Here is a 57,671-nt window from a genome sequence, read left to right as displayed (position 1 = left end):
TCAGTGGTCATTGGAGGTTTGTTGACGGCTACGCTGCTAACCCTCTTTGTTTTGCCCATTTTATATTATTACAGCGAGCGATTGAGCTTTAAAAAAGCACCGAAATCAGTCCTGATGATTGGCCTTTTGCTTTTGGCCGCTACTCATTTGCAAGCCCAAGAAGCCAAAAGCTACGCAGAACTTAGAGCCTTGGGCCAAGAGAACTGGAGCCTGATCCAAGCCAAGCAATCAGAATTGGCGGCAGCACAAGCCCGCAAAGGCGGAGTACGCAACTGGTCGCCTACTAATTTCCAATTGGGCTGGGGCCAAATCAATACCCCAGAAAATGACTGGTCTTTTGGGATTGAACAACAACTGCCCTCTCTTTTGGCTTGGCGCCTAGAAGCCCAAGCCCGAGAACAAAATTGGAAGATGGCCCAAATTGAACTCCAATTGGAACAACAGAGCTGGGCCTATGAATTGCAACAATTGCTTTCTCAACGGGCCTATTATCTGGAGCTATCCCAAATCTACCAATCAAATCTAGAACTGCTGGAACAACAACTTCAGCTACTGAGAAAACAAGCCGAATTGGGCGAGAGCTCTCCGCTTAAGGCCCTTACGCTAGAGCGCCTGCTTTGGCAATGGAGCGAACAAAATAGACAGCTCCAATTGGTCTTACAACAATTGGAACAATCGCTTTTATTTTTCTTGGGCCTAGACGAATTGCCCGAAATTGAGGTCCCTACTTGGCAAAGCCGCCTGCTCGAAACACAGGATAGTAGCCTGCTGGCCCAACAACCTGAGCTGCTGTTGGCCCAAATTGCTCAACAACAGGCTAAGCTGATGCAAAAACAAGAAAAAGCTAGCTATCGCCCCCGCCTTAGCCTCAATTATCAAATCCAATCGATGCGCGAAGAGGCCCAAAACCAACAACTAGAAACGGTTGGCCTCCCCCGCTACCAACAAATTGGACTCGGATTGAATGCCCCTATCTTGGGCCGCAAAAACCGAAAAAAGGAACTGGCCGCCCTAGAATTACAGGCCCAAGCCCTAGGCCAAAGGGCCGAGCAAAAAGCCGCCGCCCTGGGCCAAGAATATCTCCGCCTGAAGATGGCCGTAGATTTTTATCAACAAGCGCTCAATAATTGGGAGAGTAGCGCCGCCCAACCCCAAAAGGAATATCTCCAAAAGATGAAACGCGCTTTTGAACTGGGCGAAATCGAACAATTGGCCTATTTACAGGCCTTGCAACAATATTTGACCCTAGAACAACAAGGCTGCAATTATAACTGGGAACTGAATAAAGCGATGGACCGACTCGATTATTTGCTCGGCCGTTTTTTACCTGAAGGGAATTAAGACTTGGGGCCTCCGCAGCAAAGCTGCGGCGCTACGCTTCAGGGCTCGCAGGTCTGCTCGGCCCTGCGGCCTAACGGCCTTGGTCTGCGGCTTCGCCGCCCCCTTTCGCATCGCTAGGCCTTTTTTACTGTAGGTTGAAACCTACAGCAAAAATGCTGTATTGCTTCGCAATGATCTATAAATGAGGGTTAAAACCCTCATAAAATTAACTTCTCGGCCATTCTTGGATAGAAGGTGACAGGACTTCTATTTGGCCTTTGCCTGCGGCGGACAGGCGCTGAAGGCGCCGCAGGCTGAGGGATGGAAAGTGGTGCGGCGAAGCCGCAGACCCAGCCAGCTTGCTGGCGCAGGGCCGAGCAGAACTGCGAGCCACGACACAGCCCGACCCGAGCAAAGCGAGGGGCAGCCCCAAAAAAATATTAAAAAGACCAAAACTAAAATATTGTATGAAATCCGTATATCCATTTTTGCTAGTTGCTAGCCTTATCCTAAGCCTTAGCGCTTGTGGAACTGAAGAAAAAAAAGCCGCTGAAGAACAAACAGCCAGCCCCAAAAGTCCATATATCGTTTGGACCGACGCCCAGCTCAAACAATCTAAACTGGAATGGGGCCAAGCTCAAGAACATGAGCTAGAAAATAGCATCAAATTGGGTGCTTATAGCCGCTTGCCCGAAGGCGCCAAAGCCAGCCTAAGCGTAGAACTACCTGGAAAGCTTCTGAGCATCCGCAAACAAGAGGGCCAATACGTACAAAAAGGAGAAGCCATTTTGCAAATCGAAAGCTTGGGCTACCAACAACTGCTTTTAGAAAAAAGCCAATTGGAACGCCAAATTGCCGAGGCTGAACAGGCCCTATTTTACCTAGAAAAAGCTTTGCAGCGCCAAGAAGCACTGGCCAAAGAACAAATCAACTCGGGCAAGGCCTTGGAACAGGCCCAACTAGAAGTAAATAAGGCCAAAGCCAGCTTAGACGGCATGAAAAAAGAACTGAATATTCGCCAAAATCAATTGAATCAGTTTTCTTCGGCCCAAGCTGGACACTATTGGCTGCAAGCCCCTATTTCGGGCTATATCAGCGAGCTGAACCTCAGTTTGGGCCAAAGCCTAAGCGCAGGACAGCCCCTTTTGAGCATTGTAGACAACAAAAAAATGCAGGCCGAACTCGAAGTCTTTGAGAAAGATTGGCCCTTATTGGAAGAAGACCAAAAGGTAGAACTCAGCTTGGCGGGCCCAATGGGAAAACGCGCCCTTAGCGCCAAAGTCTTGCGCCTAGGCCAAGCCTTTGGGGCCAACAAAAAAAGTATTTCGGTGCGCTTGGCCCTCGATAGCCTGCCCTTTAATTTGGTAGAAGGCCTTTATATGGATGCCAAACTGCATTTGGGCCATCAAAAAGCCTTGGTTTTGCCCGCCACAGCAGTCTATCAACTTGGCGAACAAGCCTATTTTTATGCTTTGGCCAAAACAGAAAATGGCCAATACTTTTTTGAGGCCCTTCCCTTAGTTGATGCCCAGCAATATGATGACTTTTATTACAGTCCAAACATTAGCCAACAACTAAAAGGACGGCCTGTTGTCCTTCAAGGTGCCTATTATCTAGGCGCCTCCTCCAATAAGGAAGAAGGCGAATAAGCAAGGTAAGCGAAACTAAACGCCTAGGCCTCCCCTAGGCAAATATGCCGTTCTTAGGTTTACTAAGAGCGGCTTTTTTTCTACCTTTAAAGGTCTTTTTATTTATTTGAAATAAACCGAAAATCTTAATGAAGAATAGTCTTTATGCTGCCCTGCTCTTTTTGGGGCTAGCCCTAGTTGCCGCCTGTGGAGGAGAAAGCGCCCCCCAAGAAAAATTTACCAAAGAATATGATTTGGCCCCCTTTGGCGTCATGCTCAAAGTACGTGGACCAGAACAACTCAATATTAAAAAAGTAACAGGCGGAATTCTACCCCATGAAATTACGATGGAAGGGGAAGAGTTTCAGGTTTACCTCTATGGTCAAGGGGCCGAAACAACCAATGTAAGCAGCCTCAAAGACCAACAAAGAGAAGAAACTAAGGCCGTGAGCAAAGGCTTTGAAATCATTAGCGAAGATGATAACGGCTTTATCTTTAGTAAACAATATGAAGGTGATAGCACCAAATTTTACAACTTTGAGTACTTCTATATCCAAGGAGACCAACAGTTTCGCATGACGTCTAGCACCGTAACCGCTTATAGCCAAGAAGCTATTCAGGATATGTACAAAGCCATTGAGCAACGCCCTAGCGTAGAAAAATAGATCAACAGATGAGTGATTGGGAAAACATAGAGGCCCTTCTCTATTCTGGACAGCCAGAAAACATGGAACTAGCGCTTTTGCTAGCTAAAGGCGAAGGCAAAGATCTTCGTCCCCGCTTCAAGCAATTACAAGATTGTCTCGCTTTTTATGAGGAGCAATTTCGGGCGCTCTATAGTTTTCCCAAACTCTTTGATCAAATTCGAGCAAAGGGATTGCAATTATCAGGTTTGGGCCTATTTGAGCTACCCGATTGCTTGCAGGCTTTGGCCCCCTTGGCCAAAGAGGTTAATATTAGCCGCAATAAGTTGCGGAAGTTTCCTCCCTTTTTACTGCATTTTCAGCAAGCCAAAACCTTTAATCTGGCCCATAACCAACTAGCCCAATTGCCCGATCATTTTTGGTCGCTCAGACAAATTAAAGCCCTTCACCTAGAAGGCAATTTATTGATCCGTCTGCCCGAACGCATCGAGCGACTCCATCTCCTAGAAGAGCTTTCAATTTCTTTTCAACGGGCCTCTAGCCTCCCCGCTAGCCTCGCCCAGCTCCAGCAGCTCAAGGGATTATTTATTCAGTTTGATGGCCTAGACCGATTTCCCATGGTCATTTTTGAGCTGCGCAATTTGGAACGCCTCATTTTACAAGGGAAAGGCCTTTTGATTTTGCCCCAAGAGCTCGGACAGCTCCAAAAACTCCATTTTTTGGCCCTCAGAGAGGCGCCACTATTAGAACTTCCTTCTAGTTTAGCCCTTTTGCCCCACTTAAATACACTACATCTAGTGGGCCTCTCTCGCCTGGGCCAACTGCCCGAGTTTATTTGCGAGCTCCCCCAACTAGAAGCCCTCAACCTCAATGATACGCCCCTAAATGGCTTGCCCAAAAACTTGGCAGGCTGGCAAAACCTACGGGCGCTTTCCCTTTTTGGAACGGGCATCCAACCCCATGACGAACATCAATGGCAGGCTAAAATTCAAACCGCTATTGGTCATTTAGAGGATTTGATTTGGGACTTTTAAGAAAAAAATTTTTTTAATTTAACTCAAACACAGCTATATAATTCACAGACATTGATAGATTTGCGGCCAAACAAGTATAACTCCTTTTGTCACAAATCTAAAAATGTATGCGATTTATTCCACTTACCCTACTCCTCCTTTTCTTTAGCTTTTCTTTATCGGCCCAATGGCTAAACGGCTGGAACCAACGGCAGCGCATTGCTATCCAAGAAAACGCTGGCAATACCCTAAACAACTACCAAATCCGAGTAGATTTGCTCTACCAAACAGGGATGGACCCTCAGTTTGCCGACCTTCGATTTACAACTCAAGATGGAACTACGCTTATTGATTTTTGGATAGAAACTTTCCAAAATGCTTCTGGCGCAATTGTCTGGCTAGAACTCCCCAACTTGGCCGCCAATGCCAATACCGATGTTTATGTCTATTACGATAATCCTACCGCTAGTTCCGCTAGTAATGGACCCGCTACCTTCATTTTTTTCGATGATTTCAGCAGCTTTTCGGGCTGGAATAGCATTTCAAGTGGTGTGATTCAACAAGATGCTAGTACATTTGCCCCCAATGTCGTTCTCCGAAAAACTGGCGCCTGCGATCCTCAAGGAGGCTGGAAGTCCATTGGCAGCAGCCTAAATAACTATCGCTTTATTGGTAGAGAAATTCGAGCTGCCAATTTCCCTGATTGCAGCTGGAACCGCTACGGCCTAGAAAATGCCAGCTTCAACGGCTATAGCCTCCGCCGAAATGCCGATGTTACAGGCTCTTCTGAGTTTGGTATTGAGCGCAGAAATGCAGGAGCAGCCTCTAATGCTACTGGCCCCACACTTAGTCAACCTAGAGGCGTTTGGTACCGCACAGAAATCCGTAGAGATTGTAGCTCTGGCCGCATCCAAGCCGAGCTTTTTAATGATGATAAAGTTAGTCTAGGCCTTGACAATCGCATTGATAACACCTATTGCGGCGTGGACCGCATTGCCCTCCGTGGGGGACGAGATTACTTTTTTGATTATATCGCTATCGGCCAATTTATTGAGCTAGAACCTAGCTATACCTTAGAGGAAATTCTACTTTCCGAAAGCCAACTCCGCTTTTTCCGCTGGGAAAATAAAGACTTAGTTTGGGCCTTTTCTAGCCTAGATGATATTGCAGAACTACAACTAGAAATGAGCCCCAACGGGATAGATTTCAGCCCTTTGGCCCAATGGAGCAACCCCAATTCTAGCCAGCGTTTTTCCCCTAATCATCAGGAAGAGCGCTATTTTCGTTTGGCTTGGCAAAATACAAATGGCCAATGGTATTATTCTGCTATTTTGGCCCAAGAAAAAGCTGAACAAAGCTGGGGCAAGTTGCATTACTGGCCCAACCCTAGCCAAGCAAATATCTCTATTCAGGCGGCTTGGCCTGCTGGCCGCTATACGCTCAAACTCTACAATAATTTGGGCCAATTGCTACAGCAGAACAAGCTAGAGCTCAGCCAAAATCAAAGACTACAATATGATTTGAGTCCTTGGCCTGCGGGGCAATATCGCCTACTGATTGAGGGGGAAAATGGAATTTACCAACTTCTTCCGCTAGTAAAATTATAATGATTTGGGGCTGCCCCGCCCTGCGGGCGGGTCGGGCTGTGTCGTGGCTCGCAAGTCTGCTCGGCCCTGCGGCCTAACGGCCTTGGTCTGCGGCTTCGCCGCACCACTTTCCATCCCTCAGCCTGCGGGCGCTACGCGCCCTACCCAACCGCAAAAAGGTCCAGAACACTAAGGTTTTGGGCCTTTTTCTATCCTATTTACTAGTTGCCTCCTACAGGCCCGAAGGGCCGCAGGCCTAGCGATGTGAAAGGGTGGCCGTAGGCCAGACCGAGGCGGCTTTGCCGCCGAAGGGCCGAGCGATCAGCGAGCCCCGCAACATAGCGCCGCAAGGCGAAGCCGCAGCGGAGGCCCCAAAAAAATTGTACATTTGAGAAAAAGGAAAAAAATGGATATAGACCTTTACTTTTCGGAGAAGCTTAGGGAGTGGTTTGAGCAGCGGGAGGGGCGTTATTTGCCTTGGAAAGAGGGCCAAGATCCGTATAAAATCTGGTTAGCGGAAATCATCATGCAGCAGACTCGTTTGGAGCAGGGCTTACCTTATTATGAGCGATTCATAGCGGCTTATCCAACGGTAAAAGAATTGGCAGAGAGTGAGGAGCAGAAATTGATGAAGCTTTGGCAGGGCTTGGGCTATTATGCGCGGGCGCGAAATCTACAGGCCAGTGCTATTCGGGTTATTGAAGATTATGGGGGAACTTTTCCAGACAACTACGATGATATATTGAGTTTGAAGGGAGTTGGAGAATACACGGCAGCGGCCATTGCCTCCTTTGCTTATGATTTGCCTTATGCGGTAGTGGATGGCAATGTATATCGGGTATTGAGTCGTTATTTTGGGCAAGAGTTGCCGATAGATAGTAGTGCGGGCAAAAAGTGGTTTAAGGCCAAGGCGCAGGCGCTTTTATGGGAAGATGATCCGGCCAATTACAATCAGGCCATGATGGATTTTGGGGCCTTGCATTGTCGGCCTAAAAACCCTAGTTGTGGAGATTGTCCCTTAGCGGAAAACTGTGGCGCCAAGGCCAAAAATCGGCAGTTGGAGCTGCCCAAAAAGGGGAAGAAAATCCAGATTAGGAAGCGTTACTTTTACTACTTCGTTTGGCGGGGGGCCAATGGGGGCTATTATTTGAGGAAGCGGCAAGAAAAAGACATTTGGCAGGGCTTATATGAATTTCCGATGATCGAGTTGGATAAGTCCTTAAAAACTAGTGAATTGAAATCACTTTGGGCGCATTGGGAGTTAGAGGAGCAAGATTGGGCTTTATTATCGGGACAAGAGCAGCAGCAGCTCTCGCATCAGAAAATCATTGCGCGTTTTTTATGGCCCAAAGCGCCTCTAAATCAGGCTTTAGCAGAAGATTGGGAGCTAGTAGAAGTTCAGGATTGGGCCGACTATCCTTTGCCTCGTTTGATTGCTCAATATTGGGAGCAGAAACAATTGGCCTTTTTTTGATAAAAAATTTACTGACAGTTGCGAATTTAAAATAATAAACATACTTTTGTAAAACACAGATATACTAAAATTATAGACTATGATCAACAAAGTGACCTTAATTGGAAATTTGGGTAAAGACCCAGAGATGAAGACATTACCTAGTGGCGCGGTTTATACTCGTTTTACGATGGCGACCAATGAGAGTTATCAGGTAAATGGGGAGTGGCAGACGAAAACGGAATGGCACAACATCATCATTTGGCGTCAGGCGGCGGAGCGTGCAGCACAGCAGCTCAAGAAAGGCAGCTTGGTGTATGTAGAGGGTAAAATTACCAGCCGTAGTTGGGATGATGAGAATGGCAATACGCGTTATATGACTGAAATTGCGGCCAACACCTTTCGTTCTCTAGAGAGAAGAGAAAACAATGCGAGTGGTTATACTAATCCCCCACCACCAGAAGAGCCTGCGGATATGGGGGAAGCTGGCCAAACGAATAATAGTGGCCAGAATGAGCGTTATGAGCAAGAAAGTGATGGAGATGATCTTCCCTTCTAGTTCAATTGCTTTCTTTTGGCAGCAAGGACCAATAACCTTTTGGAGTTATTGGTCCTTTTTTTAGGGCTTTTTGTTCTTCTTAGAATTCATTTATTTATCAGCTCTTGAAATAAATAGCAGATAGTTCTATATTCGCTAACTACTTAGTATATTGGCTAAAGGCTCTAGCAGAATAGCATTCTGAAAAGAGTTTTTGAGCTCTTGTAGCACTCTGTTATATTCTTCATCTAAGCGTATTATTTTGGACACAGACCTTATTCCATCCGAGCTGGGCCTCAGTTTTTTATTTTTAACTGATTTGGGGCCCGCCACCTGGATTTCTCTCGGCAGTATTATTCTTCTTTTGGCCTGTTCGGCCTTGCTATCTGGCTCGGAGGTAGCCTTTTTTTCGATTACGCATAACGACATTGAGGAATTACAAAAGCAGGCGGTAAACAAGGGGGGACCAAGGGGCCGCATTTTGCGTCTTTTGGAGAAGCCCCATTATTTGTTGTCGACCATTTTGATCAGCAACAATTTTGTCAATATTGGCATTATCCTCACTTCGAACTTTCTATTTGAGCAATTGCTTCCAGAAAGTACCCCGCCTTGGTTATCTTTCCTAGTAACGGTAGTTTTGGTCACCTTTTTATTGGTCCTTTTTGGCGAGGTTGCCCCCAAGGTTTATGCTACGAGCAACAATATGCGTTTGAGTAAGCTCATGGCTCGTCCACTGCTTATTTTACGTCGTTTATTTTGGCCTTTAAGCTGGATATTAGTTAATGCAACTCGCATTATTGAGCGCAGATTGGCCAAACATTCAGGAATGAATGTCGTAACAGATAAAGACATCGAACAGGCAATTGAGTTAACTGTAGGCGATACCAAATATGCCGAACAAGATATAGATATTCTCAAAGGGATTGTCAAGTTTGGAAATACTACGGTAAAGAACATCATGTGTGCTCGGGTAGATGTAGAGGCTGTAGATAGCAGCATTAACTTTAGTGAGCTTTTGGCTGTTTTGCAAAATTCCAACTATTCTAGGATTCCCGTTTACGAGGAAACTTTTGATAAGGTCTTGGGTATTGTGCATACCAAAGATTTGATCGAGCACTTTGATAAGGATGATAGCTTTGACTGGCACGCTTTAATTCGCCCCGCCTTTTTCATTCCTGAAAACAAGAAAATCGATGATCTTTTCAATGAGTTTCAGGTTCGCCGTACCCATATGGCTATTGTAGTAGATGAATATGGTGGGAGTTCTGGTATTGTTACCTTAGAGGATGTCCTAGAAGAAATTGTTGGCGAAATCAATGATGAATTTGATGAGCCTGAATCACAAGGTTACACTAAAATAAGCGAGCATATCTATATTTTTGAAGCCAAGACTTCTATCCAAGAGGCTTGTAAGATTATGGATATTGACCCCGAACTTTTTGAAGAAGCTCGCTCTTCCGCAGAAACGCTGGCTGGCCTACTTCTGATGATTCATGGGAGTATGCCCAAGAAAAATAGCCAACTGCTCTTTCAAGGGATCAAATTTCAGGTCCTCAGTACCACTAAGCGCCGGATCGAAACGATTAAGGTGACTTTGGCGGAAAGTGCAGGAGAGCAGGTTTTGGCCTAAAAATGACTATTCCTTATGAAGACTTCTTTCTTTTGGCTCTTTTTGGGCCTCTGTCTTTCTTTGGTTGCTTGCCAAGAAGAGGAGGTATACATTCCCAAAAAACGCATTTATCCTAAGGTCGTTTATCCCGAACGCAACTACCAAGCCCTCGACAGGAATTTCTGTGCCTTCCATTTCGATTATCCAGACTATATGGAGTTTATCCAAGATACCACTTTAGGCAATCGGAAAGCACTTCACTCTTGCTGGTTTGACCTCAACTTCAAAAGCCTAAATGGCCGTCTACATTTTACTTATACAGACCTTTCTAAAGGTCCTATTGAAGAAGAACTCTACAAAATGTATAGCGATGCTTATCGACTAGCCGAAGAACATACCGCTAAGGCTGCTAGCCTTGATGATTATGTTATCAATCGCCCAGAAGATAAGGTCTATGGCGTTTTATTCAACATTGAAGGCCATGTAGCTTCGCCCTTTCAGCTCCTGCTAACCGATAGTAGCCAACATGCTGTTCGAGCCTCACTCTATTTTAATACCCGCCCAGAAGCTGATTCTATGGCTCCCGTAATTGACTTTGTCAAAACAGACATCATGGGGATGATCAATAGCTTCCAATGGGCCAATTCTCAATAATCTAATCGCATTTTCATGCAGCACCACCGACCAAAAAAGACGCCCGATCAAGAAATGATTTTCGGCCGTCATCCTGTAATGGACGCCCTTGAAGCTAAACGCAATTTTGAAAAAATTATCTTGGCCGCTAATGTTCGTGGCCCTTTTGAAAAGGATTTGCGCAAAGCTTGCAAAGAACTAGACGTTCCACTACAAACGGTCCCCAAAGAACGTCTCAATAATTATACTCGCAAAAACCACCAAGGGGTGGTGGCCCTACTCTCCCCTATCCCCTATTATCAAGTAGAAGATTTGCTCTTATTGGCCTACGAAAAAGGCAAGCACCCGCTTTTTGTTTTGCTAGATGGCGTGACGGATGTCCGCAATATTGGCGCAATTGCCCGCTCTGCAGAAGCTGCCGGAGCCGACGCCCTGATTATTCCTAAAAAAGGCTCGGCCCAAATCAATGACTCGGCCATGAAGAGCTCTGCTGGAGCCCTCAATCATTTGCCCGTTTGCCGAGTAAATAGCCTGATCCAAACGGCTGAATACCTACAGATGAATGGCCTTCAACTGATTGCCGCCGACCTACAGGGCGAAAAAATGCTTTATGATCTAGAACTCAATCTCCCGCTGGCCCTCATTATGGGCGATGAGCATAAGGGCGTCAATCGCGTCTTACTCGACAAGGTAGATGAGCATTTTCTTTTGCCTATGCGCGGCCAAACCGACTCTTTTAATGTTTCGGTGGCCACGGGCATTACGCTCTACGAAATTATGCGCCAACAAAAGTAAACTCGTTTTGCACTATACATAAAACGCCCATTCCCGCTTTTGAGAATGGGCGTTTTAGTTTTTGGGGGCCTCCGCTGCGGCTTCGCCTTGCGGCGCTACGTTTCAGGGCTCGCTCTTCGCTCGGCCCTTCAGCGCTGCGCGCTTCGGTCTGGCCTGCGGCCCCCCTTTCACATCGCTAGGCCAAAAAAGCGGCCCTAATCGGGCAGAGAAAGGGCCTTTGGCCCCAATAAATGCGGCTAGTTGGGGCGGCGAAGCCGCCTTGGCCCTTGGGCCAAAATGGCTTAGCGCTGCGGAGCGGGTGGCCGTCAGGCCAGACCGAGGGCGAAACGAAGTGGAGCCCGCAGGGCCGAGCAGAACTGCGAGCCCCGCAGCATAGCGCCCGCAGCCCCAAATAAAAGGGCTGCGGGAAGCCCCCAATATTAAGTACCTGGAATATCCCATTCTACAGCAATGAACTTGGGTAACCAGCCATAGCGGACAAAGGTAAACCCCCAAGGAAGGGTGCGCAAAAGCATATCAAAAGAGCCTTTTTCCACCTTGAGTTTCCAGCGATCAGCCTCCTCTTTGATACTTCCTTCACGAATAAGGAAAGTGCCTCGCAGAGCATCTGGCGTCATGGTCCGCATCCTGCTCCAGTTATTGATTGCCCCTTGCAAAAGGCTATCACAAGTGCCCAGCTCTTGCTCCGTCAGGCCCACATCCATAGGGACCGGGGTAGAGAGCGGCAGGCCACACATAATTTTATTCAGGACCAATTCATTTTCGGGCGTTTCTGTTTGTCTTGTGGCAATATACTGCAGCATATGTGTAGCTCGAATTTGCGCTTCTTCATTGACAAACTTTCCTTTATTGACCATTTTAAGGGCCATAAAAAGGCGGGTATAATAAGGCTGTAAAAGGACCAATCCAGCATTTCGGACATAGAGGGGTTCATCTACGGGGGGATCGGCTGGCTTGGGTTTTTCTTTTTTGGGCTTCACCTTTGTTTCTTCTTCGGCTTCGGCTTCTGGCGTTTTTTCCTGTCTTTTTAGTTCATTGATTCGCTTGAGGCGTTCTGCTTCTAGGCGTTTTTCTTCCTCTTCTTGGACCCGCTCTAGTTCTTTGAGGCGAGCGGCTTCAGCTTGTGCTAGTTTGCGTAATTGGCGACGGAACATCAAGCGCATTTTCCGAAAATAAATACGCACCTTTTTGCGCAAATTGGCCAATTCCTTAGCGATTTGGTCATCCCATTGCTCTGCCTCTAAACGTTCCAACCATTCAATTTGCTCCTCTTCTCTTCCGCTTAGGCGCTGCTCCCATTTTTGGGCGGTATTCATATCAGGCAAAGCTTCAATTTCTCGGCGCCAATCGAGGCGTTTTTGACTCATTCGTTGCAGGCTAGGAAGCAACAGCTGGCGCATTTTAGAGCGGAGCAGTTCCAATAATTCTCGATTAGCTTGAACGCCTTCAGTCAGATCATCCCAATGGTCTTGTAGTGCGACCAAATAGCGTTGGCGAATGCGATCAGCCTCAGCTTGTTGCCAAGGTAGCTCCATCAAATAACTTAAGAATTCTTGAACCTCGGGAGCTTGACGAATAGACTCTATAGGTAAAGCAGGCTGTTCCCATTCATCTACCAACATCTTTTCGAGCAACTCTGGCTCGGGCAAGGCCTCTAATTCACTTTCTAAATCTCTTTGTAGTCGTTCTAGTTCTTGGCGCAACTGCATAAGGGCCAATTCCTCTTTAGTTGCATCTTCACCTTGATCTTGTAAGTCCTTAAACTGCTGTTGTAAGGCTCGGCGCTGCTGCTCCAATTTGGTAATTTCCTCTCTTAATTCTGCTACAGAAAGTCCTTGTTTAGCATAGCCCTCCAAACTTTTCAAGCGAGCAGCTAAGCTCTCCATTTCTTCTCTGAGGCTAATCATATCTTGTTGCAGCTGACGAATAGCGAAGGGTTCTTCCTGTTGCAACAAATTGCGTTGGGCCTCTAATTCCGCAATGCGACGCCAGCGCAGGATTTTCTCCATGGCTTGGGCTGCATCAATATTTATCTTAAGGTCTTCAATTTCTTTTTCTATGGCCTCAAGGCGACTATAAAGTTCGTCTAAATCCTCTGGAATAATTTCAAGACCTTCTTTTTCTATACGTTCTCGGTTGAGTACTTGCAATAATTGACGGCTAAAATGTTGCTGTTCCAACTCTAAACTACCCAATTGCTGCCCCAAGCTTTCTATTAAGCTAGGATCTTCTGTTGAGCGTCGTTGTGCTCGAAGAAGAGCGATTTCCGTTTCCAAAAGTTGCAGGAGCAGCCCTGAGCGTTGAGTAGGTAAATTACGCAGCTTGGTCTTCCAATCATTTAGCAAGAGCATAGGATCTCGCTGTGTATTTCGGCTAATAGCTTTGAGGAGTTGTTGGACCAATGCACGAACAGCAAACTGTCCGCCTTGACTTAGTTCTAACAAGTAGCGATAAACCGTATCCTTGACCATAAAAAGGTTGTGGTCATTGAGGGCTCTCCCCAGTTCCTGTACATAGTTTTGGGTTAGTGGCATAGCTGATTTATTCAGCAAAAGGACCAATTCCCAAAAGGTTTTATTATCAAAATTAGTGACTAATCGCTCTCTTGCCGGAGCTCGGCCAATCGCATCAAGCAACAGCTTGCGCAAAAACTGTCGATCTTGGACCAGTAATTCTCTAATGATTGCTTGCATACCTGCAAGCGTATCTGTTTTGGCTCGAATAGCAGCTTCGGTGTACAAACCTTTAAGTAAGTACTGTTCTAGAGCTTCTTTTTTCTTCTCTAAACTCAAAATGAGTCCTTCGGCTTGGCGCTGGCGGAGCAAAAGCTCTTGCACCAAGGCTTCTTCTGCCGCTATAATGCTATCATCTTCTCCTAAATTACCAATTACATCTGCAAAATAAGCTAGCCGAGTCTCTGGATTATTATGGGAGAGATTGGTCATATACATCAACAGCTCTCGAGGCGAAATTTCATAACTTTTGCCTAATTCCAAAACCAAGTCTTTAAGAAATTGCTGTGGATTGCTTTGGCTTGGGTGGAGGAAAAGGTATTCTAAAATCTTATTCCACTTAAAATCCTTTAGCGAAATCGACTTAATTTTCTCAAAAACCTGAGCAGATTTGATTTTTTCTAGCATGATAGCGGTAGAGATAGCAAAACCAGCAAAGCGGGGAAAAAGAGCAATCAGAACCATTTCCAACACTTCTTCAGATAACTGATTCACCATCCGTTGCCAAACGATGGGGTTTTTGCCCAAACGCGAAACGGCCTTACGGAGTTTATCTGCTTCTTTTTCAGCAAACTGCTTAAAGATAGCCTCTATAGAATAATCTCTATATTCTTCGGCCCACCAAGGCACCGAACCATACTGCAAGAAAAAGACAAGAAAATCTATTTGTGAACTAGCATTAGGCTCTTCAGTCGTTTCATCTTGTTCCAATTTTCGCAAATCGGCATTTACTTGGGCTAGCATTTGATCTAATTGCTGTAACTCTCTATCTAGTTGTTTAAGCTGACGATTGAGCAACCGAATTTGGCTTTGCAGTTGATTTTTTTCCGCTCGGCTAAGTTCGCCCAAAGCGAGTAGCTCCTCCAATTGCCCCAATTGCAGTTGCAAGTCCGAACGCTCATTATAAAGATCTGATACGGCAGCCGAAAATTCCAATTTGAGTTCTCTAAGTGCTGAGCGACTCTCTTTATCTACTTTCTTATAAGATTTGCCTAGCTCACGAGCAATCGCTTTAGTTTCTCGACGCATATTTCTTATCAGGCGGCGTAGCTGTCGCGCCTCATCCTGCTTAGCTTTATGCTCTTTTTCTATTGCTTTATCTTCTGCCTTAATGCGTTTTTCTTCTGATTTGAGCTCCTTTTCTAACTGAATGAGACGTTTTTTAAGCCATTTTTTTCGACCCAACAAAGCCCGAATAGAGCTAGCTGCTAGACCTGATATCGCCTGCAATTCTCTTTGCAATTGGCGTTCTCGACGTTGGAGGCGCCCTCTTTCCTTTTGAAGCTGTGCCATTTGCTCTTGGTCCAGCCCCTCTTGCATCAATTTATCTTCTAAAGTTTGTAAAGCTAGTTCTACCTCTAGACTTTTACTCTTCAGTTGCTCTTCTTTGAGTAGTTCGCTATGCGCAGAGGCCTTTGTTTGAGGAAAAATTTTCCCCAATTGTTGCAATAGTTCTTGACGAAAAAGCTCAAAGCGTTCATTATTTTCTTGCTCTAAAGTTTTAAAGAGCGTTTGAGCTAAGTCTTCTTTACTTTTTGATGATAATTGACTAGCCTCCATCAAGAAAGCTTCTACCAACCTCTTTTCGGAAAAGCTAGATCGACTAACCAAAAGTTGCTCAAAAAGCTGCCCCATCAAGACTGGCGCCAAACGATGGCGGCTAATCCCCTCTGTTTGACCCCATTGATTAAAGTGTAGAAGAAGGCTGCGAACCAAACGCATACGATCCTCACTCAAAGGCTCCAACAACTGTAAAAGTTGTTGTTCTTCAAACTGCAAAAATAGACGTTGCCAAAAATTGGGCTGCTCTTTTTGTCGAATAATAAGACGTTGTAAGGCCGTAAGTCGCTTATGAATTAGACGATCAAAAAGCTGACGCATAGAGGCCAAACTATCGGTTTTAGCCCAATAGGGAATAGACCCATGCTGAAGAAAATACTCCAGCAAATCCAAGTCTCCATAATTTTGACTGTGCTCTTGGCGCACGCCGCTATCTAGTTCGCCCAAATCTTGAGCCGAAATATGTTGGTAATTTTTCTGAATGCGCTCTACAATTTTCTGCACTAGCTCCTGCTCTCTATACACAAATTTTCGCCCAGAACGCACTTTTTCAAAAATATACTCAAAGGCTACGGTATAAGCAGCTTTTTGAACAGATCGCTGCCCACGCAAAGCCCGATATCTTTGGCCCAATCGCTTTAGAATAAGTTGTAATTGCCGAAGCATATTGGGTCCCGCCTGCTGATAAATCAACTGAAGTAATTGCTCTAGCTGTCGTGGCCCAAATTGAAAAATGAGCCGATTGGCCAATTGAGGGTTTCTACGACCAATATCGAGCAAAAGCTCAGCCATTTTGCGAGGCGATTGCCGCATGAGTTCCTCAATGACCGAACTGATTGGCAAGTTCTTCGGACCAGCCCAACTCGGGTAATGCCCCTTTTCCAAAAAATCCTTAAATAGGGTCCACTTACTGACCCTCACACGCATCCCTTCTTCCTCAAATCGACCGCCTGAGCTTTTTATAATCGTTTTTTGAACAGCCTCTCGAGCTACCTTCTTAAAATAGCGTTCTACTGCGGGACGAAAATCCTTAATCGCCTCAGCACCACGCAAATCAATCGGAGGCAAATCAATATCTAAACGATCAATCACAAGATGTACATCTGGCGGGACCATTTCGCTAAAAAGCCGGTCCAAATAATTCCCCAACTCATTCTTAAATAAATGTATAAGGGTTGTTTGCACTACCCGAAGTTGGTACTCATCCAGATAACCCTGTACCTCAATATTGAGGTTTTGAGTTTCGATTATATGTTGCTGTTCGCGATTTCTCAAAGCTCTGTTTTTCAGATTTTCGTTAAAGCACTCTTTTAAAGTCGAGCCTCTAAAGATACAGAAGAGATTTCAATTTTTGCAGCCATTTGTAAGAGCGGAAAAAATGAGTGCAGAAGCTTCTTTTTTTGGGGCTGCCCCGCCCTTCGCTCGGGTCGGGCTGTCTCGCAGCTCGCTGTTCGCTCGGCCCTGCGCCGCCTTTGGCGGCTGGGTCTGGCCCTTCGGGCCACTGCTGCCCATCCCTCAGCCGAGGCGCTGCGCGCCTTTGCGGCGGCAAGGCCGCCTATTCTTCTGCTGTTTCCATTAAAAACAAAGCTGGCTTTATTATTTTTGGGCCAGAGCAAAACAATGAGCACAAAGATATCTGTTGAGCGGCCTAGCGATCTGCAACAGTGCGACGCAGCGAAGCAAATAACAGCGAGCTGCGCAACGACAACAAGGTCTTTAGACCGTCTTCGACGACTGAAAGGAGTATCCGCCCCAAAAAAGCATTAAAAAATGAACTACCAACACTTTAGAGAGGAGGAGCAGCAGCTTGTGGCTGAATTTGTATTTGAGGATTTTGTAGCGGCCTTTGGATTTATGACCGTTGTTGCTTTTTGGGCAGAGAAATGGGATCATCATCCCAATTGGTACAATGTCTACAATCGTTTAGAAATCCGATTATGCAGCCATGATGCTGGCAATACAATTACGGAGCGAGACCATCGATTGGCCCAAAAAATAGAGTTGCTTTACGCCAGATTTAAAGATTGCGATTAAGAGCTGCCGCTAAGGCATCGCGCATACTTCCGCGGGTATCAATTTCGTCAATTTGAACGCCTAATTCGACAATAGTTTGGGCGATAGGGCCAGATACGCCAGAAATGATGCAATGGCAACCCATCAGGCTACTCGCCTTAGTCATTTTAATTAAGTGATTAGCCACAGCAGTGTCTACAATAGCGACCCCTGAAATATCTAAGATAAAGACCTTGGCTTGTTGTTCTGCGATATTGTTAAGCATAGCCTCCATCATATCTTGGGCTCGCTTAGAGTCAATAAAGCCTACAAGCGGCAATAAAAGTACGTTCTTGGCTATTTGGGCCACTGGAGTAGATCGCTCTCGGAGAGCTTCATTTTGTTCTTCGAGTTGGTGGCTAATAATATCTTGGTAGACCTCGGTCACCACGTCAATAGACACCTGCGTAAACTTTTTAAAAGCAGACATTAACTCGAAGCTCTGCACGCCTTTGCGGACATAGGCTTGTCGGATGAACTCGTGGAAGGCCACCAAGGCGCCTACATATCCTTCTAAAGGGATATTCATTTTGGCGAATTCAAGCCCATAAACCGCCTCTGTATGAATATATTCATCGGAGAGGCGGCCAAGGACGATATCGGTCCAGAAAAGCTCTTCTTCTTCGGCTAAGAGGCCAATGAGTTCTTCTGTGTAATAATTTTCATAGCGTTTATGTTGGCGCATCCAATCATAGAGCTGGTCGTAGGCCCAGCGCATTTGGTCCATAATCTGCTCTCCGGCTTGACGCATACAAGCCAAGTCTTCATCGGAGATGAAATATTGTTTTCTATAGAATTCTACGGACTTATCCCATTGTTTTAGCTCCATGACTAGCGATTTTTTAGCCAGTACGCTTCATGGCAAGGGCCAGGGCATCGCGCATACTGCCAGTCGTTTCAATTTCGTCGATTTGGATACCGAGTTCGACAATTGTTTGGGCGATAGGACCAGAAATACCTGAAATGATGCAATCGCAGCCCATCAGGCGGCTAGCTTTAGTCATTTTAATCAGGTGATTGGCTACAGCAGTATCTACGATAGCTACTCCTGATATGTCTAATATAAATACTTTTGCTTGTTTTTCAGCAACATTAGACAACATTGTCTCCATCATATCCTTAGCTCGTTTCGAATCAATAAAGCCGACTAAGGGAAGGAGAAGTATCCCGTTCCAAATTTCGGCTACGGGAGTAGAGAGTTCACGAAGGGTATCGTTTTGTTCTTCTAATTTTTTCTGAATGTTGTTATTATCGACTTCTGAGATAATGTCTAGGGTTGTTCTAGCCATTTTATTCATTGTCATCATGCGGTCACCATCATTGAGTCCTTGTCGCTTAAAGGCGTTATACATACATTCATAGATGGTCATTAGGGACTCCAAATGAGCTTTTAGCGGCAAACCTGATGCGGCGAAAAACTGCCCAAAAGAATAACAAGAAGCAACAAATCGATCATCATATCGAGCAGCTGTAATATCTAACCAAAGTTCTTTTTCAGCGGATTGAACCACAGGGATAAGTTGTTCTATGTAGAATAAGCTATACTCTGGATGGTGGCGTAACAGTTCGTAAACTTCATCGAAACACTGGCGCATTTCGACTTCCATTTGTTTTTCTGTTTCTGCCAAATGGGCTAGGGCTTCATCTGTAATAAAGTAGAAGCGCTTGTAATAACTAATATCTCTGACTTTCATACACAGTTTTAGCTAATGACCTCATACCCTAGTATAGGGGATCTAGGGTATGCGTTGAGTCTTTTAAATAAATTATTGGGTTTGGCGCATGGCTTGAGCTAAGGCATCACGCATACTACCAGTAGTTTGAATTTCATCAATTTGAATTCCCAGTTCTACAATAGTTTGAGCGATAGAACCTGAAATTCCTGAAATAATACAGTCACAGCCCATCAGACGACCAGCTTTGGTCATTTTTATTAGGTGATTGGCTACTGCAGTATCTACGATAGCGACCCCTGAAATATCCAAGATGAAAACCTTGGCTTGTTTTTCTGCAACATTAAAGAGCATGGTTTCCATCATGTCTTTAGCGCGTTTAGAGTCAATAAATCCCACCAAGGGCAACAATAAGATTCCGTCCCAGATCTCGGCTACAGGCGTAGAGAGTTCTCTGAGCGCTTCGTTTTGCTCTTCTAATTGTTGTTGAATAATATCTGAATAGACCTCTGTAATAATTTCTATAGAGGCTTGAGATAGTTTCTTGTAGGCCATCACTCGCTCTACAGAAGCTAAACCTTGGCGTTGATACGCTTGATATGTAAACTCATGAAATGCCAATAAAACAGCAATATAAGCATCTAGGGGAATTCCCGTTTGGGCAAACTGCAGTCCATAGGCTCGCTCTGTGGCAATATATTCCTCATTAAAGCGTCCTCCTATAATATTGGCCCAAAAAAGCTCTTCACTTGCAGACAGGCCCATAATCAATTCTTCTGGATAGTAAACTGCAAACTCTTCATGCTGGCGCATCCAAGCATAAAGCTCATCAAATACAGCTCGACGTTCTACTTCCATTTGCTCCTCACTTTGGGCTAAGTGAGCTAAGTCCAAAGCAGTAATAAAATACTGTCGTTTATAATAGAGGAGATCTCGTTTAGGTGCTATCATAATTCAAGGGGAGGATTTTTTACAGCCCTAAGTTATCTTTTTTTCAAAAAAAAATAACATTCTTTCATTTTTATTTTGCTGGCTGGAGTTCCCTTGCTATAAGGATGTATAAACAACTATTATATAGGCGTAATCAACCTTATATCTAGCCTTTAGAGCCTCCAATGCTTTCTAATGACTAAAGCATTGGAGGCTGCTTATTTTATACGTATATTGGCCCCTCAAAATAGTCAACTTAAAGATGGAAAACATACTGATTAGCATCACTATTATTTGCTTTTTTGCAGTCTTAACTATAGTCATTTATTCTAGGGTTAAGGTAGTTAAGGCTTATGGTATTTTGGTTAAACACCGCGTAGAGTTTGGGGCCAGTCATATTTTTAGTCCTAAAAAACTAGAGGAAGAAATTATCCCTAAGTATCCAGAACAGGAAAATGCCATTCGACAATTTTGTGGGGGGATTCGCTTTACGGTTCGCATGGCGACAGTCTTAACTACTATTGCCACCATTTGTGTGCTTATTTTAATGTATAACAGCTAAATTATGATTTCTTACCAGCATTCATTAAAGGAGCTCAACAGCTTTGGCATTGCAGCGCAGGCAGAGGCTTATTTGGCCCTTGATACTTTAGCTAAATTGTCTTTACTTAGAGATTGGCGAGAGCGGCCCAACTATATTTTGGGAGGCGGCTCTAATATTTTATTGCGGGGAGACATTTCGGGATTAGTCATCCACAACCAACTGAAAGGCAAGCGTTTGATTGGGCAAGATAAAGACTTTATTTATCTAGAAGTAGGTGCTGGAGAAAATTGGCAGGAATTGGTCCTTTATTGTTTGGCTAATAACTGGGCTGGCCTTGAGAATTTAGCCTTAATTCCAGGCTCAGTAGGGGCCGCCCCTGTACAGAATATTGGTGCTTATGGAGTTGAGTTTTCGGAGGTTTGCCATTTGGTCCAGGCCTGGGATTGCAAATATCAGGAAATGCGAAAGTTTGAGCAAGAGGACTGTCGATTCGGATATAGAGACAGTGTTTTTAAATCGGTTTATCCTGGCCGCTTTATTATTTGTTCTTTGGTCCTAAAACTGCGCAGACAGCCAGTATTTCGCTTAGAGTATGGTAGTATTCGAGAAGAGCTGGGAGAACAGCCCTTGAGCATTCGGGCTGTGGCAGAAGCCGTGATGCGCATTCGGCGGGCAAAGTTACCCGACCCCAAAGTTTTGCCCAATGCAGGTTCTTTTTTTAAGAACCCTATTGTTTCTAAAGTTATTTTAGACAAATTATTGGCCCAATATCCAAAAATGCCACATTATCCGCAAGCGGATGGAAAAGTCAAATTGGCTGCAGGCTGGCTGATTGATCAAGCGGCTTGGAAAGGCAAAAAAATTGGCGCGGTGGGGGTACACGACCGCCAGGCCTTAGTTTTGGTAAACCATGGTGGAGCCAAGGGCAAAGAAATTGTCCAATTAGCGGAAGCTATACAGCAAGATATAGTTAAAAAATTTGGTGTAAACTTGGAGCCTGAAGTTAATTATTGGCCCTAATTGCGGTGGACAGGGCGCGAAGCGCCCGCAGGCTGAGGGATGGATAGCAGGGGCGCGAAGCGCCAGACCCAGCCGCCGAAGGCGGCGCAGGGCCGAGCGAACAGCGAGCTGCGACACAGCCCGACCCGAGCAAAGCGAGGGGCAGCCCCTCATTCATCACCACTTGATTAGAAACGTGCAGGAATCACCTCCTTTTGGGCGTCTTTCCTTTTCTAAATCGGGGCGAACATCTATCGTTTTGATACAATCGGGCCGTAGGCGGCGGCAGAGAGCCGTAATAATGCCTTGATCAAATTTACTGGGGTAAGGATTGTGGCAATACATGATTGCACGACGCTCTTCTTCGTTGTAATATTGCAAGTCGTAGCAACCAATGCCTGCTGTTTTCTCGCCTGTTTCTGGATTAAAGAGCAGCTGGCCATTTTGATCTCGGTGATTCATGTGATACGCCACATCAATCACCTCTAGGCCTTCTTTTAGCGAGTTAAAAGGGGGGAATTCGGCATTCTCAATGATAGCCATACCAATTAATAGGAGGTTCATTTCTCCTACAGTTTCGCTCAATTCTTTAAAGGCATTGAGCCATTCTTGTTGGGGGTACCAGCCACCTTCTTCGGGTCGGATACCATGTTTTTCGAGCAGGGCCAAGCGTTTTTCTTGTCCTCTTTTCATGGAGTGAATAAAAGAAAGTACGGTGGTTGCATTCACTTCGATATTCGCTGCAAAGGCTTTAAATTCTGCCATAATATTCCAATTAAGTAGTTTAGAGGGGTTTTCTAATTTACTCAAAAAGAATTAAAGCCCTGATCTTTTAGCGCCTTTTTTCCACAACTGCCCGGCCCGTCCAATCAAAAGCTCTATCCAAAGCATCCTGCATATTGCTTCTGGTGCTTAGTCGGCCAATATCAACCCCTAATTCTACTAAAGTTTGGGCAATGGCGGGAGAAATACCTGAAAGAATAGTTTTACAGCCCATCAACCAAGCCGCTTTGCTCACCCGAATAAAATAATTGGCTACAGCCGTATCGACAATAGCCACGCCGCTAATATCTAGAATGAAAACCTTGGCTTGGCGCTCGGCAATTTCTTGGAGTACAGCCGACATAATATTTTGGGCCCGCAAAGAATCCACAATCCCCACAATAGGCAAAAGTAAAATGTCTTCCCAAATGGGCGTTACGGGAGTAGACAGTTGCATGAGCATATCATTTTGCGCCTGCAGCTGCTTATTCATTTCATTGTTAAAAGTGTCAATAGCGATAAAAATCCCCACGCTACTCACTTTCTTAAAGGCCTGCATCAACTCAAAGCTAGCCACGCCCTCTTGGACAAAAGCCTTCTCGATGAGTTCATGCAGAGCAAATACAGCCGATAAGTAGGCTTCAAATGGCAAGCCTAGTTTGAGGAGGTCCTGCACCAAACGCTCTCGATAACTAACCGATTCTTCATCAATTTTGGCCGATAAAATATGTTCCCAAAATATATGAGACTGCCGATCAAAACGGCCAATGATATCCTCTGTATAGTCATCGCTATACTCTGGCTGGAACTCTAACCAAGCATAAAATTCTTCAAAAACAGCATCCTGACGAGGAAGAATGGCTTTGCCCGCCTGTTTAACGATTTCCAAATCCTCTTCCTCAAGCATGAAAATGCTCCAATAACGCTGTTTATTGATTTTTACAATTGCCATATTTGTTTGTTCTTATTCATTCTGATCCCGAATTGCTAATCGGAGCGCATCCCGCATACTGCTAGTCGTCCGAATTTCATCAATGTCAATGCCCAACTCTACAATGGTCTGCGCAATAGGGCCCGAAATTCCCGATATAATGCAGTCGCAACCCATCAATCTAGCCGCCTTACTCATCTTAATTAAATGATTGGCTACGGCCGTATCGACAATAGCTACTCCACTGATATCCAAGATAAAAAATTTAGATTGAGTTTCCCCCACTTCAGCCAACATCCTTTGCATAATATCTTGTGCCCGCTTAGAATCAATAAATCCAACCAAAGGCAATAACAAAACTCCGTCCCATATTTGGGCCACTGGCGTAGATAGTTCTCGCAAGCTATCATTCTGCTCCTGTAAGGTGCAAGCCATTTTGTGGTTATACACCTCTGTAACAATATCTACCGCTACCTGTGCAAATTTTTTAAAGGCAGTCATCAACTCAAAACTCGCCAAGCCCCTACGCATAAAAGCAAAACGGATATGCTCATGAAAACAAGTCAAAATCCCTACAAATGACTCTAAAGTTAATCCCGCTCCCGAAAAATGCTCTCCATAATGTCGCTGCGTATCTACATAGGTATCCGTCAAACGACCCAAAACGACATCATCCCAAAAAACTTCCTCATCTGCCGCAATGCCCGTAATTAATTCTTCACTATAAAAGTGGGCATAACGCTCCGATTTGCGCATCCACTCATAAAGTGCATCATAAACTACCCGACGCTCTGCCGTAATCTGCTCCCCAGCAGCTCGCAAACAAGCCAATTCCTCATCAGAAATAAAGTATTGATCCTTATAATAAGCTGCATTTTTGGTCCAAACGACTCTTTTTTCCATAATTACTTTTTAAATCCCCTAAAATTGTCACAAAAGTAATTGATTACTAGTGCTTTTTACAGCTCTCATCTTAAAATAGAATGAACTGTTAGTTAATTTTTATTTTTTTGGGGCCTGCGGGCTACGCCCGGCGCTACGTTTCGGGGCTCGCAGGTCTGCTCGGCCCTGCGCCGCCTTCGGCGGCTGGGTCTGGCGCTTCGCGCCCCCCCTCCACATCGCTAGGCCAAATAGAAACGATCCGCTTCAGCTATTTAGATCATCGTCACAAAGAGCAGTAACTTTTCTTCTATTGATTTAAGAATAGCCTTCTTAAATGAGTTCCTTATCTTTGGCCAAAATTTTACTAGAATATGTCTTACCTATTTCGTCTTTCTCTTTGTTTGGGCCTATTGCTTTGCCAAACTAGCCTCTGGGGCCAACTTATCAATAGTAAGGCCGATTTTCAGGCTGCACTAAAGGCTAGCCAAGAGCTTAAAGAAAATGGCCTAATTATTTTTCGGCTAGAAAGTAATCACCTTAAAATGGCCCACTACCAAAAGTTATTGGCCAATAAAAACCTCAAAGCAAAAAAACGAAAGAAGGTAGAACGCCTTCTAAATCAAATGCAAACGGAAACTAAGGCTATTAACCAAACTATCCTTCAGGCGCTAAACGATACCTTTAATTTCTGCCCTGTTTATTTTTGCTATGATACTTCCGCTCAATATATCCGTCAAGGTGGCCGCAGCCAGGTTTTTCTCAATGCCCAAGGCGAAAAAGATCCTCGTTTAAGTATTCCCGACTCTCTAAGTATTTATTGGCTGTATTATGAGCCCGCTGGTGGTGCCAATACCTTCAACTCGCTCCAACTTCGTCCGCTCAAAGGCCCATTGCGCCCTCCCTTCCCGGCCCAAACTATTATCCGAAAATCTTGGGTGCACAACCTGAGCCTCCCTCGTCTCCGCCGAGCTATCCCTGATATCCAATATCGCCTTCAGCGCCTCTACAAAAGAGCAGAGCAAGAAGCCCCAAAAGAGTAAGTTATAGAAAAGGCCCAAAACTTAGGTTTTGAGCCTTTTTTATGCCTATTTGTTAGCAATCTGTTGAAAATGGAAATAATGTAACAAAATCAAAAATGGCAAAAGTTATGTCTAGAACATAACTGGCTTACTAAAAAACATAAGAGCTATATAAAAGGGCCAATTTTGCGGTTTTAGAGGCCTCTCCTATTTCATTGTGAAGCAATACCCTTATTGCCGTAGGTTTCAACCATACCGTTATGGCCCAGCGCTGCGCAGCCGTGGCGCGCAGCGCCAGACCAAAGCCGCTGCAGGCGGCTGCAGGGCCGAGCAGGCTTGCGAGCGGCGCAGCATAGCGGCGGCCGACCTAGCCGAAGGCTAGCCGGCCGCGGGCCCCAAATCCCCAAAAAAAGGTCCCTACTAAAATTAGTAGAGACCTTAGTCTGAATAAGCAGGTTCTTTATCGCATCAGATACATTTTGCCAAAGCCTTGTTCGGTAAAGCTACTAGCTTTGGTCAAATAGCGTTCATAGGATTGTCCATCGGCAGTTTTGGCCAAAATGCGGTAGAGGTAGACACCATTAGCGAGGCGGTCGCCGAATTGATCAGTTCCGTCCCAGGCAAACTCTGTTCTATTGACGCCAATGTGTAAGGGCCCCAGTTCATCCATTCCAATTTCGCGGACCACCCTACCTGTTACCGTCATGATTTGGATCTTGAGATAAGAGGGCAGTTCTCGGCCAGTGAGGGTAAAGACAAACTGCGTTTGGGTCGTAAAGGGGTTGGGATAATTGAGGAAATCGGAGATCATAGAGCGGTTAACCACTTCAAAATCGATACTATAATCTAAGTCTCCAGAATTATTGCCGCTTCGGTCGGCAGCAGAGACAAAGAGCGTATAGGTTCCGTCAAACTCTAGGTCCAGATCCATAATGAGTTGGGCCTTATTTTCCACCACAAGATTTTGGGCATCAGCGGCTAAGAACTCTAGGTTTTGGACAAGGGGGCTGTTGGTGGTTAGTTGGGTTTCGCCATTGGGCAGACTAGGGTGGCGGAGCGTCAGTTGAAAATCCTCCACCTGATTAAGGTCTAGCCATTGGTTTTCATCGGAGAGTGAGACCACTACTTGCGAGCTACCCGAAACGAGGTCGCCATTCATGATGCGAACGCCGTCAAAAGTAACATCGAGTAAGGGGTTAATGCGGTCTTGGCGCACAAAGAAATTGACTAGGGCCAAGTTATTAAAGTGGTATTGTTCGGGTTGGTCATTATCGGCATTAATCTCCACCAACAATTGTTGAGGGCCGGCTAAATTATCCGTAGGGACCGTCAGTAGACCTGTGCGCAGGCTATCTCCGGCGGGCAGTGGGGCCAAGCGTTTATAATTGAGTGTGCTGCCATTTTCTAGCAATTGGTATTTGACCAAAATACTATCCATATCAATAGGGCTAATATTTTCCATTTGCACATTAAAGCCAAAGGGTTGGCCTTGATCTACGGTATCATATTGAATGATACTGAAGCGTTCGGGCCGCAGGGCGGCTTCGGGGGCCATATCGGCTAGAATACGCCAGTAGGCGAGTTGGCCTGAGCTTCGGTGCAATTCATCTTCTGTTTTCCAAACCAATTCCAATTTGGGATATTGATTAGCATCAATACTATTCAGGCTTGTATTTTGGGCCACAATATCAGAAAGAAGCAATTGGCGGGTACCATTGGCTTCAATACCATAGAGATCGACGCCCACCAAATCGCTGCTATCTAGGTTAGCGGGTTCCCAATGGAAAGAAAACCAATTTTGGGCGGGACCAATTTGAGTAGAGAGCAGGCTTCCTTTATCCCAGTTACCGGGCATAAGGCAAGAAAGGCCAATAATATCATTTTGGCTAGCCCCTAGTTCTTCTGCTCGGTAAGGGAAGCTTGCGTTATTTTTTTGGTAGAAGAACGCCCAGGGGAGTCCTCCCACGGCAGCAGTTAGCCCAGGTAATTGTAGTGCCCCTTGATTTTGCAATTCGGTAACTAGGCTAGCGGGCCAGTTATCGGCATTTGCATCATTTAGAGTATAGACCAAAACATAATATCCATCGGGGATAGAGTCGGCCAAAAAGCGTTCTAAATCTAAAGCTGTACTATTTTGTTGGGTTTCAAATAAGAAAACAGAAGCCGTTCGTCCTGCAGCATCGCAGTTAATAGCCCCGTAGCGGCTTTGGCCTCCACCTAAGGTCCAGATCGTTAAATCGGAAGAATCAATCACCTGAACATAGACTCCACTGCTTGTATGGCAGCGGCATTTATCGACCAAATTACCATTGAGGTAGGTGGCTAGTTGTTCGGGATGTAAAGGCGAAGGAGTAAAACCATTAGCCAGAGTAATTTCCTGCAAAGAGGTGATGAACTCAAAATTTCTTTGGGGTTCTTCTAGCTCTAGGTTATTGAATTGGTCTCTTTTGAACTGGAAAAAATGGGATTGGTTCCAGCCGGGATAGCTACCATCCATATAAATGAAAGAGCTACTTGCCCAGCTATAACCAATTGTTGGATCTAGAGAGTCTGGACTTACTCGCCAATAATAGACCGTACTATCCATATAGCTCAGGTTAGGTTGCCATTCTACGAGTCCTCCAGCCTGCGTAATTCTCGTTTGCTGCATCAAAGCGCTATTAAAATAGGCCGTGGTATCTATTTGCAGAACATAGGTCTGGCTTCGGGCCATAGTATTTCCTGTAGAAGCCTTAAGGCTAATATTTTGCTGGGGAACGATAGCAAACTCTCTGGGATAAACGGGTAAAATGGCATCTGATAGAATCTGAACGGGATAGCGCAGCACCTGGTTATTTTGCTCGGCTGTTGGCTGCGGGCGCTCATCTACTTCATTATCGACATCAATGCTAATATCAAAGTAATTGATTCCCAAAGCGGGCTGTCCCTCTACAGGAACGGTCAGGCGCAACTCTTTATAAAAGTTAGGGGCAGAAATATACTCTCGGCTAACAAAGACGCGGTTGCCATTGGGATACTCTCGGTTAATTTCAATCCAAAAAGAGGTGTCGATGGCTGTACCTAAATTATATAGATCTACCACCAACTCAAAGTCGGCCATTTGTGTGGTTACTGTATTTGGGCTATGGCTGACTAAGCTATTATCTACATAGTAATCGGGCCGCTCCGAAATGCTCAACTGAATGGCAGGGTCTCCATGATAGAGCATATAGTGGCTAGCCATTTGGACCGTAGTGGAATAAAAGGTCCCATTCTCTAAAGCCTCAATCGTTTTTTGGGTAATCTTGGCCGCTCCTTGGCCATATTGGTTTTGGCTGGCCTGATAATAATACTGACCTGCAAAAACATTGAGGGCAGAAAGTGAAGCCGCTCCTACAGAGGCAAAAAACACACTGGCTCCAGCATTTTCTTCAAAGACAAAAGATTCGCTAATTCGGGGGCCATCTTCAAAGACAGTTCCGCCATAACAACCCAAAGAAATAAACATAGGATAGCGGCGGGCATTGCTATAGTTTTCGGGCCGATCCAAATTAAAGTCAAAGCTATTGGCCGAAGAGTGCCCAAAGAAGGTAATTAAACTTACACCACTGTTGATTAACGAATCCAAATAGGCAGATTGAGCAGCCTGAATGGGATTGGTAGAGGTTTTGAAAAAAGAGGTAACATTTCCACCAAAATGACTATCAGAAATGGTGGTCCCCATATTATTCAAATTCTGTCGGATGATATTCTGCTCCGAGCTATTGCGTCCTCCCCCCAAATGAATCACGTTTTTGGTCCAGCCTCGACCAAGGAGATCGGAAGTTGCATTTAAACGTTCATTTTCATAATCTCTAACCTTATTCAAATAAAGGCTCACTTGGTCCCCAGTCAATGCGGCTAAGCGGCCTACGGGAATGGCTGGCACATCGCTACCAATAGGCGCCATCAATAAGTTATCGGAAGGTGGATAACCAAAAGTAGGAATGAGATAATCATAAGTATGAAAATTTCTCATTTGAGTATAAGTTCGCCCCTTCCCTATAAGGAAAATATACTTGGGGGCACTCCAGTTTTGCTTGCAATAAGTAGCCAAATTGCGCAAGGCTACGGGATGCTTATTAATGCCATAACCAAACTGATCAAAGATATCATCAACATCAATAATAACGGGATTATAGCCTGTGCTCGCTCGATAAGCGGCATACTCCAAAACAGGATCATTACCCATACTGTTTTGGCGCAAACTAGCATGTGTAACAATGATATAATCTGCATTGAGGTTGCTATAATCTACAAAGTTGCTGGGGTCTAGACGCCCCATAGTTTGTACCGCAGTAGTGCCCTCATTAATCAGGAGTAGTTTCCGATCTACGGAAGAGGCGGGCAGATCGGTCAAAACGCGACTCCCATCCCAAAAGCAGCGAATCCGCAAACCATTGGTCAAATCGTAGAGGTAGATGTTTTGGCCATTCCCCCCATTAAAGTTGGTTATTTCTAAATATTGGCGACTGCTACTTGCAGGCATCTCAAAAGCAAAATTATTGGCCCCAGCAAAATCAAAGGTTCTAGGGTAACTAATGGCCACATAACTAGCCGATAAATAATCATTGCTACTGGCCAAACCCCGAATCCGCATAATGGTATTCGGCAAAAGATTGCTCAATGGCACAGAAAAACGATGTGTGCCTACACTATCTCCCCCAAAAGTAGTATTAAAGCGGCTCTGCCCGCCAACTTGGACCTCAATATTATGATTGACGGCCCCCGCAGCATAAAGTCTTACTTCTCCTTGGGCCGCCGGACCAGAAGTATAAAGATTGGAGATGCCCACCGCATGACTTTGATCCAATAAAGGGTTTCCGCCCCAACCTTCGCCATACTCAAAGGTCGATTTTGTGAGTTGTTCACCCGCAATATAATAGCCTTTCCCCTTTTGCCAAGCTGTAGTAATTGGCCGAACACTTTTGTACATAAAGTAATCTTCCTTGGCTGGCAAATTCGATAAATTCGCAGCCTGATTGACATATCGCCGCCCTTGGCCCGTATTATTCCAAGTTAGAAAATAGGCTGCCGTATCACTAATCACACTATAAGTGGGGTTAAAATGATGGTTGGGGTTATTGTACAGCTCTTTGTCCAATTCGCCCCGATGCTTTTCGCCATAAAACTGAATATACTGCAGCTGCCCGCCCGAACTTTCCACCTGAATCGGAATTTCTTGGCCCAGATGATAAATCGATAAGCCGCTCAAAGGCAAGCCAGCCACATTAATGCCCGCATTTTGCAAGGCCTGCGCACTAATTCGGTACAGACCATCTTGGGCCAGCTGCATTTTATAATAGGACTGGTTGTAATTGATCCATTCTGGACCAAAATTTCCATCGTGCATTTGTGCCCGCAAAGAGCCAACAGCAAAAAGTAGGAATAAGAAGTAGAGGTATCGCATAATCTTATTTTTCAAAGGTTAATTGGGGGATTATTTTGGGGCTGCCCCTTCCGCTGGGTTAAAACCCAGCGCAAAGCGGTATCGCTTTGCGATGAGTTATGCAAAATGAGGGTTGAAACCCTCATGAATTATCGGGCGGGTCGGGCTGTGCCGCAGCTCGCTGTTCGCTCGGCCCTGCGGGCTTTTTCGCTTCGCTTCAAAAGCCCTAGGTCTGGCCTTCGGCCACTGCTATCCATCCCTAAGCCAAGCTCGCTTCGCTCGCTTTCTGGACCAATAGGGCGTCCTACAGGCGGCTTTAGCCGCCGCAGGCTTAGTTGCCTGTAGGGGGGCGGCGCAGCCGCCGACCAAAGCCCGCAGGGCTGCAGGGCCGAGCAGCCCTGCGAGCCCCGAAAGGGAACGGCCGCCACAGGCGGCAAGCCCCAAAAACAATTAAATCTCTTTTTGAATAGCTTGTTTAATATAATCGTAGTCAATATCTAGGCGGATGGAGACAATATGCGAGCGCAAACCACCAGCGCTAGCGCTCAAATTGGCCAAAGCATAGTCAATATAAAAGCGAGAAATTCGGAAGCCCAGGCCAAAATTGGGTTGTAGGGTCAGTTCTTTTTCGCCAGAAAAATTCTCAAATCGTTGAAAATTATTGAGGCCCATCCGCAAATAGGCAATGCGGTTGTAGTTGAGTTCTAGGCCCAAGGCGGGATCAATGCTAAAAGGACTGGCAGAAATTAGGGTATTGCGTTGTCCATCGGTAGTGGCCACCATATCGAGCTCAGCCAAAAGGCCAATTGTGCGGGCTTTTTTGCCTTCTGGCGTAGGGAGGTTAAAAGTTTTCTTGTAAGCAGCACCCAGAATAATTTGGGGCTTTGTAATTTCAAACGATTGAATGGGAATTTCGTTGCCCGTTAGGCCCAAAGTCTGCTTTTCCTCTTCGGTAAAGCTAAATTGCCAAGCATTAAAAGTGGTGGTAATATCTTTGAGCTGTGCCCCAAAAGACCAATTTTCTGAGTATTGATATTGGGCGCCTAGATCTACGCCAAAGCCCCAAGAAGAGGCAAAAGGGCCAACCACTCGGCGGACCACTTTGGGGCTAGCCCCAACCGCCAATTTGCCAAACTTTTGGGCATAATTAAAAATAAAAGCATAATCGGCAGCCGAAAACTCGGTGACGTTGTTGTAGTTAATGCTTCCATCATCCTCATAAAGAGAAAGGGTGTTAGGGATTCCGTCAATGCCAAAGCGGATAAAAGAAAAGCCCAGGTATTTATTTTGGCCTTTAATCGGCATACCAAAGCCGGCATAATCATATTTACCGATGCCGCCAAACCATTCGGCATGCAATAAGCCAACTTGCAAATCCGTTTCTATGCCCTGCAAGCCTGCGGGGTTCCAAAAGCTGCTGCTCGCATCATTGACATGGGCCACCATAGCGCCGCCCATAGCCTGAGCGCGGGCCCCTAAGCCAATGGATAAGAATTCGTTACTGTATTTTTGGGCCATTAAGCTTGGGCCAAAGAAGCATAAAATGAGGGCTCCCCAAATTAATCGCTGCATAATCATTGTTTTCGGTTCAAAAAAATGCCGGTAAAACCTATCTCTTTATTTAACGTAAAAAGAAAGGTTTTGGAACTATAAGCAGCTCAAAATTAGGCTTTTTATCCCCTATTTAGGACCAATCTGGCCAAATTCAAACAGAAAGGAAAAAAGATTTAAGATAAACTCCATAAAATGAAACCCTTTGCGGGAAAGTTCCGTAAATGGACCTCTTGAAAGGCCCTTGGAAGCAAACCTTCCCTCTACTTCCCCGCTTCCTAGGTCTACACACTATAAAAATAGAGCTATAATAATTAGCTCAAAGACAACAATTTTATCACTCGCAAAACGATGGCTGATGACCGGAACTGCACTAAAACTTACACTAGATTCTCACCCAAAAAACATAGCTGAAGTAGAACCCTACGTGAATCAGGTTTTGCAACAATATGAGTTGGATGAGTTGCTTTTTGGCAACATTCTCATCACCTTGACCGAGGCCGTCAGCAATGCTATTTTGCATGGCAACCAAGCCAAGGCCCACAAAAAGGTCCATATTGCTAGTGCTATACAGCAAAATTGCATTACCTTTACTGTAGAAGATGAGGGGCCTGGTTTTGACCCCGCACAACTGCCCGATCCCACTGCTCCAGAAAATCTGATGACACCTGGTGGACGTGGCGTTTTTTTGATGCAAAACCTCAGCGATCATGTAGACTTTAAGGAAGGTGGTCGCATGATTGAACTACAATTTAACTTGCACTAAGTTGATGATTGAATTTTACACGGAAGATATTGATTATACGCTGCCGCAGGCTGAACAAATTGAAAGCTGGCTGCAAGCGATCGCAAAAAGAGAGGGTCACTCCATTGAGGCCCTTTCTTTTATTTTTTGCTCTGATGCCTATTTGCTGCCCATGAACCAAGAGTATTTGCAGCATGACACCCTAACTGATGTAATTACCTTTCAGTACCAAGAAGAGGGAGAGCCCGTAAGCGGTGATATTTTTATTTCGGTAGAACGCTGCCGAGAGAATGCCGAAAAGTTTGAGGTTTCGGCCCAAAATGAAATTCATAGAGTCATGGCTCATGGATTGTTGCACCTTTTGGGCTATAAAGATAAAAGTAAAGAAGATGCAGAGCTCATGCGCGAAAAAGAAAATGATGCGCTAAGCCTTCTGGATCAATATGCCAATTCAGATGCCTAAATTTCGTCCTTTTCAAGCTCAAAAATTATCGCCTGAAGAAAGTCTTAAAAAAGCACTTGAACTTGAGGCTTTATTAGAGAAACGCCGCTCAATTCGTTTATTTTCTGAGCGGCCAGTGGCCAAAGAATTGATTCAAAGCTTGGTCCGAACGGCTAGCTCGGCTCCTTCTGGGGCGCATAAGCAACCTTGGACCTTCTGCATTATTTCTGATCCAGAAATTAAACAGCAGATTCGCCAAGCGGCCGAAAAAGAAGAATATGAAAGCTACACCAACAGGATGTCAGAGGAGTGGCTCGAAGCCCTGAAACCTTTTGGCACCAACTGGGAAAAGCCTTTTTTGGAGCGAGCTCCTTATCTCATCGTCATATTTAAAAAGAGCTACGATATTTTGCCTGATGGCAGTCGAAGCAAGAACTATTATGTGAATGAATCGGTGGGTTTGGCTGCGGGTTTTCTCATTTCGGCTATTCATCAGGCGGGTTTGGTTACCTTGACGCACACGCCTAGCCCCATGAATTTTTTACAGGAGATTTTGCAACGGCCCAAAAATGAAAAGCCTTTTTTGCTTTTACCTATCGGCTATGCTGCAGAAGGCTGTGAGGTCCCTGATTTGCGCCGAAAATCATTGGATGAGGTGGCCTTATATTGGGAGGCAGATTAATTTATTTTATTTTTGGGGCTGCCCCTTCCGCTGGGTTTCAACCCAGCGCAAAGCGGTATCGCTTTGCGAACTTATGCAAAATGAGGGTTAAAACCCTCATGAATTATCGGGCGGGTCGGGCTGTTCGTGGGCTCGCAGGTCTGCTCGGCCCTGCGTCGCTGCGCTCCTAGGTCTGGCCTTCGGCCACCCACTACCATCCCTCAGCCGATACTTTGGTAGCTCAAAGGCCTCATCATAGACGCTTAGAAGAAATATAATTAATGGACAAATACGAACTCACCGCTAAACTCCGAGCTGCTGCCTTAGCTGAAGGTTTTGATAATTTACGCATTGCTCAGGCCAGAGAATTGACTGAAGAAGGCCGCCGTTTAGAAGCTTGGTTGAATAAGGGCTATCAGGGGAAAATGCAATACTTAGAAAATCATTTTGAGAAGCGGATAGACCCTCGAAAATTGGTAGATGGGGCCAAATCGGTAGTGAGTTTGAGCTTTAATTATTTTCCAGAAGAGCAACAAGTAGAAGGAGCGCCCAAGCTGGCCAAATATGCATATGGCGAAGATTACCATTATGTTTTAAAAGATAAATTGCGTCGATTATTAGGGCTTTTAGAAAGTGAATTGGGTCGAGCGATTAATGGGCGGGCCTTTGTAGACTCTGCGCCGGTGTTGGAGCGTGATTGGGCCAAGCATTCGGGTTTGGGCTGGATAGGCAAAAACACCTTATTAATTAGTAAGCAGCGGGGGTCATTTTTCTTTTTAGCCGAGTTGATCATAGATGTAGACTTGGTCTATGATGGGCCAATCAAAGACTATTGTGGTCGTTGTCGGCGCTGTATAGATGCTTGTCCCACCCAAGCCATTTCTGAGGAGGGGTATTTGATGGATGGCTCCAAGTGCATTTCCTATTTTACGATTGAGTTGCGAGATGAACTTCCGGCTGAATACAAAGGGCAATTTGCGGATTGGATGTTTGGCTGTGATATTTGTCAGGATGTTTGTCCTTGGAATCGTTTTTCGCGTCCGCATCAGGAAGAGGCTTTTCGGCCCAAAGAGAATTTATTAGCGTTGAGGCGGGAGGACTGGATGGAATTGACGGAAGAAGTATTTCGGAAAGTGTTTAAGAAATCGGCGGTGAAGCGGACCAAATACAAGGGCTTGATGCGCAATTTGGCTTTTTTGGAGGAGGAGTAATATTTTGGATCTAGAGGAGCGAAGCGACGATTTAAATTCATGAGGGTTTCAACCCTCATTTATAAATCATCGCAAAGCGATACCATTTTTGCGGTGGGTTTTAACCTACAGGATCGGCCTAGCGATGCGAAAGGGGGCGGCGAAGCCGCAGACCAAGGGCAGAACGAAGTGATGCCCGCAGGGCCGAGCAGACCTGCGAGCCCTGAAGCGTAGCGCCGCAAGGCCGCAGGCCGCAGCGGAGGCCCCAAAACAGCATAAAAAAAGCCCCCTAGCGATGCTAGCGAGCTTAAAATTAGGGAAAATCAAAAAGGGGAAAGGATTAGTTTACATCCCACCAGAGTTTGGTGTCTTGATTATCGGCACCGCCCAATTTAATAACGCCATCGGCATAGCTTTCGGCATTGAGGGTTTGTTCATCTAGGGGATACTTCATGCGGGTAGGAATATCTGTACCGTCAAGAGTTCCATCGGCGGGAGATTGGAGAATACCGAAATCGAGTCGTCTCCATTCGGCCCAGCCTTGTACGCCTTGCATATAGAGGGCGATCCATTTTTGGCGGCCGATTACTTGCTGCCAAGTTTCGCCATTTCCGATAAGAGTGTTATAGTCTACATCGGCTTGGGCGATATAATTGCTAATATCGGTAGCGCTTAGAGAGCCGTCATCCCAGTAATTCATAGAAGCTTCGATACCTGCATTATAGTGATCTTCTGCAGAGCCAGAAACGCCCCATCCACGGGCAGCGGCTTCCGCCTTCATAAAGCAAATTTGGGCATAATCGAGGAAGATACCGGGGGCATCGTTGGCTAAAATACTTTGGCTACGTTGAGATACCTCTGCATCTGTGGTAAGAGCGGCATTAGATTCTGAGAGTCCGTAAACTTCACCAACATAAGTACCTGTAGCACTAGCTGGTTCGTAATAGAATCCTACTCGGGGATCATTGAGGCGGAGCAACTCATCGACCATAGTATTAGAGGCGGCAAAATCGTTACGTGTTCGGTAATCCTCTGCTTGAGGGTTAATATTGGGGTCACTAGACTGATAGGGGAAGATTGCATTATCAGCGTTAGAGGTAAAGCTATTGGGAGCTGCGGCTTCAAAAGCGGCTTGTGCTTCAGCTCCACGGTTAGTATCGGCCATACGGAGGGCCACACGCATTTTAAGCGCATTGGCGAACTTCTTCCATTGGGTCATATTTCCGTTATAGATTACATCACCTTGCACACTATTATCGCTTTCGTCGATAGCGGCGATAGCAGCATCTAAAGTAGCGAGCATTCCTACATAGACATCTTCCTGGCTATCGTAGTTAGGTAGGGGGAACTCTGCACCTTTTAGGGCTTGAGAGTAAGGGATTGGTCCCCAGCAATCGGTCATATTTTGGAACAGCCAAGTTTGGAGAATTTGTGCGATAGCGATTTGGTTTTCATTTTTACCAAAGCCCACATAATCGGCAGCATTATCACCAGAGTTAAGGTCAATAATTTCTTGAAGATCTTGTAAGCTACGAGCATAAAAGAGGCTCCAATAATCGTTGGTAATTCCAACGCGGAATTGGTATCGGGACTCATTAGAGTACTGATTAGAGGCCCAGTATTGAGCAAGTTGGTTACCTCTTCGGCTATTAAACCATTCATCCCAGGTAAGGTCCATCATTGTCTTTTCTGCATTGGTCAGTAGAAAAGAGGTTGCTGTAGAAGAAGACTGATTGGGGTTAGTATTCAGCTCTTCAAACTGTTTATCACAGCTAGTGATAGAGAGTGCTAAACCTAGGCCCATCGCGGCCATCAAGCCATTTTTTCTTAGCCAATTTATAGTCATAATATGATAATTTAAGTTTGCGATCTGTTTGGGGAGCCTAGGCTCCCCACAGATTGGAGAGAGTTTTTGCGAATATTCTATTTAGAATTTCACGTTCAAATTTATTCCGATAGAACGCTCTGTAGGCAATTGTCCACCTTCAAAGCCTTGAACATTACCAGAGTTAACGGCTGCTTCGGGATCTACATTAGGAATATTTCTGTAAAGGATAGCAAGGTTACGACCTACCAAAGAGAGAGAAAGGTCTCTGAAGCGAGTGCCTTCAAATAGTTTGTTAGAGAAGGTATAGCTAATGCGAGCTTCACGGAATTTGATAAAGCTAGCATCATAGATATCCGCAGCATTGATGATATAACCTTGGTTGAGGAAGAAGTGAGTTTGAGCATCTAGTACTGTTGTATTTTCAGTTCCATCAGACTGGTAGTTACCGTTAGCATCGAGAATATAGTCACCATTACCATCGCGCAATACGTTAGTTCCTTCAACAACAATTCCTTGGTTACGGATATTATCTGTTACGCCAGCAACCTCTGTTTCGATAACAGTTTCTTCCAAAATACCAGAGTATTTACCCCATTGGTTAGATAGAGAGAAGAGTTTGCCACCTTTCTGGAAGTCAAACAAGAGGAAAAGAGAAATTCCTTTGTAGCTAAAAGTAGAAGAGAATCCACCTGTAAAATCAGGCAATACAGATCCTAGAGGCTTTACTTCAGAGACCATATAGACGCCATCTTCAACGATTTTGTTGCCATTAGCATCATAGACGTAATCGGTCCCCATAAGTGTACCGTAAGGCTCACCAACGCGAGCATCTAGGGCTACACCAAATAGAGAAGTGAGGCGAATATTGTCGGTACCTGTAGCCAATTCTAATACTTCGTTATTGTTTTTACCCAAGTTTAGGCTAAGGTCCCATTTGAAGTCCTTAGTTTTTACAGGAGTAGCATAAACCATCAATTCAATACCACGGTTCGCTACTTTACCTGCATTGATAGAACGAGAGGTATAGCCTGTAGCACCAGATTGAGATACATTAAAAATTTGATCTTTAGTAACGTTGTTATAGTAGGTGAAATCTACTCCTAAACGATCTTTGAGGAAACGAAGATCAAGACCTAATTCAAAGCCAGAAGTACGCTCAGGTTTAAGGTCTTCATTAAGTAATGAGTTAGGTACAGTGGCGGTACCATTGCCATTAAAGTTGGCATTACTGATATATGTATTTTGTAGGTTGTAAGGAGTAGTACCATTACCTACTACTGCATAACCTGCACGGAACTTTCCGAAAGAAAGAATTTCGTTAGCGGGGATGAGTTCAGAGAATACCAAACTAGCACTAGCTGAGTAGTAATTATAGGTGTTTCTATCTAGTGGTAGCGTAGAGTTGATATCTGTACGGTTGGTCAAATCGAGGTATACAAAATCTTTGTATCCAATAGTAGCCTGCTCAAAAATAGAGAAGATAGCTAGTTCAGAAGTAACATCTGTACTTGTCAATTCTGAAGCAGAGTTGCTCAAGTTATACAAGCCAGGAGTGTTTAGCCCTCCCTGAGTTGAAGCATAGTTACGCTCAGCAGTTGTACGACGGTAGTTCATACCCACCATTCCAGAAACAGAAAAGTCTCCAAAACGATCTTTGTAGTTACCAATAAGGTCGTAGTTATTTTCTTGGAAAAAACGAACATCTTCAGAGTACATAGGTACGCGAACGCCACCTACTGCAACCCATTCCTCACGACGGTCTGTGTAGAAATCCGTCATAGCACGTCCTGTTACTGAGAACTTATCATTGAAAGTATAAGATAGTGCTACATTACCAAAAACACGATTACGACTATCTCTTTGACCATTTTCATAACGCTCCCAAAAGGGGTTGTCCCAATACTTAGCGCTACCGTCTAGCTCAGAAGTACGGTTCCAAGTACGAATTGTTCCATCAGGGTTTTTATAGTCGCGTAGGCGATCCATATCCAACTGACGCTGGAACCACTGGTTAAACTGAGACATTACAGATTCTCCATATCCAGTAAGTGGACGACCATTGGCCTTAGAGTTTACAATATTCACTGTAGCAGAAGCCGTCAACTTATCACTAAGATTGAGGCTAGAATTAAATGAAATATTGTTACGATTAAGATTAGAGTTCTCTTGTGTCCCTTTTTGCTGTGTATTGGTAAAGCCTAAACGGAATGATCCTTTTTCATTAGCTCCACCCAAAGATATACCATTCGTAGCAGTAATACCTGTGCGGAAGAAATCCTTAATGTTGTCAGGATTGGCTTTCCACTCACGGGTCTGCCCAAAGTTCTCAGTATCCCACTCATCATAAGAATCCCATTGGCGAACTTGTTGGCCATTAAAGGCAGGTCCCCAACTTCCATCATAAGCCATATCAGCAACCAACTGATTGGTGTCAATTACACTATTGGCAAAAGAAGAACCCGCACCTCCACCATACTGGTTTTGGTAGTTGGGCAATACATATACACTGTTAAACTGCAAAGAAGAGTTAACAGATACACCAATAGGAGCATTCTTTACCGATAGGTTTTTTCCTTTCTTTGTGGTAATGATAATTACCCCGTTAGCTGCACGGTTACCATAAAGTGCTGCCGCTGTTGGGCCTTTCAATACGTTGATGCTCTCAATGTCATCGGGGTTAAGGTCCTGAATTGCATTACCATAGTCATAGCCACCTGCACCACGATCCTGATTTGCATCCGTATGGTTGGCATTGTCCAAAGGTACTCCATCTACTACAAATAAAGGCTGGTTATTGCCCGTAATAGAACCCGCACCACGAATAATAATACGTGAAGAGCCCCCTAAGTTAGACGAACCCGTAATCTGAACACCTGCTACTTTACCCTGTAAAGAGTTCACCACATTGACCTCACGAGCCTTGTTGATGTCATCTCCCGAAACTTCTTGGGTAGCATAACCTAATGCCTTTTCCTCTCTAGAAAGCCCTAAAGCAGTAACGACCACTTTATTTACTTCCACTCCTTCTACTAAAGTCACATTGATGGTCGTCTGACCGGCAACTTCAATTTCCTGAGTTGCATAGCCTACAAAACTATAAGCCAAAAATTCATAGCCCTCAGGAACAGTGATTTGATAATTTCCATCAAAGTCAGTAATAGCTCCAATAATCGGGGAGGAGCCTTTGACTAAAATGTTAGCCCCGACAATGGGGTCGCCTGCTTCTGTAGTTACCGATCCTGTCACCGTAGTCTGGGCATAGACGGTACTAATAGTCATCAGCAAAGCTAATGTAATTAGATTAAGGTACTTCATAAAAAACATTTTTTGGTTAAACGCAATCCATTAGAATATAAAGCTGTCTCTTGACCCCACTCAAAAAAACCTACGTTAAGATTTCCTTTTATTTAGGGGCCAATAAAAACAGCGGTTTTATCCAATATCAAGGATTATTACGCAATAAAACTAAAGCTTTAATCCTTTTTATTCAAATTTTATTGCGCAACAAAATTACAGCTACTCTAATTCAACTAGTTTATTAACACTTTATTTTACACCTCAAGTCTAAACTTTAATTTGAACAACTAGTTAAAAAACAGAATATAATTCTGAACCAGTATTTGTCTTATGTTTTAAGCAACACTTTTTTCCTTTAAAACTCTAGTTAGCATTTATTATTCTCATCTAATTATATCTTATAAATAGTATACAAATCCTTTAATAGCTATCTATTTTATACACATTCTACATTTGGGAACCGAAATATTCTTATTTGATAAAAATCATTTTAAAGAAAAACTTTAACTCCTCTAGACACAAAAAAGGCCGTCCCGCAATTGCGGGACGGCCTTTTGGTTGAAAGCTTGGTTTTTCGACAAAATTCTAGGGCCAAGAAACCCCAGTATCTCGAATCACAAACAAACAACAGCCTTAGGACCATTTTGTTCGGCCCTATACGCCTTTTCTATTCACTCAAAAAATCAGCTAACTCTTCCAAACTTATCTTCCCCTCATATAAGGCCTTGCCCACTACCGCAGCATAACAGCCCATTTGATCCAACTCCCGCAATTCCTCAATAGAAGAAATCCCCCCATTCGCAATGAATTTTAAATCCGGAAATTGCTCCACTAATGACTCATATAAAGGAAGCGAACTCCCCTGCATCATCCCATCCTTATCAATGTCTGTGCACAAAATATACTGAATCCCATGCCACTGATAGTTGGTGATGAAATCAAATAATTTGAACTCGGTCTCCCGCTTCCAGCCATCAATCCGAATAATCCCATCCAAAACATCCGCCCCCAAAATAATCCGATCATTCCCATATTTCTGTAACCAAGAAAGCAATAACTTTGGATTCTTTACCGCCAAGGTCCCTATCGTTACCTTTTGCGCCCCAGCAGCAAATGCCTGCGCCAAATCCTGATCCGACTTGATCCCCCCTCCAAACTCTACCTCCAATTCCGTCTCCGTCGTGATCGCCTTAAGTATCTCATAGTTAACTACTCGCCCAGCCTTGGCCCCATCTAAGTCTACCAAATGCAAATGTTTTACCCCAGCCGCTGCAAAACGCTTAGCCACCGCCACCGGATCATCATCATAAATTTTGGCATCTTCAAAACTCCCCTTGGTCAATCGTACACATTTCCCATTCAGGATATCTAAGGCTGGTATTACTTTTATCATAAGGCTTTTTTTTGAGCTGCTTGGGGCTTTCTTCTCCATATTCAGCTAATGGATTGTCTTTTAGCTATAAATTTAACAACTTTCTAAGGAATTATCGGCAAAGCAAAAATAAAATCAAACTCCCCAAAAAATAGATGTAGCCAAAATTGAAATAAAAAAACAACTAGATCACAGAAACCAAAATTTTATTTCAACAATAACCCGCTGACAGCTAGGTAATTTTAAACTTTTTTTACCCGCTCTAGCATTTTTATTTTTTAGGGCTGCCCCTCGCTATGCTCGGGTCGGGCTGTGTCAGGGCTCGCAGGTCTGCTCGGCCCTTCGCAAAAAATGCTGCGCATTTTTGCTCGGTCTGCGGCTGCGCCGCCCCCTTTTCCATCCCTCAGCCAAATTCCTTCTACCCGATCTAAATGCTTGTATTTACAAATTATGTTCACCAACTGTTCCACAATAACTCTATTAGAGCAGTTCTTTCTCTAAAGCAATCTTTTCTGCTTAAATGAGGAATTCGGCCCTACTGGCCCTTGGGCCAGAACGGCCACAACAAGCCCTTTAGGGCGCAGTTCGACGACCAACGGGAGTAACCGATGTGCAGGGGGGGCCGAAGGCCAGACCAAGGCGCGTAGCGCCGCAGGGCCGAGCGAACAGCGAGCCCCGAAACGACAACAAGCCCTTTAGGGCGCAGTTCGACGACCGAAGGGAGTAACCGCCGCAGCTTTGCTGCGGAGGCCCCAAAATCAATTATAATTCTAACTTCAGAAAGCGACCAGTATGGCTGTTGGGACAAGCCGCAATTTCTTCTGGGCTACCCTGTGCAATGATTTGCCCCCCCTTGGCGCCCCCCTCCGGCCCAATGTCTACTACATAATCAGCTACCTTAATCACATCCATGTTGTGCTCAATGACCAAAACCGTATTGCCCCGCTCTACCAACATATTCAGGACATTGAGCAATAAACGAATGTCAGCAAAATGCAAGCCCGTGGTCGGCTCATCCAAAATATAAAAGGTCTTGCCCGTATCCCGTTTAGAAAGTTCCTTAGCCAATTTGATACGCTGGGCCTCCCCTCCAGATAAGGTCGTGGCCGATTGGCCCAAGGTGATATAGCCCAAGCCCACATCTTGTAGGGTGGCAATTTTACGATGGATTTTTGGCAGATCACTAAAGAATTCACTGGCCTCATCTACCGACATTTCTAAGACCTCCGTAATATTTTTCTTCTTATAAATGATCTCTAAGGTCTCCCGATTGTAGCGCTTGCCCTTGCAAGTCTCACATTCCACCTCAACATTGGGCAAAAACTGCATTTCGATCAAACGATAGCCACTACCACCACAGTCTTCACATCGCCCACCCGATACATTAAAAGAAAAGCGCCCAGGCTTATAGCCTCTAATTTTGGCTTCGGGAATAGCCGCAAAGAGCTTCCGAATCTCATCAAAGACACCAATATAAGTAGCTGGATTGGAGCGGGGCGTGCGCCCAATAGGCTGCTGATCAATCTCTATGACCTTGTCAATATGTTCTATGCCCTCAATGCTATCGTAGGCCAAAGGTTTTTGGATGGAATTGTAGAAGTGCTGCCGCAAAATGGGATAAAGGGTTTCATTAACCAAGGTCGATTTTCCACTACCCGAAACCCCCGTCACACAGATTAAGGTCCCTAGGGGCAAGTTCAAATTAACAGACTTGAGGTTGTTGCCCTTAGCGCCTTGCAAGCGCAAAAACTCTCCATTTCCTGCCCGACGTTCAGTAGGCGTCAAGATCTTGAGGCGATTGGCTAGATAATCGGCCGTAATTCCCGATTGCGTTAAAAAGTCTTCTGGTTTGCCTTCGGCTACAATCTCGCCACCTAGCTTTCCCGCTTTTGGACCTAGATCTATCAGGTAGTCCGAAGCCAGCATAATATCCTTATCATGCTCCACCACCAAAACAGAATTGCCAATATCTGTCAATTCTCTAAGCGCAACAATGAGTTGTTCATTATCTCTTTGGTGCAAACCAATGCTAGGCTCATCCAACACATAGGTAATTCCCGTCAATTGAGAACCAATTTGAGTGGCCAAGCGGATCCGCTGCGACTCTCCCCCCGAAAGCGTTCGGGCAGGGCGGTTCAGTTGCAAATAATCTAGACCTACCTCTAGCAAAAAGCCTAGACGCAAACGCAATTCCTTGATAATGTCGGCGCCAATCAACTGCTGTCGCTTGCTCAACTTGCCTGGCAGCTCTTCTAGCCAATCATATAGCGAGCGAATATCCATTTGGGCTAATTCTGCAATGTTCTTTTCTGCCAACTTGAAGTAAAGCGACTCCTTGCGCAAACGACTGCCCTCACATTGGGGGCAGTCAATGACCCGCATGAACTCCTCGGCCCAAGAGCGGATTTTCTCCGAGCTCGAACTCTTATAATAATGCTTGAGCATACGCACCAAACCCTCATCCGCCAAGTTATGCGATAGCTCTTCTCGCCCAAAATTACGAGCATCAAAGCTCCCATCGCCCCCATACAAAATAGTTCTTAGTGCCTCTTCTGGAATCTCCTTGATAGGAGTCGAAAAACTAAATTTATATTTCTTAGATAAGGCTCGAAGCTGCTTAAAGGTGAGGTTTTTACGCACCTCACCTAGGGGCACAATGCCCTGCTCATTAATACTTTTACTATCATCGGGAATCACTAGATCGAGGTCTACCTCATGCAGTTCGCCCAAGCCCTTACAATGCGGACAAGCTCCATAAGGCGTATTGAAAGAAAAACTATTGGGCGAGGGTTCCTCATAAGAAATACCCGACTCGGTACACATTAAATGCTTACTATACTGATGGATTCGATTTCCCTCATGTTCCATAAACATCACAAAACCATCCCCATGTCGAAGCGCCGTTTTTAGGGAGAGTTCAAAGCGATCTCGGCGTTTTTCCGTTACCGTCAAACGATCCACCACCAACTCAATATCATGCGTTTTGTAGCGGTCGATTTGCATGCCCGGCTCTAGGTCAATCATGTAGCCATCTATGCGCATTTTGGCAAAGCCCTGTTTGCGCATCTGCTCAAATAGCTCGCGATAATGCCCTTTTCTGGCCCGCACCAAAGGGGCCAATAAAATCCCCTTTTGACCCTCAAAATTCTGAAAAATATGCTCAATAATCTGCTCTTCGCTATAGCGCTGCATCTTTTTGCCCGTCTTATAGGAATAAGCATCACTAGCACGGGCGTAGAGGAGACGCAAAAAGTCATAGATTTCGGTCACGGTCCCTACCGTAGAACGAGGATTTTTGCTGGTCGTTTTTTGCTCAATGGCAATAACAGGACTCAAGCCCTCTATTTTCTCTACATCGGGCCGCTCCATATTCCCAATAAACTGACGCGCATAAGAAGAAAAGGTCTCCATATAGCGTCTTTGGCCCTCGGCATAAATGGTATCAAAGGCCAGGGAGGATTTTCCGCTGCCACTCACTCCCGTAATGACGACTAATTGGTTGCGGGGAATACGCAAGTCGATTTTTTTGAGGTTGTGCTCTGAGGCGCCCCAAATTTCCATAAATTCTTGCTCTTTTGACTCTTGCTGGCTCATGATTGGCGTTTCTAATTCAGAATAAGTGGCAAAGATAATAAGTCTTATCCCCTCCAAACAATAGGGCCCTAAAAAAGATGAGAACTTTCTTGAAGTTATTGTTTTGGGGCCTCCGCAGCAAAGCTGCGGCGCTACGTTTCGGGGCTCGCTGCTCGCTCGGCCCTGCGCGGGCTTCGCCCGCTTGGTCTGGCCTTCGGCCACCCCTCCACATCGCTAGGCCAAGAAAACGCCCTCTGGGCCTAGCGCAACAAAAGGGGGGGAATAGCTGCAGCTATTCCCCCTTTTTTGAGTATTAAATCAAGCCCCTTGCTTTGAGCTCTAAATATTTATTCACGGTGTTAATGGAAAGATCTTCGGGCCGAGTCAAAATAGATTGAATTCCATATTGCCGTAGTTCTCGAACAATCCGTTGCTTTTCTTCGACAAACTTTTGGGCAATCGTCCGATTGTAAATCATTTCGGTATCGAGCGCCTCTTGCTTGGCATAATCCTGAATTTCGGTATTCTCAAAAAAGACGACTACCAACAAATGCAAATGGTTAATGCGCCGCAAAATGGGCAAAACCCGCTGCATGGCCGAAAAGCTTTCAAAGTTGGTGTATAGAAAAATTAGGCTGCGGCGGCGAATAAAACGGCGAGAAGCCTGAAAGAGGAGTTCGTAGTTGGCTTCAAAGTTTCGCTCTTTTTCTCGATAAAGGGCCTCCAATATGGTCCGTAAATGTTTGGGACCACTTTCTGCTTTTACGGTACTTCCAATTTTGTCCGAAAAGCTCATCAGGCCCGCCTTATCGTGCTTTTGCAGGGCAATATTCAAAATGACCAAGCTACTATTAATGGCATAATCCATCAAGCTAAGACCCTCAAAAGGCATTTTCATAGAGCGCCCCTTGTCAATCACACAAAAAACCTGCTGAGAGCGTTCATCTTCATATTGGTTGACCATCAGCTCATTTCGACGGCTAGTGGCCTTCCAGTTAATGCTTCTAAAATCATCTCCTTTTACATAATTGCGGATTTGCTCAAACTCGTAGCTATTGCCCAATCTTCGCATTTTCTTTACCCCTGGAAAAATAGAAATTCTGGCTAGGGCCAAAAGTTCATATTTCCGCATTTGGATAATTGAGGGATAAACAGGAATTGTTTGTTCTTGCTCAACCACAATATGCCGTTCAATCAGGCCCAATTTAGAGCGCAGAAAAAAGTTGATATTTCTAAAGACATATTCGCCTCGTTCTAAGGGCTTAAGTTCATAGACCAAAGTATCTTTTTCGCCAGCTGGCAATTGATGAAAAAGCTGAAAATCTCGCTTTTGAAATTGAACGGGAATCTCATCAATAATCTCTAATTGTAGACTAACGGGCGATTGGTTCTGCAGTTCTAATTTGATTGGATTGGGATCGCTGAGTGAAAACAGCTTGGGTAGTTTGCGTTCTCCTTTAAGTTTAATTTTGGGGTGAAAAAGCAAAATAGCATCTACCAAAACCAAGGTAAAAAAGAGAAAAACGGCAACTTGTGCAGCAACAAACAGCCAGTTAGCGGCCAAGCCTAGAGCTAAAAAGACCACCAAACTGCCTAAGATTATAAAAAATCGGCGGGGAAGGTGTAGAGGTTTTAGGGCTAGTTGGCTAGCGGCCACGAGCAAGCCCAAGCGAAGGGCATAAAGCAAGGGAGCTGCAATACCCAGAGGCAAAAAGCTCAGGCCCAAAAGTGCGAAAAGGCCCAAAAGAAGATAAAGAGATCGTTTAGTCATAGGGATTATTCAAATCTGCTACCATAGAGAATTGATAAAATAGGTTTTTTTTTCCAAGATGTTCAGTTTAGTCATTAAAACTAAAGCTGCTGTATATTTTTTTGGTCCAGCAGGCGGCGAAGCCGCCGCAAAGGAGCGCAGCGACTGGCTGAGGGATGGAAAAGGGTGGCCGAAGGCCAGACCCAGCGGGCGTAGCCCGCGCAGGGCCGAGCGACCAGCGAGCCCTGACACAGCCCGACCCGAGCAAAGCGAGGGGCAGCCCCTAATCCACATCAAACAACATGTTCATCAACTGCTGTTCATAGCGGGTCATACTAAATTGTTGAAAGCTAGCTTTAGCGGCCAGTTGAAATGCTTGCATCTGCTTAGCATCTAGTTCTTGAAAGAAGGTCAAAGCTTGAAGTAATTCGGCCTCTTTTCGGAAAAGGAAGCCATTTTTGCCCTCTTGAACAAAGCGGCTATTTTCGCCAATATCGCTAGCTAAAACGGGCAAACCCACAGCAAGATATTGCTTTGCTTTAAAGGCTGATTTAGCCTGATTAAAGGGGTGATCGACCAGAGGCGCTAGGCCCAAATCCATCTTAGCCAGGTAAGTATACACCCAATCATCCTCCACCCAATTTAAGTTTTGAGGAATCACTAAATGAATATGAGGAGATGAAGCAAAATAAGCTTGAATTTCGGGAATGTCGCTCTTTTTTTTCACGCCCAAAAGGTGTAATTCTATTGGAAATTGGAGTTTTTTGAGTGCTGGAAAAAGCAGCTTATAGACATTTGTTTTATGCGAGAATGCCTTTGATTTTTTGCGGCCATCTCCGAGATCTCCTAGCCAAACCAAGCGCAATACTTGATGTTTTGGTCCTGTTTGCAAACTTTGTTGAGGAACGGCAGAAGTGTGAATACGGCAATTGGCGTTAAAAGCAAGCGCATAATCTTTTAGAGCTTGGCTACCGAGGCTACAAGCTTTAGCCTTACGCAAAAAAAAGTGCATATTTTGAGTTGGCTGTCTATAGTTTTCGGCATCGTCTAAGTCAAAAAAACTGATATTGGGACGGCAAAAAACCAAAAAGCGCAATAGATAGCCATAATAGCGAGTAGAACAAACCTTCTGAATAAAAATTCGGCTATTTCTTTTAGGCCAAATTAGGGCCTCTAAATAAATGCAGAGAAAGGCAATTCGTTTTTTCCAACTGGCCGATGGCTGCATAAAATCTACAGTAAGTTGGCCTGATTCCCGTAAATTACTAAGTGGGAAATAGGCCCGATAGCGAGCACTAGGGCAAGAAAGGTTGTAGGGCAAAAAACAATAGACATGCCCTGATAGAGGAGAATTTTTCATGGGCCAAAAATAAAAAAAGCTGTCTCTCTAAGAAAGAGAAACAGCCGTTAGCAAAGTTAGGAAAACGAGGGACGAGATTAGTGTTTAGAGGCAGAAAGCTCTAGATCCAGGGTCTGTCCGTTATATTGCACATATTTGATGTGAGGGGGAAGCGTGATATCGTAGCGAAAACTTTCGGAGCAGCTTTTTTTAGCCAAGACCAAATCGCTTCGTTCTTGGGCCATTGTGACAAGGAAAACCTGCTCTTGTAGTTGTTCTTCTCCTTTGAGTTCGTAACGTCCTTTTTTGATTAAAAATTCCAATACGCGGAGGCTAGCTCCGTCTCCTAGTGTAATCACTTGATCTATACGTAGACGAGTACCTCTTGCATATTTGACCGAAATTTCGGCACCTTCAGGCAAGTCTAAGTTCAAAATTTCACAAGCCATAGAGGGCCGAAAAGACTGATAATTCATCCCACTAACATCCTGAGCAATAAGTGCTTGACCTAAAAATAGTAAACTTAGTAACAAACTAAGGGGGAAGAGTTGTTTCATAGTTCTTGTTTTACATTCTTGATTTAGAACTACTAAAATAAGCCAACTATTGTTCCAAATCAAGTTTGCTCCTTCTCAGAGACATATTTTAACAGTTTTAGGCTGTTAAAGTGACATCTAATGCCCTATTTTATGAAGCTCTTGAATCAATTTCTTTGCTTCTTCTTCTTTTTTCAGTTTGCGCAATAGGTAAAGGTAGGTTTGGCCATACTCTTGAGAAGGTTGAGCTTCAAAGGCAGATTTAGCCCATTTTAGGGCTTCTGCTGTATATTTTTCTTCTGTTTGCGCCTCTCCAAAAATGCGGGCATACTCATGCTGCATTTTGGCATCGCCATATTTCTTGAGGCGTTTTTTGCTATATTTTAGCGCTTGTGCCCAATCTTTTAGGCCAATGTAGTAATCGGCCCAAGCCTTGGCTTCAAATTCTTTGGCCAGTTTGGCATCTACTTTTTTTAGTTTTTTACTCGCCTCCTTAATTAGTTCAGGCGCTTGGAACTCTTGGGCCTTTTTGGCAGTGCTTCGGCAGGCGGCCAACAGTTGATTTTGGAATTCCTCCTCTCCTTTTTGTGCAATTGCTTTTTGTTGCTGTTCGAGCAGCAGTTCAAAGGCTGTACAATCGGCTTCCAAAGCAAAATCAAAGAGAAAATCTAGGTTCTCCTTAGTTGTCCAATCTTCTTGGGTCCGAATATATTCATTGGCAATTTTGAGGCTGGGCTTAGCGCTCATCAAAAGCGAATAGGCATAGGCACGCAGCAATTCTGGGCTGCGGTCGCCCTCCTCATAACGGGCCTCAAACTCGCCACTATGGTCAATTTTAGACAAGGCCGTTTGCCCCAACTGCAAAAAGCGATCAATAGGCAGACCTCCTCTTTGATAATGGACCAATTCCCCTTCTGCATCAATAAAAAGTAGGGTGGGATAAGCCGAAACCTGATACTTTCTAGCCAAAGTTGGCCCCTCCCCTTTTTCCATATCAATTTTCAAATTGACAAAATGCTTATTGTAAAAATCGCCTGCTTCTGCCTGCGAAAACACGGTTTTAGCCATGCGTTTACAGGGGCCGCACCAGCTAGCATAAGCATCCAAAAAAATGATTTTGTGTTCTTTTTTAGCCAAAGCTTGGGCCTCGGCAAAACTGCCCTGAAAAAACTCAATTTGCCCAAAAGCCGCTTGTTGCAAAAACAAAAGGGCCAAACAGCCAAAAGTGGAAACTAGTCTGTACATAAGATTGATTATTTTTTATTTTTTTGGGGCCTCCGCCTCGCTTCGCTCGTCGGCGCTACCTTCCGCAGCTCGCTGCTCGCTCGGCCCTGCGGCGGCTTTGCCGCCTAGGTCTGGCCTGCGGCCACTGCTGCAGATCGCTAGGCCATTTGGACCAAGCGCCCTAGTTCCCCAAAATCCATAGATGAACTATTACAAATTTAAGCAGAAATCTATTAGTTTATTGGGCTAGTTTAGCCGAACTTTGCTGAGGGCCTGAACTATTCAGCGCTTCAGTGAGTTAGCCCAAGTAATTTTTAATCTGCAAAAAATAAATTTATGTCACTTAGTGAACGCATCAAAGAGGGCCTAAAAACGGCCATGAAGAACAAGGATGAGGCCCGTAAACGGACCATTCGCGCCATTAAGGCACAACTTCTCCTGATGCAAACCGACGGCACTGGAGCCGAAATTACGGAAGAGCGTGAGCTCAAAATGTTGCAAACGATGGCTAAGCAAAGAGAAGAATCTCTAGCTACTTATCAAGAACAAGGCCGCGAAGAACTTGCGCAAATTGAAGCGGAAGAAATCGCCATCATTAAAGAATTTTTGCCCGCACAACTAGAAGGTGATGCTTTGGTTGCTGAAATTAAGACCATCATTGAAGAAGCTGGCGCAAGCAGCATGAAAGATATGGGCCGTGTTATGGGCATCGCCAGCAAAAAATTGCTGGGTAAAGCCGATGGCAAAAGCATTTCGGCTACAGTCAAGCAACTACTCGGATAAATAAAGAAGCATGGGCGTTGATATCGTTTTTATTATCATGGTAGCCTATGGCTTTTATTTTGGCTACGTCTATGGTCTCATTAAGGTAGTACTATTTATAATCTCCCTTATTGTGGCCTTAGGCGTATCTATGTATATTACCCCTGCCTTAAGCGATTTAATCAGCTTAACCATAGAAATTGACTCGGCCTTTTTGCCTTTTGTGGCCTTTTTAGTCTCTCTTTTTGGCATTATGGCCATTGCGCGCATTCTCTTTTTGCTCTTTGACAAAAATGTAACCAGCAAAAGGGTCAATCAGTTTACACGAGCGGTGGGTGGATTTATGATGTCGGGCATGTTTAGCTTTTTGTTTTCGGTCCTAGTCACTTTTTTTAGCCAAGCCCATGTTTTAAGACCTGAAAAGCTGGAGCATAGCTCCTTTTTTTATCCCTATGTTCAAAAGATCCCCAATGTAGGAACAGCCGTATTGGAACGGATTGCCCCCTATGTGGGAAGCTTTACCAAGTACATGAAAAAGTCATTGGACCAATTGCGGGAAGGTGGCGCCTACAAAGAAGATGATGGCCCTCGCTTAGATGATTTGTTTATCAAAGAAGATTATAGTCTAGATAGCCTCAAAAAGAAGCCTTCCCCAGCCCCAAAACCAGATAGTTCTAGCTTGAATACTGAAGAAGAAGACTAAATGCGTTTATTGCTAATAGATAATTATGATTCCTTTACCTTTAATCTTTATGATTACTTCTTACGTTTAGAATGTAAGGTAGAGGTCATTAGAAATGATGCGGCGGATTTGCTGTCGCAATTGGCCCAAGGTAATTGGGATGGTTTACTCCTTTCTCCTGGTCCAGAACGGCCCGAAAAAGCGGGGCAACTCATGGCTGCCCTAGATTTGGCCTATGCCTTGAAAATTCCCACTTTGGGCATTTGTTTAGGACATCAGGCCATTGGTTTAAAATGGGGGGCGGACTTAGAGCGGGCCAAATTGCCCATGCATGGCAAGGTCTCTGAGATTAGTCATCAGGGAAATGGTCTTTTTGAAGATTTGCCTCAGCCAATGTCGGTGATGCGTTACCATTCGCTCATTTTAGAAAATTTGCCTAGTCGTCTAGAAGCCACGGCTTTTAGCCCAAGCGGGGAAATTATGGCATTACGGGATAAATTGGCCCCAGTTTGGGGAGTACAATTTCATCCAGAATCAATACTTAGCCCTCAGGGACTCTCACTTTTGGCCAACTGGCTCCGCTATCTGGCCCTCACAAAATAATATGCTTATGCTTGCAGCCAATTTGATCTCTTATGCCGTGCCCCCTTTGCGGGCCAGCGATAGTGGCGAAAAAGCCCTTAATTGGATGAGTGATTTCCATGTTCGACACCTCCCTATTGTAGAGGATCGACAGCTTTTGGGCATCCTTTCTGAGGATGAGCTACTCAACTTTAATGCACCAGAAGAAAGCATTTTGGAGAATGAGCCCATTTTGCTGCATAAGAGTGTAGAGCCTGGTCAGCACCTTTTTGAGGTGATGAAACTGATTGTAGACACCAATTTGACGGTGGTTCCTGTTTTGGACCAAGAACAAAATTATTTGGGTTTAATTACCTTAGAGAACTTGCTTCGGCATTTTGCTGAAACGGGAGCGATTTCTCATCCTGGGGGCATGTTGCTGGTCCGCATGCCTGCTCGTGATTACTCTTTGGCCGAGATTGCCCGTTTGATTGAAACGGAAAACTGCAAGGTTTTGAGTTGTTTTATTTCTTCGGCTCCAACAGATGCTCATTTAGAGTTGACGCTCAAGCTGAATCGGCAAGATCTTAAGCATGTGGTAGCGACTTTAGAGCGTTTTGGTTATGAGGTAGAATCCTTTTATGAATCAGAATATTTAGACGATTTGCGAGATCGTTATGAGGGGTTAATGCGTTACCTCAATATGTAAAAAAAGGGGAGCCGCTAGCGGCTCCCCTTTTTTTGGCCCAAACAACCTGATTGACCTTCTTAGCCGTTTGAGCGAAGATGGGGCAAATGGCCTAGCGATGTGCAGCAGTGGCCCGCAGGGCCAGACCTAGGCGGCTATGCCGCCGCAGGGCCGAGCGAGCAGCGAGCTGCGGAGCATAGCGGCGGCCAGCTTGCTGGACGCGGGCCCCTAAAAAATATCTAAATCAGCTTGTAGGCGAATCAGATCTTCAAAAGTTTCTCGCTCGCGGATGAGATAAGCCTTGCCTTCGTGCAAGAGGACCTCTGCAGGGCGGTAGCGAGAATTGTAATTGGAGGCCATAGAAAAGCAGTAGGCACCTGCATTTTTGAAGGCCAAAATATCGCCTTCTCGGACCTCGGCCAGTTTGCGGTTATAGCCAAAAGTATCGGTCTCGCAAATGTAGCCCACCACCGTATAAATTTTGGGTTTGCCCGTGGGGTTCGAGATATTGACAATCTCGTGATAGGCATCGTAGAACATGGGGCGGATAAGGTGGTTAAAGCCGCTATCTATACCGACAAAAATGGTAGAAATTGTTTGTTTAATCACATTAGCTTGGGCCAAAAAGCAGCCTGATTCGCTGACCAAATACTTTCCGGGTTCAAACATCAGGGTAAGTTCTCGGCCCAACTCCTCGCAAAGGGCATTAAAGCGTTGAGAAATCTCTTGGCCAAACTCCTGCATATCGGTTTCGATATCGCTTTCTTTGTACTTCACTTTAAAGCCACTGCCCAGATCTATATAGCGGAGCGTATCGAATTTGCGGGCAATATTGAAGAGAATATCGGCAGCCATAGAAAAGACCTCCACATTCAAAATATCGGAGCCCGTGTGCATGTGCACCCCTTCAATATTGAGCTTGAGGCTGCTTACAATTCGTTCGACCAGGGGCATTTGGTGGATAGAAATGCCAAATTTAGAGTCGATATGGCCCACAGAAATTTTTGCATTTCCACCAGCCATAATATGGGGGTTAATTCGGATACAAAAAGCTTGACCGGGATATTTGTGGCCCAAATACTCTAGCATTTCGATATTATCGATATTGAGTTTGACGCCTAGAGCGAGGGCGGCTTCTAGCTCCTCTGCACCTACTGAATTTGGGGTATAAATGATATCTTCGGGAGCGAAGCCAGCGGCCAAGCCCAACTTAATTTCTTGATAGGAAACGGCATCTAGTCCAGCGCCAAGGCTACGTAATAGCTTGAGGACCGTCAGGTTGCTTAGGGCCTTACAAGCATAGTTAATTTTAACGGAGGGGCAGGCGGATAGGGCTTGCTCCATCTTCAGATATTGAGATTTAATTTTTTCGCTATCATAGACAAATAGCGGGCTACCAAACTCTTGAACTAAATCTTCTAGGGCAACTTGGCCCAATTCGTAGCGCTCTAGCGCATCATTCCATTGCATAGGATTAGAAATAAATAGTGAATTAAAACAAAATGGGCGGCCTCCCGATTTGGAAGCCGCCCGTTTTGGAATCTTGTATACAGCCAATAGTCTACCGGCTGCCATCCTGATTGCTAGGCGGCTGCTGTGGTTTATCCTTAAGCTGTTTCTTAGTGGCCGGTGCGGCCTCTAAGTCGTCATAATCTTGATTGTAAATTTCATCTTGGTTAGTCATATCTTCACCTTCTTCATCAAAGGTATCGCCACGGCCAAACTGTGCATATTTAAGGCAATTCATTTCGCGGTCGATACGCTCTGGCTCGGCAAACCTGGCCTTAGTATCTAGCCCAAAGGCTTCATCTGCTTCTAGGTAACGAAGAACATTTTGGAAGATCGGGCGGGCCATACTTCCCCCTTGACCGTATTGTAGGCTACGAAAGCGAATAAAGCGATCATCGCAACCTACCCAAGTGCCAACCACAAGATTGGGCGTAATGCCCATAAACCAACCATCGGCTTGGAAGTTTGTAGTTCCTGTTTTTCCTCCATAAGTACTTTTGATGCCTTGGAAGCCGGGCGCTCCAGCTTGTACACTTTTGAGCATTTGGCTCATCACGTAGGCGCTTCCTTCTGTCAATACTTGTTGGGTGATTTGATCGGCAGAGTTATAGATGAGGTTACCGTGGCGGTCCTCAATACGCTCTACAAATACAGGTTCATTATACACCCCTTGATTAGCAAAGATGCAATAAGCGGCGGCCATTTCTAAAGGCGTTAAATCAGGTGTTCCCAAACAAATTGTTGGCGAAGCAGGCACTTTAGCGGTATCAATTCCCGCCTCATGCAAAAAGGATCTAAAGCGTTCGGTACTGCCCAAGTCTTTCATCAGTTGAGCAGAAACAGAGTTGAGTGACTGGCGAAGTGCTTGTGTTAGAGTTAGGCGCTGTCCGCTATATTTGCCATTGGCATTTTTTGGGGTCCAGTTTTTAATTAAGCCAAAATCGCCATAGCCTTTTTCAATCGTAATTTTTACATCTTCCACCTCATAGCAGGGCGAATAGCCTCTCAAATCAATGTTGAGTGCATAAAGAAAGGGCTTCATACTAGAGCCCACCTGACGGCCTGCTTTGGTATAGCTTTGTCCAGGACGTTGCTTGTTGGGATGAACATATAATCCCCCCATACTTACGTGATCGAGCTTAAAGTAGTGATGGTCAATCCCCCCTACCCAAGCTTTTACATGTCCTGTTTGCGGCTCTATAGAAACAGAACCCGTTTGTAAGAACATACGGTGATAGCGGATAGAATCTAGCGGACTCATCAAGGTATCCTTGGTTCCTGGCCCCCAATGTTCTCCATTTTTCTGATAGGCAAAAATGCGCATTTCTACAGGGGTCTGCATATACTTAAGCAGTTCCTGATATTCGCCTTTAATCGCTTCCCATTTGCCCGATTTGAGCAAATCTCGATAAAGAGCGACCTGCTTTTTAGTTGCATAACCCTCTTTTTCCCAACTAGCAAGAATGGCCTCGGCCTGTTCCTTTTTATTGCGTTTTTTATTGGCTCGCTCTAAGGTTTGCAAACGAGAAATATCAATATCTCGCAATTCATATTTTGCCGCGGTTTTAAGATAGTCCTCACGGACCGCCTGATAGCGCTCAGAGTTCCAAATTAAACGATCCAAGGCCCGCAAACGCAACTGGATTTCATCTTCTGTGTTTTTATGCGTTTTGTAGGTCCAAGGATTGTATTTGCTGTAGCCAATCGGCGGATCTACCATGTTCCAATCTTTCCAATGCTTAAATAGCTTTTCTTGATGCTGACTGAGGTGATCCCAAACAGCTTGCTCCGCATTGCGCTGGGCTCTAGAATCAATAGTGGTATAAATTTTCAAGCCATCGCGATAAACATCATAGGCTTCGCCATTGGGCTTGAGGTTTTCTGGTCGACTCAATACCTCCTTGACGTACTCCCGCAAATATTCGCGGAAATAGGTGGCCTGCCCCTCATTGTGGTTCAAGACCTGAAAGCTGCCCTTATTGATTTTTTCTTGGCGGTATTTATGATATTCGGCCTCTGTGATATGCCCCGCCATCTGCATATTTTTCAACACCACCTCTCGGCCTTTTAAGGCCTTTTCCATATCTCGGCGGTAATTGAATAATGCTGGATTTTTCAGCATCCGAACTAACATAGCCGCCTCTGGCACGCTCAGTTCACTAGGTCTTTTCTGAAAGTAAGTTTCAGCAGCCGAACGAATACCATGAGCATTATACAAGAAGTCAAACTCATTGAGATAATTCGTGATGATCTCTTTTTTGGTATAAGAACGCTCTAATTTCACAGCCGTCAACCACTCTTTGAGCTTCACCTGCAAAATGGTCCAAAGCCGCTCTACGGTCCCCATGCCTCGTGTATCTGGCCGCCCCACCAGCAGTTTAGACAACTGCTGCGAGATCGTACTTCCTCCTCCCGCATTCCGCTGCTGAAAAACGATGGTTTTGACCAACACCCGCGCCAAAGCCTCAGGATCAATGCCCGAATGGCTATAAAAACGAGCATCTTCTGTAGCCACCAAAGCATTGACCACCGCTGGCGCAATGCTATCATAAGTCACTAAGGTCCGATTCTCAATATAATACTTGCCCAAAAGCTCTCCATCACTACTATAGACCTCCGAGGCCAAACGCAACTGGGGATTCTCCAACTGATCAAAAGAAGGAAGCTGTGTAGAGAGATAAGCAAAAAGACTAAAGACAGAGACAAAGCCCAGCAAAAAAATACCCCAAACCCAACGCATAATGCGCTTGAAGCTTTTTTTGTGTTGCTGACGATAAGTCAACTCCGAAGCGGCCACTGCCGGTTTATTTTCTGATGACATAAGTAGTCCAATTTATTGGGGGAAAATACTTTGGGGCAAATATCGCCTTTTTTGTTCAATTTTTAAATAGGGGCCAAACTCCTTTTCATCTCCATGCAGTTTACTAACTTTGTGCTTTTATTTTGGGGCCTCCAAAGCAAAGCTAAGACGCTACCGAGGCTGCTTGTCGCGGCTCGCTGCTGTTTTTGGGCCTCCGCCTCGCTACGCTCGTCGGCGCTACGTTTCGCAGCTCGCTATTCGCTCGGCCCTTAGCCGCTTTCAGCGGCTCGGTCTGGCCCTGCGGGCCACTGCTGCACATCGCTAGGCCATTTGCCTCCCTTCGGTCGTCAAATTAAGGCGCTGCGCGCCTTGCTGGACCTCAATACGATTATGGACAAAATACTCATTATTCAACCCGCCTTTTTAGGCGACCTTATTCTGGCCACTGCCC

At 45.0% G+C, this 57,671-nt stretch carries 42 protein-coding genes (2 of these 42 running past the window's edge); 23 read left to right on the top strand and 19 right to left on the bottom strand.

Features of this window, described 5'->3' with window-relative positions:
• From PPO43_RS08230 to rlmB, 10 genes are all read left to right on the top strand, one after another.
• Window positions 1-1,341, top strand: the end of a protein-coding gene (locus PPO43_RS08230) for a CusA/CzcA family heavy metal efflux RND transporter (RefSeq protein ID WP_272616722.1). The gene continues 3,009 nt to the left of window position 1, outside the view; only the last 1,341 of its 4,350 coding nucleotides appear in the window; its start codon lies off the left edge, out of view; the stop codon is at window positions 1,339-1,341.
• Between the two features lie 446 nt (window positions 1,342-1,787).
• Entirely contained in the window at window positions 1,788-2,969 is a 1,182-nt protein-coding gene (locus PPO43_RS08225; protein WP_272616720.1) for an efflux RND transporter periplasmic adaptor subunit, read from the top strand.
• A 128-nt stretch (window positions 2,970-3,097) separates the two neighbouring features.
• A complete protein-coding gene (locus PPO43_RS08220) occupies window positions 3,098-3,613 on the top strand; it encodes a hypothetical protein (protein ID WP_272616718.1) in 516 nt (171 codons plus the stop codon).
• An 8-nt stretch (window positions 3,614-3,621) separates the two neighbouring features.
• The gene (locus tag PPO43_RS08215) at window positions 3,622-4,626 is read left to right on the top strand and encodes a leucine-rich repeat domain-containing protein (RefSeq protein WP_272616716.1); all 1,005 of its coding nucleotides are present in this window, start codon (window positions 3,622-3,624) and stop codon (window positions 4,624-4,626) included.
• 107 nt (window positions 4,627-4,733) lie between these two features.
• On the top strand, window positions 4,734-6,212 hold the full coding sequence (locus tag PPO43_RS08210) for a DUF2341 domain-containing protein (protein ID WP_272616714.1): 1,479 nt from the start codon (window positions 4,734-4,736) through the stop codon (window positions 6,210-6,212).
• A 385-nt stretch (window positions 6,213-6,597) separates the two neighbouring features.
• Window positions 6,598-7,665: an A/G-specific adenine glycosylase gene (gene mutY / locus PPO43_RS08205; RefSeq protein ID WP_272616712.1), complete on the top strand. Its 1,068-nt coding sequence runs from the start codon at window positions 6,598-6,600 to the stop codon at window positions 7,663-7,665.
• A gap of 79 nt (window positions 7,666-7,744) precedes the next feature.
• The gene (locus tag PPO43_RS08200) at window positions 7,745-8,203 is read left to right on the top strand and encodes a single-stranded DNA-binding protein (protein ID WP_272616710.1); all 459 of its coding nucleotides are present in this window, start codon (window positions 7,745-7,747) and stop codon (window positions 8,201-8,203) included.
• Between the two features lie 241 nt (window positions 8,204-8,444).
• Complete coding sequence (gldE, locus tag PPO43_RS08195; RefSeq protein WP_272616707.1) at window positions 8,445-9,812, top strand: gliding motility-associated protein GldE; 1,368 nt, start codon at window positions 8,445-8,447, stop codon at window positions 9,810-9,812.
• 15 nt (window positions 9,813-9,827) lie between these two features.
• A complete protein-coding gene (gldD, locus tag PPO43_RS08190) occupies window positions 9,828-10,445 on the top strand; it encodes a gliding motility lipoprotein GldD (protein ID WP_272616705.1) in 618 nt (205 codons plus the stop codon).
• 15 nt (window positions 10,446-10,460) lie between these two features.
• A complete protein-coding gene (gene rlmB / locus PPO43_RS08185) occupies window positions 10,461-11,219 on the top strand; it encodes a 23S rRNA (guanosine(2251)-2'-O)-methyltransferase RlmB (RefSeq protein WP_272616703.1) in 759 nt (252 codons plus the stop codon).
• Window positions 11,220-11,638: 419 nt separating this feature from the next.
• Here the strand turns inward: rlmB and PPO43_RS08180 are convergent, their stop codons facing one another.
• Window positions 11,639-16,786, bottom strand: coding sequence for a contractile injection system tape measure protein (locus tag PPO43_RS08180; protein ID WP_272621326.1), 5,148 nt, complete (start codon window positions 16,784-16,786; stop codon window positions 11,639-11,641).
• Window positions 16,787-17,281: 495 nt separating this feature from the next.
• Here PPO43_RS08180 and PPO43_RS08175 point away from each other — a divergent pair, with 495 nt between their 5' ends.
• A complete protein-coding gene (locus PPO43_RS08175) occupies window positions 17,282-17,545 on the top strand; it encodes a 4a-hydroxytetrahydrobiopterin dehydratase (RefSeq protein ID WP_272621325.1) in 264 nt (87 codons plus the stop codon).
• On the opposite strand, the gene PPO43_RS08170 is transcribed toward PPO43_RS08175, so the two are convergent.
• The 3 genes from PPO43_RS08170 to PPO43_RS08160 form a co-directional block, all read right to left on the bottom strand.
• Complete coding sequence (locus tag PPO43_RS08170; RefSeq protein ID WP_272621324.1) at window positions 17,529-18,392, bottom strand: STAS domain-containing protein; 864 nt, start codon at window positions 18,390-18,392, stop codon at window positions 17,529-17,531. The two genes, PPO43_RS08175 and PPO43_RS08170, sit on opposite strands and share 17 nt — an antisense overlap.
• Window positions 18,393-18,405: 13 nt before the next feature.
• Window positions 18,406-19,257: an STAS domain-containing protein gene (locus PPO43_RS08165; RefSeq protein WP_272621323.1), complete on the bottom strand. Its 852-nt coding sequence runs from the start codon at window positions 19,255-19,257 to the stop codon at window positions 18,406-18,408.
• A 72-nt stretch (window positions 19,258-19,329) separates the two neighbouring features.
• Window positions 19,330-20,187, bottom strand: a complete 858-nt coding sequence (locus PPO43_RS08160; RefSeq protein WP_272621322.1) for an STAS domain-containing protein — start codon at window positions 20,185-20,187, stop codon at window positions 19,330-19,332.
• A 241-nt stretch (window positions 20,188-20,428) separates the two neighbouring features.
• On the opposite strand from PPO43_RS08160, the gene PPO43_RS08155 reads away from it, so the two are divergent.
• Both PPO43_RS08155 and murB read left to right on the top strand, forming a co-directional pair.
• Window positions 20,429-20,728 (top strand): hypothetical protein, encoded by a 300-nt coding sequence (locus PPO43_RS08155; protein ID WP_272621321.1) that lies wholly within the window; start codon window positions 20,429-20,431, stop codon window positions 20,726-20,728.
• A 3-nt stretch (window positions 20,729-20,731) separates the two neighbouring features.
• Window positions 20,732-21,730, top strand: a complete 999-nt coding sequence (gene murB / locus PPO43_RS08150) for a UDP-N-acetylmuramate dehydrogenase (protein ID WP_272621320.1) — start codon at window positions 20,732-20,734, stop codon at window positions 21,728-21,730.
• 156 nt (window positions 21,731-21,886) lie between these two features.
• On the opposite strand, the gene PPO43_RS08145 is transcribed toward murB, so the two are convergent.
• The 3 genes from PPO43_RS08145 to PPO43_RS08135 are packed head-to-tail and all read right to left on the bottom strand — an operon-like array spanning window position 21,887 to window position 24,305.
• Window positions 21,887-22,519 carry a hypothetical protein gene (locus PPO43_RS08145; protein WP_272621319.1) on the bottom strand — a complete coding sequence of 211 codons (633 nt, stop codon included), beginning with the start codon at window positions 22,517-22,519 and terminating at the stop codon, window positions 21,887-21,889.
• Between the two features lie 22 nt (window positions 22,520-22,541).
• On the bottom strand, window positions 22,542-23,423 hold the full coding sequence (locus tag PPO43_RS08140; RefSeq protein ID WP_272621318.1) for an STAS domain-containing protein: 882 nt from the start codon (window positions 23,421-23,423) through the stop codon (window positions 22,542-22,544).
• A gap of 12 nt (window positions 23,424-23,435) precedes the next feature.
• Entirely contained in the window at window positions 23,436-24,305 is an 870-nt protein-coding gene (locus PPO43_RS08135) for an STAS domain-containing protein (protein ID WP_272621317.1), read from the bottom strand.
• Between the two features lie 350 nt (window positions 24,306-24,655).
• On the opposite strand from PPO43_RS08135, the gene PPO43_RS08130 reads away from it, so the two are divergent.
• A complete protein-coding gene (locus PPO43_RS08130; protein WP_272621316.1) occupies window positions 24,656-25,324 on the top strand; it encodes a hypothetical protein in 669 nt (222 codons plus the stop codon).
• A gap of 439 nt (window positions 25,325-25,763) precedes the next feature.
• Here PPO43_RS08130 and PPO43_RS08125 read toward each other — a convergent pair whose 3' ends face one another.
• Together PPO43_RS08125 and PPO43_RS08120 are read right to left on the bottom strand one after the other, a co-directional pair.
• Window positions 25,764-30,731 carry a C25 family cysteine peptidase gene (locus PPO43_RS08125; RefSeq protein ID WP_272621315.1) on the bottom strand — a complete coding sequence of 1,656 codons (4,968 nt, stop codon included), beginning with the start codon at window positions 30,729-30,731 and terminating at the stop codon, window positions 25,764-25,766.
• 429 nt (window positions 30,732-31,160) lie between these two features.
• Window positions 31,161-32,282: a PorV/PorQ family protein gene (locus PPO43_RS08120; protein ID WP_272621314.1), complete on the bottom strand. Its 1,122-nt coding sequence runs from the start codon at window positions 32,280-32,282 to the stop codon at window positions 31,161-31,163.
• A gap of 337 nt (window positions 32,283-32,619) precedes the next feature.
• Between PPO43_RS08120 and PPO43_RS08115 the strand changes: the two genes are divergently transcribed.
• The 4 genes from PPO43_RS08115 (at window position 32,620) to queG (ending at window position 35,320) form a co-directional block, all read left to right on the top strand.
• A complete protein-coding gene (locus PPO43_RS08115) occupies window positions 32,620-33,027 on the top strand; it encodes an ATP-binding protein (RefSeq protein WP_270100767.1) in 408 nt (135 codons plus the stop codon).
• 4 nt (window positions 33,028-33,031) lie between these two features.
• Complete coding sequence (gene ybeY / locus PPO43_RS08110; RefSeq protein WP_272621313.1) at window positions 33,032-33,469, top strand: rRNA maturation RNase YbeY; 438 nt, start codon at window positions 33,032-33,034, stop codon at window positions 33,467-33,469.
• Window positions 33,462-34,130: a nitroreductase family protein gene (locus PPO43_RS08105; protein ID WP_272621312.1), complete on the top strand. Its 669-nt coding sequence runs from the start codon at window positions 33,462-33,464 to the stop codon at window positions 34,128-34,130. The genes ybeY and PPO43_RS08105 overlap by 8 nt, the downstream gene beginning before the upstream one ends.
• 260 nt (window positions 34,131-34,390) lie before the next feature.
• Entirely contained in the window at window positions 34,391-35,320 is a 930-nt protein-coding gene (gene queG / locus PPO43_RS08100) for a tRNA epoxyqueuosine(34) reductase QueG (protein ID WP_272621311.1), read from the top strand.
• 319 nt (window positions 35,321-35,639) lie between these two features.
• On the opposite strand, the gene PPO43_RS08095 is transcribed toward queG, so the two are convergent.
• From PPO43_RS08095 to PPO43_RS08060, 8 genes are all read right to left on the bottom strand, one after another.
• Window positions 35,640-37,145, bottom strand: a complete 1,506-nt coding sequence (locus PPO43_RS08095) for a SusD/RagB family nutrient-binding outer membrane lipoprotein (protein WP_272621310.1) — start codon at window positions 37,143-37,145, stop codon at window positions 35,640-35,642.
• A gap of 81 nt (window positions 37,146-37,226) precedes the next feature.
• Window positions 37,227-40,442, bottom strand: a complete 3,216-nt coding sequence (locus PPO43_RS08090; RefSeq protein ID WP_272621309.1) for a SusC/RagA family TonB-linked outer membrane protein — start codon at window positions 40,440-40,442, stop codon at window positions 37,227-37,229.
• Between the two features lie 649 nt (window positions 40,443-41,091).
• Window positions 41,092-41,817 (bottom strand): 1-(5-phosphoribosyl)-5-[(5-phosphoribosylamino)methylideneamino]imidazole-4-carboxamide isomerase, encoded by a 726-nt coding sequence (hisA, locus tag PPO43_RS08085; RefSeq protein ID WP_272621308.1) that lies wholly within the window; start codon window positions 41,815-41,817, stop codon window positions 41,092-41,094.
• 741 nt (window positions 41,818-42,558) lie between these two features.
• Entirely contained in the window at window positions 42,559-45,390 is a 2,832-nt protein-coding gene (uvrA, locus tag PPO43_RS08080) for an excinuclease ABC subunit UvrA (RefSeq protein ID WP_272621307.1), read from the bottom strand.
• Between the two features lie 292 nt (window positions 45,391-45,682).
• Complete coding sequence (locus PPO43_RS08075; RefSeq protein ID WP_272621306.1) at window positions 45,683-47,140, bottom strand: DUF58 domain-containing protein; 1,458 nt, start codon at window positions 47,138-47,140, stop codon at window positions 45,683-45,685.
• A gap of 262 nt (window positions 47,141-47,402) precedes the next feature.
• Window positions 47,403-48,479 (bottom strand): glycosyltransferase, encoded by a 1,077-nt coding sequence (locus PPO43_RS08070; RefSeq protein ID WP_272621304.1) that lies wholly within the window; start codon window positions 48,477-48,479, stop codon window positions 47,403-47,405.
• A 77-nt stretch (window positions 48,480-48,556) separates the two neighbouring features.
• Window positions 48,557-49,015, bottom strand: coding sequence for a hypothetical protein (locus tag PPO43_RS08065; protein ID WP_272621303.1), 459 nt, complete (start codon window positions 49,013-49,015; stop codon window positions 48,557-48,559).
• Between the two features lie 117 nt (window positions 49,016-49,132).
• Window positions 49,133-50,239, bottom strand: a complete 1,107-nt coding sequence (locus PPO43_RS08060; protein ID WP_272621302.1) for a thioredoxin fold domain-containing protein — start codon at window positions 50,237-50,239, stop codon at window positions 49,133-49,135.
• A 315-nt stretch (window positions 50,240-50,554) separates the two neighbouring features.
• On the opposite strand from PPO43_RS08060, the gene PPO43_RS08055 reads away from it, so the two are divergent.
• Genes PPO43_RS08055 through PPO43_RS08040 form a run of 4 tightly spaced genes read left to right on the top strand, consistent with a single transcriptional unit; the run spans window position 50,555 to window position 52,932 of the window.
• Window positions 50,555-51,001 carry a GatB/YqeY domain-containing protein gene (locus tag PPO43_RS08055; RefSeq protein WP_272621301.1) on the top strand — a complete coding sequence of 149 codons (447 nt, stop codon included), beginning with the start codon at window positions 50,555-50,557 and terminating at the stop codon, window positions 50,999-51,001.
• Window positions 51,002-51,011: 10 nt separating this feature from the next.
• The gene (locus tag PPO43_RS08050) at window positions 51,012-51,683 is read left to right on the top strand and encodes a CvpA family protein (protein WP_272621300.1); all 672 of its coding nucleotides are present in this window, start codon (window positions 51,012-51,014) and stop codon (window positions 51,681-51,683) included.
• Complete coding sequence (locus PPO43_RS08045) at window positions 51,684-52,265, top strand: anthranilate synthase component II (protein WP_272621299.1); 582 nt, start codon at window positions 51,684-51,686, stop codon at window positions 52,263-52,265.
• A 7-nt stretch (window positions 52,266-52,272) separates the two neighbouring features.
• Entirely contained in the window at window positions 52,273-52,932 is a 660-nt protein-coding gene (locus tag PPO43_RS08040; protein ID WP_272621298.1) for a CBS domain-containing protein, read from the top strand.
• 207 nt (window positions 52,933-53,139) lie between these two features.
• On the opposite strand, the gene lysA is transcribed toward PPO43_RS08040, so the two are convergent.
• The gene (gene lysA / locus PPO43_RS08035; protein ID WP_272621297.1) at window positions 53,140-54,381 is read right to left on the bottom strand and encodes a diaminopimelate decarboxylase; all 1,242 of its coding nucleotides are present in this window, start codon (window positions 54,379-54,381) and stop codon (window positions 53,140-53,142) included.
• A 91-nt stretch (window positions 54,382-54,472) separates the two neighbouring features.
• Window positions 54,473-57,241 (bottom strand): transglycosylase domain-containing protein, encoded by a 2,769-nt coding sequence (locus PPO43_RS08030; protein ID WP_272621296.1) that lies wholly within the window; start codon window positions 57,239-57,241, stop codon window positions 54,473-54,475.
• 369 nt (window positions 57,242-57,610) lie between these two features.
• On the opposite strand from PPO43_RS08030, the gene PPO43_RS08025 reads away from it, so the two are divergent.
• On the top strand, window positions 57,611-57,671 hold the 5' portion of the coding sequence (locus PPO43_RS08025; protein ID WP_272621295.1) for a glycosyltransferase family 9 protein. The gene runs 938 nt beyond the window's last position; the window shows 61 of its 999 coding nt (coding positions 1-61); its start codon is at window positions 57,611-57,613; its stop codon lies off the right edge, out of view.

The sequence above is a fragment of the Saprospira sp. CCB-QB6 genome, assembly GCF_028464065.1.
Classification (GTDB): Bacteria; Bacteroidota; Bacteroidia; order Chitinophagales; family Saprospiraceae; genus Saprospira.
Note: the sequence above shows the minus strand (reverse complement) of the source record. Positions and strands in the feature narration are given on the sequence as shown.

Excerpts from the sequence above, each read along its gene's own strand:
- PPO43_RS08225 (WP_272616720.1), top strand. The coding sequence starts at position 1,788 with ATGAAATCCGTATATCCATTTTTGCTAGTTGCTAGCCTTATCCTAAGC.
- PPO43_RS08220 (WP_272616718.1), top strand. The coding sequence starts at position 3,098 with ATGAAGAATAGTCTTTATGCTGCCCTGCTCTTTTTGGGGCTAGCCCTA.
- PPO43_RS08215 (WP_272616716.1), top strand. The coding sequence starts at position 3,622 with ATGAGTGATTGGGAAAACATAGAGGCCCTTCTCTATTCTGGACAGCCA.
- PPO43_RS08210 (WP_272616714.1), top strand. The coding sequence starts at position 4,734 with ATGCGATTTATTCCACTTACCCTACTCCTCCTTTTCTTTAGCTTTTCT.
- mutY (WP_272616712.1), top strand. The coding sequence starts at position 6,598 with ATGGATATAGACCTTTACTTTTCGGAGAAGCTTAGGGAGTGGTTTGAG.
- PPO43_RS08200 (WP_272616710.1), top strand. The coding sequence starts at position 7,745 with ATGATCAACAAAGTGACCTTAATTGGAAATTTGGGTAAAGACCCAGAG.
- gldD (WP_272616705.1), top strand. The coding sequence starts at position 9,828 with ATGAAGACTTCTTTCTTTTGGCTCTTTTTGGGCCTCTGTCTTTCTTTG.
- rlmB (WP_272616703.1), top strand. The coding sequence starts at position 10,461 with ATGCAGCACCACCGACCAAAAAAGACGCCCGATCAAGAAATGATTTTC.
- PPO43_RS08175 (WP_272621325.1), top strand. The coding sequence starts at position 17,282 with ATGAACTACCAACACTTTAGAGAGGAGGAGCAGCAGCTTGTGGCTGAA.
- PPO43_RS08170 (WP_272621324.1), bottom strand. The coding sequence starts at position 18,392 with ATGGAGCTAAAACAATGGGATAAGTCCGTAGAATTCTATAGAAAACAA.
- PPO43_RS08165 (WP_272621323.1), bottom strand. The coding sequence starts at position 19,257 with ATGAAAGTCAGAGATATTAGTTATTACAAGCGCTTCTACTTTATTACA.
- PPO43_RS08160 (WP_272621322.1), bottom strand. The coding sequence starts at position 20,187 with ATGATAGCACCTAAACGAGATCTCCTCTATTATAAACGACAGTATTTT.
- PPO43_RS08155 (WP_272621321.1), top strand. The coding sequence starts at position 20,429 with ATGGAAAACATACTGATTAGCATCACTATTATTTGCTTTTTTGCAGTC.
- murB (WP_272621320.1), top strand. The coding sequence starts at position 20,732 with ATGATTTCTTACCAGCATTCATTAAAGGAGCTCAACAGCTTTGGCATT.
- PPO43_RS08140 (WP_272621318.1), bottom strand. The coding sequence starts at position 23,423 with ATGGCAATTGTAAAAATCAATAAACAGCGTTATTGGAGCATTTTCATG.
- PPO43_RS08135 (WP_272621317.1), bottom strand. The coding sequence starts at position 24,305 with ATGGAAAAAAGAGTCGTTTGGACCAAAAATGCAGCTTATTATAAGGAT.
- PPO43_RS08130 (WP_272621316.1), top strand. The coding sequence starts at position 24,656 with ATGTCTTACCTATTTCGTCTTTCTCTTTGTTTGGGCCTATTGCTTTGC.
- PPO43_RS08125 (WP_272621315.1), bottom strand. The coding sequence starts at position 30,731 with ATGCGATACCTCTACTTCTTATTCCTACTTTTTGCTGTTGGCTCTTTG.
- PPO43_RS08120 (WP_272621314.1), bottom strand. The coding sequence starts at position 32,282 with ATGCAGCGATTAATTTGGGGAGCCCTCATTTTATGCTTCTTTGGCCCA.
- PPO43_RS08115 (WP_270100767.1), top strand. The coding sequence starts at position 32,620 with ATGACCGGAACTGCACTAAAACTTACACTAGATTCTCACCCAAAAAAC.
- ybeY (WP_272621313.1), top strand. The coding sequence starts at position 33,032 with ATGATTGAATTTTACACGGAAGATATTGATTATACGCTGCCGCAGGCT.
- PPO43_RS08105 (WP_272621312.1), top strand. The coding sequence starts at position 33,462 with ATGCCTAAATTTCGTCCTTTTCAAGCTCAAAAATTATCGCCTGAAGAA.
- queG (WP_272621311.1), top strand. The coding sequence starts at position 34,391 with ATGGACAAATACGAACTCACCGCTAAACTCCGAGCTGCTGCCTTAGCT.
- PPO43_RS08095 (WP_272621310.1), bottom strand. The coding sequence starts at position 37,145 with ATGACTATAAATTGGCTAAGAAAAAATGGCTTGATGGCCGCGATGGGC.
- PPO43_RS08090 (WP_272621309.1), bottom strand. The coding sequence starts at position 40,442 with ATGAAGTACCTTAATCTAATTACATTAGCTTTGCTGATGACTATTAGT.
- hisA (WP_272621308.1), bottom strand. The coding sequence starts at position 41,817 with ATGATAAAAGTAATACCAGCCTTAGATATCCTGAATGGGAAATGTGTA.
- uvrA (WP_272621307.1), bottom strand. The coding sequence starts at position 45,390 with ATGAGCCAGCAAGAGTCAAAAGAGCAAGAATTTATGGAAATTTGGGGC.
- PPO43_RS08075 (WP_272621306.1), bottom strand. The coding sequence starts at position 47,140 with ATGACTAAACGATCTCTTTATCTTCTTTTGGGCCTTTTCGCACTTTTG.
- PPO43_RS08070 (WP_272621304.1), bottom strand. The coding sequence starts at position 48,479 with ATGAAAAATTCTCCTCTATCAGGGCATGTCTATTGTTTTTTGCCCTAC.
- PPO43_RS08065 (WP_272621303.1), bottom strand. The coding sequence starts at position 49,015 with ATGAAACAACTCTTCCCCCTTAGTTTGTTACTAAGTTTACTATTTTTA.
- PPO43_RS08060 (WP_272621302.1), bottom strand. The coding sequence starts at position 50,239 with ATGTACAGACTAGTTTCCACTTTTGGCTGTTTGGCCCTTTTGTTTTTG.
- PPO43_RS08055 (WP_272621301.1), top strand. The coding sequence starts at position 50,555 with ATGTCACTTAGTGAACGCATCAAAGAGGGCCTAAAAACGGCCATGAAG.
- PPO43_RS08050 (WP_272621300.1), top strand. The coding sequence starts at position 51,012 with ATGGGCGTTGATATCGTTTTTATTATCATGGTAGCCTATGGCTTTTAT.
- PPO43_RS08045 (WP_272621299.1), top strand. The coding sequence starts at position 51,684 with ATGCGTTTATTGCTAATAGATAATTATGATTCCTTTACCTTTAATCTT.
- PPO43_RS08040 (WP_272621298.1), top strand. The coding sequence starts at position 52,273 with ATGCTTGCAGCCAATTTGATCTCTTATGCCGTGCCCCCTTTGCGGGCC.
- lysA (WP_272621297.1), bottom strand. The coding sequence starts at position 54,381 with ATGCAATGGAATGATGCGCTAGAGCGCTACGAATTGGGCCAAGTTGCC.
- PPO43_RS08030 (WP_272621296.1), bottom strand. The coding sequence starts at position 57,241 with ATGTCATCAGAAAATAAACCGGCAGTGGCCGCTTCGGAGTTGACTTAT.